The organism is Blautia schinkii (genome assembly GCF_013304825.1).
GTDB classification, from domain to species: Bacteria; Bacillota; Clostridia; order Lachnospirales; family Lachnospiraceae; genus Blautia_A; species Blautia_A schinkii_B.
The window spans coordinates 115,344-156,664 of sequence record NZ_JAAWUO010000006.1 but is presented as its reverse complement, the minus strand read 5'-3'; the positions used below and the strand labels follow the sequence as shown (position 1 = coordinate 156,664).

Below are 41,321 nucleotides of genomic sequence, written 5' to 3'. Positions count from 1 at the left end.
TAAGATTCCCTCTCTGTCCCATCTCTGAAGCGTTTTTACAGAAACACCTAATAATTCAGCAAAATCTTTTGGTTTATAATTTGTGATATTTGATGTGTTCATAATATACCTCCATAAGTATATTTAAACACATTTAATATCTTTTTACAATATATTTAGTTGCTTATATCATCCTCCTTTTATCCGATTTATAACGTTCCAGGTAATTATTGATCTCTCAGAACACTCTGTTTCTATAGCAATTCCAGGAATTATTGCCTTGCGTTTTATTGTACCTCGTTCAACTTCCACGTGTCAATACTTTATCTTGTTAAAGTGCATGAGGGTCTTTTTTCCTTACCAACCACACAGACAACGTACTGCCCGCCAGTGCCACCAGGAATCCGGCAAGAACATCCGTAGGATAATGAACCCCCAGATACAGCCTGGAAAAAGCCACAAGTGCAGCCAGGATCACTGCCGGAACACCGTATTTCTTCGGAAACATCCGCGCTATCACCAACGCAACTGCAAAAGATGCTGTCGTATGTCCTGACGGGAAAGAAAAATCTGTCGGTTTTGCGATCAGCGGAGTCAGAGCATCGATCACTGCAAAAGGCCTTGCTCTTGCTACCAGATTCTTAAGAAGTACATTGGTGACAAGAGCTCCAAATATAATTGATAAAGATGCTGCGCATCCCACTTTTCTGGTCTTCGAACTCACCAGAAGGATCACTGCACACAGGATCCAGAACCAGCCTCCGTTTCCCAGAAATGTGATCATTTTCATAACCGGTGTAAGAATATCTGACCGAAGATATTGCTGGATCAGAAGCAGAATCTCTCCGTCCAGATTTTGTATTGAATGTAAAATACTCATATATACCTTGCTGTTAAACCAGCATTCACCTCTTCCTCTCTTTATTTTCCTGCAGACAATACAGATGATTCCTTTTTATTCCTGTTGTTATCTGTGTCTGCCTGCCCCAAATATTTGTCTTACGCAAAACGCCCCTGCACTGCCAAAAATACCACAGTACAGAGACGTTTTCCTTCCCGTTGCTTAAAAACTTTCTATAATAAATTTTCCTTTTTCTGATACGATTCCTGTTCTTTACGCTCCGCGTTCTGCCTCCCGCTCTTTGTAGTGATGAGCCTCTTCAAGCATCATATCCTTCACCTTCATCAGTCGAATCTGCGTACTTCTCTCATTTTCATCCAGCTTCATGGTGATGTATTTGATGTTTGCCTGAGCTTCCGGTATAATTACGTGCTCCAGAGCATTTACACGTCGTCTGGTCTTCTCGATCTCGGAAGCCATCAGCTGGCAGGCTTTTTCCACTTCTGCCAGACGAAGCATGTCAGGAAGTATATCCTCCAGGGATTTCACCGCTCCGTCCAGATCACTGGAGGTAAAAGCAAAACCATAGGAATAGATATCGTTAGCATCCGGTGTTCTTGTTTTATATTCAAAAACAGGAATATCCACACTCATGACATTCTTTTTTCCGGTTTCCAGATAAACTTCCTGCTTGGGAGCCATCAGTGCCGTATTCAGAGTTTCCTCCGACATTCCGGCTTTTGCAATAACAAAATTGGTATTGGCACTTCGGATACCAGCCTCTACCTTCTGACGCAACTCCATGTTCTCGCGTACCAGGTCCAGAAACTGTCTCATCAGCTCATCTCGCTTATCCTTCAGAAGCTTGTGTCCGCGCACTGCAGTCACCAGCTTTTTTTTCTGCTTCGTAAGCTCCATACGGGTAGGATTCACCTGTGTTGATGCCACAAATCATTCCCCCTTTATACTTTTCCGTAATACTGGTCAAGGAATTTGTCATCGATACGTTTCAGCTCGCTTCTCGGAAGAATGGAAAGCAGCTTCCAGCCAATCGCCAGTGTCTCCTCAATATCACGGTTTGCCTGATAGCCCTGGGAAACATATTCCTTTTCAAAAGCATCTGCAAATTTTGCATAAATAAGATCAATATCAGAGAGAGCAGCCTCGCCAAGAATGGTCATCAGCTCTTTGGCCTCTTTACCACGGGCATATGCAGCAAACAGCTGGTTCATGGTGTTGGCATGATCCGCTCTTGTTTTGCCTTCACCGATACCTTTATCCTTCAGTCGTGACAGAGACGGAAGAACATCAATCGGCGGTGTGATTCCTTTGCGGTAAAGCTCACGGCTCAGGATGATCTGTCCCTCTGTGATGTAGCCGGTAAGGTCAGGAATCGGATGAGTCTTGTCATCCTCAGGCATGGTCAGGATCGGAACCATGGTGATACTTCCTGCTTTTCCCTTCTGACGGCCTGCGCGCTCATAAAGAGAAGCAAGGTCCGTGTACATATATCCGGGATAACCACGACGTCCAGGAACCTCTTTACGCGCTGCGGAAACCTCACGGAGAGCATCCGCATAGTTTGTAATATCTGTAAGGATTACCAGTACGTGCATGTCTTTTTCGAAGGCAAGATACTCTGCTGCTGTCAGTGCCATTCGCGGAGTAGCGATACGCTCAACAGCCGGGTCATTTGCCAGGTTTACAAAAAGAACAGTACGGTCTATCGCTCCGGTTTCCTTAAAGCTCTCTACAAAGAAGTTTGACTCCTCGAAAGTAATACCCATGGCAGCAAATACAACCGCAAACTGCTCATCTTTTCCACGAACCTTCGCCTGTCTTGCGATCTGTGCTGCAAGCTGTGCATGAGGAAGACCGGATGCTGAGAAGATCGGCAGCTTCTGTCCACGAACCAGTGTATTCAGTCCGTCGATCGCAGATACACCGGTCTGGATAAACTCCTCCGGATAACTTCTGGCTGCAGGGTTCATCGGAAGTCCGTTGATATCTCTTCTCTCTTCCGGAAGGATCTCAGGGCCATCATCGATCGGTCGGCCCAGACCGTCAAAAACACGGCCCAGCATGTCGCCGGATACGCCAAGCTCCATGCTTCGTCCCAGAAAACGTACCTTACTGTTGGAAAGGTTGATACCTGTGGAACTCTCAAACAGCTGCACCAGTGCATTGCTTCCGTCGATCTCCAGAACACGGCATCTTCTCGTTTCGCCATCGGCAAGCTCAATCTCACCAAGCTCGTCAAATGCCACGTCTTCAACGCCACGTACCAGCATCAAAGGGCCGGCAACTTCCTGTATGGTTCTATATTCTTTTGGCATTTTACAGGCCCTCCTTTCTCAGAAGTTCTGCAATCTCTCCTGCAAGCTGACGTGTTACTTTTTCATATTCTGCTGCCAGCTCATCCTCTTTCGTATATTTGTAACGGCCGATCTGCTCACGAACCGGCAGTTTTACGATGTCGTTGATATCAGCTCCCTGCTTCAGCGCATCCACGCCAGCATCATAAAACGCAAGTACCAGACGCATCATATTGTGCTGTTTTTCCAGAGATGTATAGGTATCGATCTCATGGAAAGAGTTCTGGTGAAGGAAATCCTCACGGATAGAACGGGCTGCCTCCATTTTCAGGCGGTCACCAGGTGAAAGTGCGTCCATACCTACCATCTTTACGATTTCCTCAAGTTCTGCTTCTTCCTGAAGAAGAGTCATCATTTTCTGACGAAGCTTCATCCAGTCCGATGCCACATTCTCATCAAACCAGCCGCCTACGCTATCCAGATACAGAGAATAGCTGGTCAGCCAGTTAATAGCCGGGAAATGACGTTTGTATGCAAGATTCGCATCCAGTCCCCAGAATACCTTTACGATTCGAAGGGTTGCCTGGGAAACAGGCTCGGAAATATCACCACCAGGAGGTGATACAGCACCGATGGCTGTCAGCGCACCCTCTCTTCCGTCCTTTCCGCTGCAGATCACATGGCCTGCACGCTCGTAGAACTGTGCAAGACGGGAGCCAAGATATGCCGGATAACCCTCCTCACCCGGCATCTCCTCCAGTCGTCCGGACATCTCACGGAGAGCCTCGGCCCATCTGGATGTGGAATCTGCCATCAGAGCTACGGAATAACCCATATCACGGAAATACTCTGCAATGGTGATACCTGTATAAATAGAAGCCTCACGTGCCGCAACCGGCATGTCTGAGGTGTTGGCGATCAGAACAGTACGCTCCATCAGAGACTGTCCTGTTTTCGGGTCCTTCAGCTCCGGAAACTCGTTCAGAACATCTGTCATCTCGTTTCCACGCTCACCGCAGCCGATATAAACCACAATATCTGCCTCAGCCCATTTTGCAAGCTGATGCTGGATAACTGTTTTACCGCTTCCAAAAGGTCCCGGAACTGCTGCAACGCCGCCTTTTGCGATTGGAAACATGGTATCAATAACACGCTGTCCTGTTACCAGAGGTTTTGCAGGCGGAAGTTTTTTCTTATATGGGCGGCCACGTCGTACAGGCCAGTGCTGCATCAGTGTCAGCTCCTTGTCCCCATTTGCAGTTGAAAGAACCGCAATCGTCTCATCCACTGTGAATTCGCCGGATTTAATTTCTTTCAAAGTTCCCTTCATATTCGGAGGAACCATGATCTTCTGTGTAACAACAATGGTTTCCTGAACAGTTCCGAGAACATCGCCGCCTTCCAGCTCATCTCCAACTTTCGCTGTCGGAACAAAGTTCCATTTTTTGTCTCGTTTCAGTGCAGGTACCTCAACACCACGTTTCAGATTGTTGCTGCCTGCTACTTTCATGATATCGTCCAGCGGACGCTGGATTCCATCGTAAATACTTGTAATAAGGCCAGGTCCCAGCTCTACAGAAAGCGGAACTTCCATTGACTCTACCGGTTCTCCCGGACGAAGTCCTGAAGTCTCCTCATATACCTGTATGGAAGCCTCATCTTCGTGCATCTCAATGATCTCACCGATCAGACGCTGATCGCTTACACGGACCACGTCGTACATATTCGCATCTCGCATACCCTTGGCAATTACCAGCGGGCCTGCTACTTTTTTAATGGTTCCTCTGCTCATCTGAACCAATCACCTGCTTTCTTGTCACTCATTACTGAAAAGAATATCAGAACCAACTGCTGTCTCCACAGATTTCTTCACATTTTCGATACCGGCACCTGTATTCCCGGAAATTCCCGGAATCTGGATAATTGCCGGAATCAGTGTCTCACTGTATCTGCTGATCTCTGCGGAAAGCTGTTCCGCCAACTGTTCCGTAATATAAATAACTGCATATTCATCAGCTGCCAGACGGTTAAGCTTCTCCCGTCCCTCCTGGGGATCCTCCACCGGAAAAGTATCAAGGCCAAGAGCTGCAAACCCGTAAATGCTGTTATAATCACCTAAAACTGCGATCTTATACATACATCTCCCTTGCCCTTTCCCGGATAAACTCTTCCGGAAGGCCGCTGCGCTTTCCGGTAAGAATGATCCGCACCGTCTTGATCTCATTTTCTCTGGCAAGTACATAAGCTACCAGCGGTCCCAGTGAAAATGAATTGTACAGCTGTGGACGGATCGTTTCCATGATCTGGTTGTCGCACCATCTCTCAAAAGCTGATGCCGACTCTGCCAGTGCCTGTGCCCCGTCCACATATTTCGTTTCTGCCAGATAACTCATGATCTGATCCATTCCGCTTACTGCTGCATGGATCAGCCTCTCCTTATCCAGCGTGTCACATTCTGCCATGGCTTTCTTCATAAAATCCGAACTTTTTCCTGTTTTGCAGGCACGTACTGCGATCCGGATATCTGCTACTGCTACCGTGGATTCCGCATACTGCCGGACGATCTCCTCTTTTGACCGTTCCCCGGCTTTTTTTATGGCATCCAGTGCTGCCCTGTCAACAATAATATCCGCAAGCTGACCGTCTCTTGTATACAGAAAAGTCTCATACGCTTCTCTGGCTGTTTCCCTCATATATTCCGGAAAACGGTCATATTCCTTATCTTTCAGGAACTTTACCATATCTTCCCCGTCAACAGCGCAATCACTGAAAAAAATATTCGGTACTGCACCAGCCAGAATACTGGCTTTCACTGCAGCCTTCAGGTTATGGAAAAGATCCTGATAGGAAAGAACGGAAAATACAGATCTGTCCGCTACCAGAGAATCCATGATCTCCCATATCTTCTCCCTTTCCCTGGAAAGGATCGCATCTGCTCCTGCCGCAGGATCACCATTTCCCCAGCCTTTCTCAGTGAGAAGCTGCAGGCACTGCTGTTCATCCTGACATGCCAGAAGCTGCTCGATCGCTGCCTGATTCAAAAGTCCGGTCTCCAGAACACGTATCCGCGCCACCGCATAGGCATAATCTTCACCAAACATATTTCACGCCCTCCTTCTTGCGATGGTGTTTTACGCAAACAAAATCTTTCTTACCTGATCCAGAAGTTCATCCCGTTTCTCAGCAAATACAGCATCAATTGAACAATTCTCCTCAATACCGCCGTATACCAAGATGAAACCTCCATCTATATTTCTGGCTTCACCGGAAAACTCCAGCGCGCCGCCCTTTTTCTCAGCCATGCTCCTGATCTCCTCACGGAAATCTGCCGGCATCCGTTCCAGATCCTTCCGGGAAAAACAGATCTCCCCATCTTTAGGAAGAAGATATTTCCCAGCCATATTTTTAAGGATCTCAAAATATTTCTCTTCATCCAGATTCTTCACACGTTCACAGGCATCTGCGATCACGCTTCCGATCAGTTCCTGCCTGGCAGCAAGAACTGCGGTACGTCTCTTCATATCTGCCGCAGAAGCTGTACGCTCGTCATAACTTTTTACCTTTGCCCTGGACTGTTCCTCCCGCTGCTGCCGGATCTCATCTGCTTTCTTTCCGGCTTCATCCAGGATCTCCGCGGCTTTTTTCTCCGCATCACTGATCGTAACAGCTGCAGAAGCATCGGCCTCTTCAAGAATCTGGCTCACCATCTTCTCTAATCCTGTCATGCTCTGCCCCTCCTGATAAATCAAACCTGAATTCCGCTGACTGCAAGAATGGAGATCAGAAGAGCCAGAATCGCATATGTCTCAACCATTGCCGGGAAAAGCATCGCTTTACCGAACTGCTCAGGCTTCTTGGCAACGATACCGATGGAAGCTACAGAGGTCTTACCCTGATGGATCGCAGAAAGAAGACCTGCGATGGCGATTGGAAGACAAGCCACAAAGATCATAAGACCGGTTTCCAGGGAAATATCAGCAACACCGCCGCCCAGGATACCAACCTTGGAAAGTGCAAGGAATGCAACCAGAAGTCCGTAAATACCCTGCGTACCGGGAAGAAGCTGCAGAAGAAGAACTTTTGCGAATTTATCCGGATCTTCTGTTACAACACCAGCAGCTGCACGGCCGGCTGTACCAACACCGATAGCAGAACCTATACCTGCAAGAGCCACGGAAATTGCTGCTCCCAATAATGCCCAAACGATACCACTCATAATATTAGTCCTCCTTAATATCTACATATTTTGTATTTTCGCGGAATGGGTGGAACTCTTTTCCCCCGCCCTCAAAGAATTTGCCGAAAAATTCCACGTACTGTAATCGGCAGGTGTGCACATACGCACCCAGAAGATTGATCAGAAGATTAAATATATGACCAATCACAAATACAAGAATAAATACGATCCATCCCAAAATACTGTCTCCCAGCATACTTCCCATCTGGTTCATAACCGATGCGATAACACCGGTGGCAAGTCCCAGAGCCAGAAGTCTGGAATAGGAAAGGATATCACTTACCCAGCCTGTAATGTTATAAAGATCGTAGGCTCCAAGAGCCAGTCTCAGAAACGGATTCTTCTTATCTCTTCCTGACATGAAAAGGATTCCAACAGCACCGATGATCGCCATCCATTTACCGATCTGTACCACTGCTGCCGGAAGATTCAGATCCATCTGTGAGATAGAACGGAACATGCTGCTCGGAATAAAAATCAGGATCAGTCCCATAAGAAGCATGAACCAGAGCACTATATCACAGAAAAAGTCGAGATATTTTTTATCACGGATCAGCATATAACCCTTCAGCCCCATTCCAAGGAACATATGGATCAGTCCAAAAAGCATGGAGAACACCAGAAGTCTCATCGGCTCATTCAGCGGTGCAAACCATACCGGCTTCACTGTGACCGGTTTATGCAGATATACTTTTGAAAATACATCTATGAAATCTCCGAAATATCCGCCAAACATCACGCCCCAGAACAAAGTGGACAATCCACAGTACATGAAAAGCCTGATAGATTTCTGCATTCCGCTCTCCATTCTGGGGAACTTCAGAAGCACTCCCAGACATACTGCAAAAACAATAAGTCCATACGCTGCATCTGATAACATCAGTCCGAAGAGGAATACATAACATGCTGTCATGATCGTTGACGGATCGATCTCTCCTTTGCCGGGAAGACCGAAAGCTGCCAGAACTCCTTCTCCTGCTGCTCCGAATTTACCATTCTTAAGAACAACCGGAACACCCTCTCCATCAGCATCTTCTGCTTCAAAAACAATATCGTATTTCTCCGTAAGCCGTTTCTCTATTGACGGAACCTGTTTCTTCGGAATATATCCGGTCACAAAAAAAGTGCTCGCTGACTGGCGGAGCTGGCCCAATACTTCGTACTTCTGTGCACGGATCCGAAAATAATCCGAAACAAGCTGAAGGTTATTCTTATGAGTATGAAGGCTGCGGATCTTCTCCTGTATCCTGCCTGTTTCTTTATGGATACGTTCCACTTCATCCTTCAGGTTCTGAAGTTCCTGTGCAGGTACTTCGGAAACCAGCTGTGCAGGTCTTGCAAATCCCTGCATACGAAGAGCCTCTTCCATCTGCTGTGCCTGAGACTTAAGACATACAACAGCCAGACAAAGCTTTCCGGCATCTGACGAAATCTCCTGAATATCAAAAGCTTCCAGATCAGGTGCATCTGCTGCAAGCCGGGTATATACCTGGTCACGTGTCACATTCCCGTCGATACTTCCAATCAGTACTGCTGTCAACTCTGTTCCGGAAAAATTCATTGGAATATCCAGAGCGATCCAGGGTGCCAGCGCAGCTTCCTGCTGCTCGATCTTAATAACAGCTGCACTGTTCTCTGTAAGACGCTTCCTGTATTCCAGGATCTCCCTGGCTGCCTTCAGTATTTCTTCCTGATTCTCAATGACTTCCTGCTCCTGCTTCCTCCCGACCAGAGGCTTGCCGGCCAGTGAAGCCAGCATAGATTCCTTCTCCTGTGAAAATTCATCCAGAATCATAATTGCCTGGTCACATAGGGATGCATTCTTTTCGAAAAGCAGCCTGGCATTCATGGTATCCATGGTCTCAAGATCGGGATCCAGCTCTGCCGCATCGATCTCCAGAACTCCAAGCGACTGCAATTCTTCCAATATGGCCTTACGGTTCTTCTTCATTGCGCAGATACTGATTCGCTGCATCTGCAATACTGCCATTTTCGCATTCCCCCTCTCAGAACAAACTGTCCATTACTGCCTGGATCGCCTGCTCACGCTTCGACTCCGCTTTCTTTTTCAAAGCTGCAAGTTCCTCCTTTACCTGTTCATCGACAGTGTTCTCTGTACTGTGTGCACGCTCCTCAGCAGCTTTCATATCAGATGCCGCTTGTCCGGCAGCGGTTGTCTCCGCCTTTCTGATAATCTCCTCCGCCTCTTTCTCAGCCTCGCTGACGATACTCTGTGCACGAACGGATGCATCTTTTATTTTCTGCTGTGCTTTAGCCTCCGCTTCTTTCACTGCCTTGATCGTTTCCTGGATCATCTGATCACCGCCTCTCTGCATATCCAAATTGTACCATAATTGTATCTGTAAAACAATATTTTTATGCAATTGTTATATTTATAATTTATTTTCCGTTAAAATATCGTCGATTTTGTTATATTTTTGCCGTTTTGCAGAGACTTTTTGTTTATTTATTCTGTTCGTGTTTTTTATTTTTATACATAAAAAAAGAATCATCTTCCAGATAAAAACCTCTTCTGCGTCTTTATCTGACAGATGACTCTTTTATGTAGCTGTTCCGGTTATCTTTTAATTATAGATATAATTTGCGTAATCTTCGCTTTCAATATTCTCTGCATCGATCCACGCCGGGTCAAGCAGAACTTTTTTCTCAATTTTTACTTCTTTCTTAGGTGCTGTTGCCTGGATCGCAGCCCACATGGTCTGATATCCCATTGCATAAGGATTCTGTGAAAGAATGCCAAGTTCGTCTCCGCTCTTAACCGCTTCCTGCTGCTTGCTGGTTGCATCTACGCCAACCATGGCAACCTTATTATCACCTGTATCTTTATTCACAGACAGGAACATCTCCGATACATCGGCATTGGTGCAGAAAACACCATCCAGTGCCGGGTATTTATCAAGAACTTCCTGCATGGCTGCTTTCATATCATCAACCTGATCGGAATAAATTGTCTCAACAACCTTGATATCTGTGTAGTTCGCAATGTTATCCAGAAAGCCCTGTACACGTTCCTGGGAGCTCTGAGTCTTCTCCTGTGCTGCAAAAACAGCTACATTTCCCATTTTTCCAATGGCACTTCCCAATTTATACGCTGCATATTTACCGATCTGCACATTATCTGTTCCGCGAAAAGCCTTCACCAGCTTCGTATCGCTGACATTGGAATCAAAAGCGATCACCGGGATTCCGTTCTCCCTAGCAGCCTCAAGCTGTGCCTGGCAGGATTCCATATCCCCGGCAGAAAGGCATACAACGGACGGATTCTCCGCAATAACTGCATCAAGTGTATTGATCTGGCTCTCTACGTCCTCTTCATTGTCCGGCCCTTCAAAGGTCATTGTGATCTGGTCATCTTTCTTAAAACCATAAGCTGCGTTCACATCCTTGACAGCAGCCTGCATTCCTTCTTTTACTTTATCCCAGAATTCACCCTTCGTACTCTTACTCACAACTGCGATCCTCGCTCCTGCCTCAATCGACAGGCTGTCATCGATCTCAGGAATCGCCGGATTCTTCTCTTCTTCCATCTCCTGTGCTTCAGGAGTCTCCTGGACATCTGCAACAAGCGGTGCAACTAGCTTCTCTACTTCTTCCTTCTGACATCCTGTCAGCAGAGTCGCCGCAGCCAACAAGGCCACTGACATTACTGCAACTCTTTTCATTGTAATCTCCTCTTCCTCGCTGGTTACTGTTCTTCATGGCCTCTCTTATCCGTCCACAGTAACGTATACTTTACAAAAATCTTACATTTGGTTACTCGCTTTTTACATTATACACTTTTTCGTATTTCCGTCCAGAGTTTTTACAGTTTTTTCACAAAATCCAGAAATGCACTGCCCTGAGGCTCTGTTTCGAACTTCATCTGCTTCCCTGTTTTCGGATGCTTAAACTCAAGGCCGCAGGAGCATAATCCCAGGGATACACCTCTCTCCCCTGACGGATTGTACTTTCGGTCACCAAGAAGCGGCATTCCTGCATGTGAAAGCTGCACACGGATCTGATGATGGCGGCCTGTTTCCAGTTTGATCTTAAGAAGTGTACGGATCTTTCCATTGATTTCCTTCTGATCCAGTACTTTATAATGAAGGATTGCTTTCTTCGCCCCCGGTGTATTGGCAGGTACTGTCTGTGATATATTGGCCCTTCCGTTCTTTTTCAGATAATCAGTAAGTGTACCCTCTGATTTCTCCGGCTTCCCTTCTGTTACTGCCAGATAATACTTCCCTGCGCCCCCGGCCATGATCTGCTTGCTTAGATTTCCCGCCGCACCGGATGTTTTCGCAAAAACAAGAACCCCTTCTACCGGCTGGTCGAGGCGATGGATCACCGCCAGATACGGCATTTTTCCGGGATTCTTCTGTGCAAGATAATTCTTCAAAGCACTTTCCATATCCATGGTTCCTATCCCCGCTGCCTGTACCGGCATTCCCGATGGTTTTCTGCAGACAAGAATATCTCTGTCTTCATACAAAATATTTTTTTCGATTTGATTATTATACATTTACAGCTTACTTCCTTTCTCACAGAAGTATAACTGATGATAATTTTAATGGCAACCGGTAAATATATTTTGTGAATGCACAACGAGACGGTCATCACTTTTTTTTACTTTAACAGTTTCAAAAAATGATGACCGTCTCAACACTCTTCGTTATTCAATTTTTCTTCCTCTTCATTCTTTCGAATCGAGTTTTCTGGTTATATTTCTTATTTAATAATCGAAATCTATGATTTTATATACCTGATAAAATAATTCCGATTCTCTGTATTAAGTTTTTATAATTTTTTCTTTTTCTATTCCTTCGTATTATTTATTTCCTGCTCATAAACGATCAATATATAAATTATATCTGTTCGATTATTTAGAAAGTTTTATAGATTTGGAAATCAATTAATCCGAGGTTCGATTTCCTTTTTGTTTTTTTGAAGAATTGCGGTGGTTACACTTTTTTCTGTTTCCTAAATAATTCTGAACTTAACTTCTTAAATTCAAAACCATTTGTCATCTCTGTACCTTATGATCTGCTGATTCAAATCGACCTGTTGGGATTTTCTCCTCTGCAGTTCTGATAAAGTATCCTGAGAAAAAAGTTCCTTCCCGATTACTTCTATTATAATATCCTATCAGATATTCTTCTGATGCAAAGCTTCAAACCATATCCTGATGTTGCTGATATGCTTTTCAAAGTATCGTTCTCATCTTCACTTCTGTTTCTGGAATCTCTTCTTTCCAACAAACCAGTGAGTTGAGGGTTTTACTCTTTCGGGAAATATTTCTTTACATATTTCCTGAAATCTTTGTATCAGGTGTGTGACAGTTGTTCAATATGAGTTACCGATTCTATAATACCTGAAATACTGAATTCCTTATGTTTCTGATTTCTCTCATTTTAACTGATGTTAAAATATAAGTAAGATTTAAGAGGTTCTTATTTATATCTTATGAGAGAAATTGATGTATTTCTTAAGGGATATCATTATGTGATATGTATCAGGTCTTTCTTGCAGGAAATCCGGTTCCTGTCACTCTCATATTGATGAAGTTGTTTATTATGTTCCCACTGGAATCACCTTTTCCTTTCTTATCTTCATCCTTTCATGTGCATCTATGCTATGAATTGAATGAATTTCTTATTTTTTTGATTTTGTTTTATCTCTTGTTCTTTTTGATGGTCTTATAATAACACTGTTGTGTTGTTTTGTCAATACATTTTTGCATTTTTATATTAATATTTTTGTTTATTATTTGTTTTATGTTTTTATATTTTATTATTTGTTTGTATTTTTGATTATTTTCTGTTAATTTATTTGTTTTATCCGTTAAGATGATAGCTTCACAGAGGATATCCTATACGTCAACTGAATTCAGCCTGTTCTTTTCGCCAAAAAATCCCCGACCGGAAGATTTTGTCTGATTGACCTTTCTTCTGACCGGGGATTTGAGTATAGATGTCTGAAAAAGCTGAAACTCCGTTTCTGTTAGTTACCTTTTGAGTCAAAGTCTCTTGTGGAAATAATGCCGTTATAAAACTTCGCATTTGTGTAGATCAGATAATCTGACACATCTTCTACAAGTGCTGTTCCAGCTTTATTTGCAAGGTGCGCTTTAGTATATAGAATGAAGGTTGTAAATTTCAACTATTTTGCACATTGATTTTTTCAACTTTCCGGACAAAAAATAAAACCTGCCTGGGAATCATCTTTTCAGATAAAACCCGGCAGGCTGCTTCTGTTAAATATGTTTTTCTGCTTTTTATATCCATTTGTCACTGTTCAATGGCCTGCGTTTCGGTGCCCCTCCCGCCGATTTTTATTCTTCTTATCGTCTTTTCCAACGTCTTCATATCAACCGGCTTTGAAATATGGGCATTCATACCGGCTGCCAGAGAATGCTGAATGTCCTCAGAAAATGCATTGGCGGTCATAGCAATGATCGGAATCGTCTTTGCCAATTCATGAGTACTCCTGCGGATTGCTCTCGTTGCATCATAGCCATTCATAACAGGCATCTGCACATCCATCAGGATCATGTCATAATCCCCTGGGGCAGACTGCTCAAATGCCTCCAGAACTCTTTCACCATTTTCACAGATGATACACTCTGCGCCCTCAATCTTTAACAGTTCCATTAGGATTTCTGCATTTAGCTCATTATCCTCTGCACACAGGAACCTCATTCCTTTCAGGGTATTACTATCCGGTTCATCTATTTCTTCCTGTGCTGTCAAAACAACCTTTCTGTCCTCTGCAATTCTCAGATCTATGAGAACCTCAAAACAGCTTCCCTGTCCCAGTTCACTCTCCACATCAATGGTGCCTCCCATTGCTTCAACCAGATTTTTGGTAATAGCCATTCCAAGACCGGTTCCCTGTATCTTATTAGTCACAGAACTTTCAGCCCGGGTAAAAGCATCAAAGATCGTCTCTTTGAAATCTGCCGACATTCCTATTCCATTATCGCTGACTAAGAAACGGTACTTTGCGTAGACAGATGACTTTGTCTCACATTCTTCTACCAGAAACTGAATTTTTCCACCTTTCTGCGTGTATTTCACTGCATTAGAAACCAAGTTGCTGAAAATCTGCATTAAATGAACCTTGTCACCATTCACCCACTCGTGCCGGATGTTTTCTTTTATGATCGTAAGAGTCTGGTTTTTTTCGTCTATCTGTGAATGGAATATGGTATTGAGTTCTGTAATAAAATCCAAGATGGAAAAATCGATATACTTAAAAACTGTTTTTCCTGCCTCAATTTTGCTCATATCCAGAACATCATTGATGATTCCTAACAGATGCTGTGATGAAATGTCTATTTTATCTGCATACTCTATTACTTTCGCTTTATTGCCTGCATCATGTCTGATCAATGACGTCATACCGATAATTGCATTCATTGGTGTACGAATATCATGTGACATATTGGACAGGAAATCTGTTTTCGCCTTATTTGCATTTTCAGCTGTCTGCAAGGCTTCCGTTGCAATGTCCTTTGCCTTTTTCAGTTTTTTATTGGCGACTTGCATTTCCCTCAATGCCTGTATCTGAATCTCATTATTTCTTTTTTCATATTCAGCTTTTTGATCAGCAAGACGGCGTCTGGAAATACTGTAGAATAATCCGGCAAAAAGCAAAAGTATAAAACCTGCCATGAGTAATGTTGTAAATCCTATTGTTTTCTGATAATCTTTCAGTACATTATCTACAACACTCTTTTCTACAATACAGATCAGCATGGTGTTATTATTTTCTATCGGACAGTATCCCAGATAGTAAGGTTTGTCACTTCCCAGAAGTTCTACCCCCTGTTCTCTGCCATCCAGCTTTTTTTGAAGAGAATCAGCCTCTTCCTCAGCGATAGCCTGATCTCCTTTTAAATGCTTTAACAAAAAATAGTTTCTAAAAAATTTATCTTCTTTCTGATTTGTATAAGTAATATTTCCGTCGTTATCCAGCATAAACAGATACGCATTCCCGTTATAGCTTTTCACACTTAACATAGAATCTAATTTTGAATGATCATACAAGGTTCCAATTGCCGTATAAGTTTCCCCATTAATCGTATATTCCTGACATGGAATTGCAACCAGATAACCATCTTTTTTCTTCTGGTTGTAATCAAGAGAAACCAATTTTCCAATATTATATCCGTTCCTCAAATCCAACAAAAGTTTACTTGGCATGTCAACCCGAAGTTTTGTTCCATCAGTGGTTATTGCCTTTCCATTTTCCTGGAGAAATATAAGTGTACTTTCAGATTCTTTCTGCCATGCCTCAAAGAACTTCTTGTTTCTATCCAGTTCAATAGATCTCACTTCCTCTTGAATAAGAGAATCCTCAAGCAAATGCAGCTGGCTGTAGTATCCATTCACCTGCAGATCATAGGTCTGCTGTATCTGTTCAACAACAGCTCCCATACTGCTTTTCCCGTTTTCCGCGATATAGCTGTTCATCCTGTTCAAAAGGAGCTTTACAAAAATTAAGCTTAAAAGTATAAGAATTAAAAAAAACAATGGTACTATGATCTTTTTTCTTTTTGTTATCGCTTGTTCTTTTCCCACTTTTATTTTTCAACCTCTATATAATCTTCCGGTGCTGACGGTTGCTGTCCGTTTGCCATTGCTGCAGTCCATGCACTTGATAATGTTGTGTCCTTAAGCTGCCTGATCTCACATTCCAGATTTATTTTTTTCAAAACAGACATTGTGGTGTCTGTAAGAAGAATAGAGTACTCCTTGTCTTTGTCTGTTTTTTTCTTATTTACTTCTATGTCCTGTAATGAGAATCCGTTTTCCTCCTGACTGACGATTATTTTCATACCGGATGCAATTGGTAATTCATATTTATTGGTTACATGAAATTTCTCATCAGAATCAGCAAGATATTTCTCCGCAAGTTCATAAACCTCTTTGCCATTGATTTTTGCCAGATATAATGGTGTATCTGAACTCTTTGCTGTCATCAAAGCAACCCGGCTGCCGGTGCACTCCCCTTTGTAAATGGAAGAAGTAAAATAATAATATGGTACCAAAGCCAGCTGAGCATCATTTTCTTCTCTGATCGTAGTTAAAATAGAAGATGCCGCATCACGACCGTTTTTATCATTTAGTGAAATAGAATATTCATTTTCAAAATTTACTGTGTTTTTTTCTTTTGAATCCTTACTGTTCATTGTGCTGCGAAAAGCATCATACGCCTGTGTTTCATCCATTTCCCCTGACAATAATCCGTGAACAGCCTTAAGGCTGGCATCAAATGATTTTTGAGCAGAATATCGGATATAAACAGAATTATTATTAATTTCATCTTCAAGGCCAGGTACATCTTCCATCATGTTTGGAACATCTACATTTAATGAAATTACACCCTTTCCTTCTGCAATCAGCGTTTGTCCTTCTTTTGAAATCATACGATCCAGGACATCGAATGCCAGGTCCAGTTTTTCCTGATCTTTTTCCAGGTCTTTGTTGAATGCAATATTCAGAGAAGGGGTCATATTTATAAAAGATTCATCCGAAATCTGTGAAAAAAACGGTATACGGGTTAATTCTGCACCCATCTGTTCCTGATATTCCTGCATAAGTGCCGGATAACCATGAAACATTGCTGCTTTTCCCTCAAGGAACATCTGCGCTGCAGTATTAATATCGACGCTGATATCATCACTTGTAAAATGTGAGTCCTTCAAAAATGTATTGGTTTCTGAAAAAATACGTTTCCATAACGCATCATCAAACGCAATATCCCCTGATGCACTTTCAGCTGAGCTTCTCCATTCGATTCCATCCAGACTCATGAATTCACCGATTGCACCTGCCTGAATCACCTCATGAGCAGACCAGTCTTCTGCAAGATCCAGGGAATACGGTTTTATACCATTATCATAAAATTGCTGGCATGCCTGTGCATATTCCTTATAATTTTCCGGTATCTTGATCCCGAGCTGCTCAAACAATGTCTTGTTGGCAATGATCGTCTGCGGCATACCGCAGATAGGAAGCCACTGAATCTCATCTTTTGAGTTTTTATAATATTGCAATGCATAAGAGTAATATCTGGAAACCACATCATAAGAAGCAAAATCCATAAGATACGGCTCCAGATCCTGTGCATCTGTTCCTGAGAATCGACGTACAGTTATGATATCCGGCAGTTCACCATGTTCTTCAAAATAGCTGTATAAATCGGTATCATTGTTGCCGGTAATAAACTCAATATCCTGATCCGGAAACTGCTCATAGATATAGGGTACAATATTTTTCATTAAACGATTTTCCCACAGATACACAGTAAGGTGATCATCATTTTCAGATACTGCTTTTTCAGATTGTCCACAGCCAGACAAAACAGTAGTTGCTACAAGCACCCCTGACAATAAAGCTATCAGATAATGTTTTGCCTTTTTCATACTCGTATTTTCCTCATTCTTTCCTGCTAAAATCATTAATTCAATAATCGGGAATCAATTACAGCCAGCTTTCCAGGACATCATTCAGCTTATTCATATCCAGCGGTTTTGCGATATGTCCATTCATGCCTGTGTTTTTTGCCAGCTGTACATCTTCTGCAAAAGCATTGGCAGTCATGGCAACGATCGGCAGTTTTCCCTGTTCACCCGGAAGGCTCCTGATCGCTGCGGTTGCCTCATAACCATTCATGACAGGCATTTGGATATCCATAAAAACAAGATCATACAAGCCTTTCGGAGAAACTTCCACTTTTTCAACTGCAGCTTTTCCATTTTCTGCTGTTTCCACTTCTGCCCCTGTCATCTGTAAAATTTCAACAGCAATTTCTCTGTTTAACTCATTATCATCAACCACCAGAATTCTTTTTCCTGTATAATCTGCTTCTGACAGCTTCTGCAGATAATTTCTTGCTGCTTTTTCTTTTCTGTCCGAAGTAAACTGCCGCAATGTTGCCGTCAGCCTGGAACGGAACAGCGGTTTTGCAATAAAAGCATCTACACCTGCAGCCTTTGCTTCTTCTTCAATCTCGCTGAATTCATAAGATGTCAGTACAATGATGGTAATCTCTTTACCTATACGCTTCCGGATCTGTCTGGCAGTTTCTATTCCATCCATATCCGGCATCTTCCAGTCCAGAATAACAGCAAAATAATCGCACTTCAACTCGTGGTGTGCATAACAACGCTCAACGGCTTCTCTGCCGGAGAGAACCCATTCACCTGTAATACCGATTTCTTTCAGTGTGGCAACTGTACTTTCACAGCATGTCTTATCATCATCCACAACCAGAACAGGAAGATTCATCAGATTTTTGTCCTGTGCTTTTTCTTTTTCCTGAAGCTCCAGGTAAATCGTTACCGTAATTCTGGTTCCCTTATGTAAGGTGCTCTCCACTTTAATATTACCATTCATCAGATTAACAATATTTCTGCTGATCGCCATTCCCAGACCAGTTCCCTGAACTCTGGTTGTCCGGTGATCATCTGCGCGACTGAAAGGATCAAACATGATTTTCTGGAATTCCGGTGACATACCGATTCCATTATCCTCAATCGTAAATTCATAGCATCCAAGCTCTGAAAATCCATTTGGCTTTTCCTCTATGGAAAAAATAATATTCCCACCATCCGGTGTATACTTGATCGCATTACTCATCAGATTCACAAACACCTGCTGAATCCTCAGACTGTCACCGCAGACATCCTCATGTTCAATGTGATTAATATGTATATCAAAATTATGTTTATGTTCATCAAGCACCGGTTTCGTAAGCGTAATAAGATTATCCACCAGTTCTGACAGATTGAAATCTTCCTGTGCCAGCGTCATTTTTCCGCTTTCGATACGTGCCATATCCAGCACTTCATTGATCAGCCCCAGCAGATGGCGGCTTGATTCTGTAATCTTGCTGAGACATTCAATAACTCTGTCCTGACTCTCAATATTTGCTCCTGCGATCGCTGTCAGACCGACAATAGCGTTCATCGGTGTCCTGATATCATGGGACATATTGGAAAGGAATTCTGTTTTCGCACGATTAGCATTTTCTGCAGAACAGTAAGCCTCTTTCAGTGCCTGACGGGATTCAATCTCTGCTTTTTTCTCCTGTGTCACATCCATGGATGCCAGCAATACTTTTACCAGTTTTCCATCCTCCCATTCCAGGGGTATGTAAGAAGCGATCTTATAAGTCTTTTCATCCTGGCTGCAATACTCAAACTTATAAATATCATTTTCACTTTTCAGTTTTTTCCGAATATTATCCGGGGCTATCAGGATATCTATAGCTTCCAATGGTTCCAGTGTCTTATATTTTTCAAGAACCTGCATCTGAAAATCATGATAAAATCCCAGAGGTTTATATATCATCTGTCCATTCAGATTGTAGAATTCATATCTGTCATTTTCCAGATCACAGACAACAAAACGGTCAACCAGACGCACAATACTCTGGATCAGCTGCTCCATGGAAGCATTATCCGCTGCCATCTGCAGATGCCGTGCACTCTCCACCTTTGTCTCTGTGATATCCCGCAGAAAGATCATGGCATATTCTGAATCCTCTATCTCGCCGCGTATGATCACATTACGGACCCATCGTTCTTCTCCATTCAGAGTGATACGGCACTCCAAAGCCAATTCGGTTTCCAGACCCTTCAGCCTTTCTGCAATATAACCACGGTCGTAAAAAGAGGATACCGCCTTCTTATCTTTCTCCACAACATAGGAATCCACAAAATGCCGGATCAATTCATCCCATGTATGACTCTGTTCAAAGACTGTCATCAGGGATGTTTCAACCTTAAAGGTATCAAAAGTATTCGCTTCCAGATTCACATAATACTCGCACAGATCTGCTTTCGTAAAAGCTCGGTGGAAAGCAGCAGATTTTTGTGCCTGCATGATTTCTTTTTTCTCCCCATCAATGTTAATAAAAATCCCGGCAATCCTGCTGGCAGAACCATCCAGACGGCGTATTACTTCTGCCGATGCCCGAAACCACTGGTATTGATTATCCTTCATTCTCATACGATACTCTACCTGGTATTTTATCTGGTTCGTCTTATCCTTAATTGCCGCCTGAAGCTGCACCATTACTCTTTCTTTATCCTGTGGATGCAGAAGATCTGACCAGGATTCCAGTTTATTCGGAATGTCCAGAGTGTCATGATAGCCAAGCATTTTTCGGAATTCATGACTCCAGTTTGCATTCACAATCTCACTGTTTTCGTCACAGTCAAAATACCAGAAGCCGGAACAGATAGCCTCATTGAGCAGTGCCAGATTTACATGATCCCAGTTGACCTGTACGGACATAACCCAGATCTGTCTGCCCGCCTCATCTGTCGCATCTTCTTTATAAAGCCGTACATTATTCACTGTACCGTCTGCTGTAAGGATCTGTGATTCCCCTGCTCCGTGAAGCTGCAAAAAACGATCTCGATCCAGTATATCTTCCTCGCCATAAAAGAAATTTTTCAATGAGCCGTTTGTCTGCTTCATAAAAGAGTCGAATGTATATCCTGTACTATGTAACAGCAGATTGCTCACAGATAAAACAGACAGGTTTTGGTCATAATATCCTGTCATTATGCCTACCCCGCCATTATTTTCCAGTGTTTTCTGTACTGCCTGTGACATGGCCTGTGTCTGTCCCGGTACAGTCTCACTTAAAAAATATATTTTGTCTTCATAATTTCCCATTTTATAAAAATCCTCACTCTGTTTCATGCTTCGTTATCCTGCTTTTATCTATATACAGAGAACCTATCCCTGCCAGTTTTCTTATCCATTTTTGCATACAAAAAAGGACACCTTCCAAAACCTGCCAGCGTCCCTACTATATTTCTTTAACATCACACTGATTTTAGCCCCTTCTGGCTTTGCGGCCCTGCCTTTCAGCAGGTTTGCCTTGAAATAATTTCCATTTTTATCAAAAATAAAATACCATGAAGTTTTTCATACGTCAATAATGTTGGATAGAAAATCCGTGTATTTTGCGTATGCCAGGTTGCATTGTCAGGGATTAGGATGAATTTTGGCTATTTTGCACATTGATATTATTATCTGTTATACATATAGTAATATTAACAGGACTCCCCGCACCTCTCAACGATGTGCCCCAGGGGAGATATTTTTTTATATGAAGATATTATTGAAGAAATAATATAAAGTGGAGTTCTGGTTTAGGGAATTCCATTTTTATTGCTTGTATTTGCTTTGTTATTAGCGTACTTTGCTCCCATATGATATCCTGTTTTTTTCGCATATTTAGGATAAAAGAAAAGCCATGGCTCTGCCATGACCTTTCAATTTATATTTGCTGTCTTATTCAGCAGAAATACCTGCCAGTTTTACATTTACGTTATAAGTTGCCGGGTCTTCTGCTGCTGCATTATTGACACAATCAGCATCGGTACCTTCCATCCAGATATAAACACGCATTTTTACGCCATCATACCCTACGGAAGAAGCAATTTTTTGTGTGCCAGATGAAACTTCATAGTTCTTTCCAACCTTCGTGGCTATCCAGTTTTGACTATTCTGATCGGTATAAGTAGTAGCATAAATATATGGATAAGTCACTGCTACTGGTTTTAATTTTCCGTCTGTCTTCGTGCAATCCAGCACATCACCTTCTTTTCCTTTAGCTGTATTGTATTCTGCCTGCGGGTTTTTCTTATCACTTATGGCAAAAATGTATTCACCCTGTGATGGCTGTTTTTTTCCAACTTTATGTACTACAAAACCGACCCGGATCGCAGATGAGATTGGATTCTTCGGATCGCTGTCCTCAAAGCCGATGTCTGCTATGTAAATATCTGTAGGATCGCCGTTTGTTTTCAGAAAAAGGCTGGTATTGTAATAATCACTGTAATCTCCCTTTCCAAAGAGACTTGCTACCAGATTGGACTGATTCTCGGTTCCATTGGTAAATCCCAGAACTTTCTGGAAGCCGCCGCTGATCCGGTTGGTGGATACAGGATTCAGTCTTCCGGAAAAACTGTCCAGAACTGCTGCCGAACCATATGTTCCGCTGTAGGAATTGCTGATCTGCAGATTGACGCCTGCTCCTGCTGCCATACGGACTTTTGTTGTATGTCGGCTTGTGTTGTATATATACCATGCGTATGTTGCTGAAGCCACTGCGATCAGTGCAATAAGCAACGCAAAAACACCTGTGGTAAGTCTGTTTCTTAGTTTTTTTCTGCTGGAAATATCTGATTTATTTATCTCATCAGAAATAATTGGCACCTCCATTTTCTGTTTATCGTCAGAGTGTACTCTTATTATACACTTTTGTACAACATCATACCATATTCCATTATTTTCATCAATTCATCATTGATGCTGTTTTTTTAAGTTTCTATTACAGTTTCCGTCAGTTTTTCACCTTCGGCTGACCGTTAAGACGGTATTTTCAGTGTTCAGAAAAGACCGGCGATTTTCACCTCGCCGGTCTTTTGCTTTTGGAATTTATTTTGTATTTTATTTACGGTTGTAGTTGATCAGGCAGCCTTTGAGGATGATTTCTCTCTCATCGTCTGTCAGCTCACCAAGTGTAACGTCGAACTCTTTCAGGGAGTCACCGTCTACTGTGTAGCCTTTGATCACGTCTGCCTTCTCCTCAACTGCCTTACGGATTCCAGGGAAGAACAGGTAATCACCGTTCCTGAACGGAAGGTCTCCAGCCGGGATCAGGAATGGAAGCATACCCCAGTTGATCAGGTTGGAACGATATCTCTTGGTTGCGTACTCATTGGCAACGTTTGCCCAGCCGCCAAGTACCTTCTGGCAGGATGCAGCCTGCTCTCTTGCGGAACCATCGCCAGGTTTCACTGCAAAGATGGTGCTTCCTACGCCAAGGTTTGTCTTATCAACATCCGGATAGGATTTATGGATGGTTTCCATAACCGGTTTCAGTTCCGGAACTGCCTCAGCCGGGCACTGACCTGCCTGAATTGCCTTCTGTGCTGCCTGGATCTCTTTTGCACGGCCTACGTAAGCCGGGTCTTTTCTGGAGAGTGTGAACTCTGCAAGTCCAAGCGGATTGGAACGGTAGGAGGATGTCTCACCGGATGGGATCAGCTCGTCAGTTGTGGTAACCGGATCATGGATCTCGGAAACAACTTTCAGGATCAGGTTGTCTGCAAGTGCAGCCATCTCCGGCCAGTCCTTGATGTTCGGGCCAAACTGGATCTCAACGCTTGGATCTGCTACGCCCTTGCTGTCAAATACACGGTTCTTGTAGATGGATTTATCAAAGTAATATTTATGCTCGGAATAGCTTCCCTCAAACTCCTCTGCTGATGTAAGGAATCCCTTGTTGGCAGCTGTTGCAGCAATGGAACGTGCATCCATAAGTGCAACAGAAGAGATCTGACCGTTCTGGATCTTGGAGCCTTCACGGTTCGGGAAGTTTCTGGTTGTGTGTCGGATACTGAACGCATTGTTGGCTGGTGTATCTCCGGCACCAAAGCACGGTCCGCAGAATGCAGTTTTCACAACAGCACCTGTTCCGATCAGCTCTGCAAGAACGCCGTTCTTAGCCAGCTCCATGTAGATCGGAGTACTTGCCGGGTAAACGCTTAATGTGAAAGCATCGTGGCCGATGTTTTTGCCCTTGAGGATGTCTGCTGCTGCACAGATATTCTCGAATCCGCCGCCTGCACATCCGGCAATGATTCCCTGCTCAACATAAAGCTGTCCGTCAACTACCTTATCTCTTAATGTGAAAGGAATTTTTCCATCAAGGCTTACCTGTGCTCTTTTCTCAACATCTGCAAGGATGTCGTCCAGGTTTGCTTTCAGCTCATCGATGGTGTAAGTATTGCTTGGATGGAACGGCATTGCGATCATTGGCTTGATCTCACCAAGGTCGATTTCAACGCAGCCGTCATAGTATGCAACACTGCCTGGTTTCAGCTCTTTGTAATCTTCCGGTCTTCCGTGGATCGCGTAGAACTCCTCGATCTTCTCATCTGTCTGCCAGATGGAGGAAAGGCATGTGGTCTCTGTTGTCATAACATCGATTCCGATACGGAAGTCTGCGCTTAAGCTGGCAACACCTGGTCCAACGAACTCCATAACTTTATTCTTCACATAGCCGTTGGCAAAAACTTCTCCGATGATAGCCAGTGCAACGTCCTGCGGTCCTACGCCCGGGCGCGGAGTGCCTTTCAGATAGATGGCAACTACTCCTGGCATGTTGATGTCGTATGTCTGACAGAGAAGCTGTTTTACAAGCTCCGGTCCGCCCTCGCCCATAGCCATGGTTCCAAGAGCACCGTATCTTGTATGACTGTCAGAACCGAGGATCATTTTTCCGCCGCCTGCAAGCATTTCTCTTGCGAACTGATGGATAACTGCCTGATGAGGCGGTACGTAAACACCACCATATTTCTTTGCACAGGTGAGACCAAACATGTGGTCATCTTCGTTGATGGTTCCGCCTACTGCACAGAGAGAGTTATGACAGTTGGTCAGTACATATGGTACCGGGAATTTCTCAAGTCCTGAAGCTCTTGCTGTCTGGATGATTCCTACAAATGTGATATCATGGGAAGTCAGTTTATCGAATTTGATCTGAAGCTTCTCCATGTTGTCAGATTTATTGTGAGCCTTGAGAATTGAATATGCGATGGTATTCTTTGCAGCCTCTTCCTTCGCTACTGGCAGGTTCGCCTGGTTCTCAGGAATGATATCCTGTCCGTTCTGAAGATAAACACCGGTATCGTAAAGTTTCATTTCGGTTCCTCCAATCTGTAATGATTCTTTTTTTCATAATTTCGTTTATTATAGAGGATTTTTACACATTAGTCAATAAAAGTGAGGTGGGCTGATGCACTGTTTCCTGTACAAAATGGCTGATATTCTTATAAAGTCCGGATCTTTACAACTTTACTTTCCCTGTCTCTGACGGTATACTATAGCCATTCGATAATTTTTACGGCAATACAGAAAGGAAATTTTATATGTTTCGTTTATGGGGAAAAATATGGAAGGATAATCATATGCTTCAAGATACAGTAGTCTGTGATGACAGTGACGATACAAGAACACATAAGATCTTTCATGGGCTTGAGGAGATCTGTTATGAGATGGATCTTGGAAATCCGATCTGGCTGGATTCTACTGTAAAGGATTTTAAGAAGCATGATAAAGCACGTTTTTATCAGGATAATTTTATTGAGCAGATCGACTTTGATTACCTGGAGATCCAGGTGATCGAGGAAGATTAGAATATCAGAATACCGGAAATTGACAAGGAGAGCTGATACATTTATACAGTATCAGCTCTCCCTGTTTTTATACTCAGAAATTCCCGATCTGGGAAGTATATTCATCGATACGTTCCAGCAGCTCCTGGTTGGAATAATTCGTTTCCCTGCATGTATATGCGCAGAGCATCTCTGCTGCGAACATTCCTGCTACATAGGAATTATAGAATTCACTGCTGTCGCCTCTGGCAGTCAGCACTACGTCAGCAAACTTGGCAGCTTCGCAGGTAGGCTTATCTGTCAGAAGGATAATGGAAGCTCCCTGTTTATGTACCATCTCCGCAGTGAGATACATCAGTCTTGAATATCTGGAATAGGTAATAAAAACTGCTGCGTCTCCTTTTTTCAGGTCGCTTGCGAAATCGAACATGTTCTGCCCGTGGCTTCCGTAATTATACACATGGGGAAGAGTCTGTCTGAGGATCGTATTCAGAAATTCTCCCACACAGGTAGATCCCCTTGAGGAAAAAATATATTTCACATCACTGTTAATAAGAATACTGCTCGCCTTGCGGTACTGTTCTTCTGTGTTGCTTGCAATGGTACTCTGAATATTACTCAGAGTATATGCGCATACCGTATCCTGTACAGTCGCCTTATGCTCTTTTTTCTTAATTGCCTCAATTCGCTCTGCCGGAATGAGGATTCCTGTGTCCACGTCTCTGGACTGCTCTGCATAGGTTTCCCGCAGAAAGCTCTGAAAATCCGGATATCCGGTAAAACCAAGAGTCTTGGTAAGCCGGATCACAGAGGAATAACTCACATTCAGCGCCCCTGCCAGCTCTGTTGATGTCATAAAACAGCATTTCTGCAGATTCTCAAGAACATAGTCTGCAACTTCTTTTTCCTTTGGTGTCAGCTGCGCTGAAATGATCAGCTTCTGTAACTGATTCTCCATGAAATACCCTCCTGGTCTTCCTGATTTTATATCTGGCATTCTTATACACTGTTTTTATTTTAACATACGCTTATGTAAAAACGCCTAAAAAGATATAAATATTTTTGTATATGTTTTTATGAATAAAATTATTTACTATTCATATATGCTGTGCTATACTCAGTTCATCAGATGAATAATATTATTCTTAATCATTTAAGAAAAAATATTTGTTTTCAAAGGAGTGGTAACAATGGCAGAAAAAAAGTATAATCCATATGACAATATGCTCTCTGTCCTGAAACAGTCTGCAGAGGCACTGGGTCTCAGTTATGAAGATTACGCAACACTTTGCTACCCGGAACGTGAGCTTAAGGTTTCTATCCCGATCCGTATGGACGATGGCTCCATCAAGGTATTTGAAGGATATCGTGTTCAGCATTCCAGTGCACGTGGACCGTGCAAGGGTGGTATCCGTTTCCATCAGAATTCCGACATGGACGAGGTTAAGGCTCTTGCTGCATGGATGTCCTTTAAATGTGCAGTTGTAAATATTCCTTACGGCGGTGCCAAAGGAGGCATCAAGGTCGATCCTTCCAAGCTTTCCAGAGCTGAGCTGATCCGTCTGACCCGTCGTTATACAACCCGTATCCTTCCTATCATCGGCCCGGATAAAGATATCCCTGCTCCGGATGTTAATACAAACGGTGAGGTTATGGCATGGATCATGGATACTTACAGTATGTTCACAGGCCATACGGTTCCAGGTGTTGTTACCGGTAAACCGATCGAGATCGGCGGTTCTGTCGGCCGTGTAGAGGCTACCGGACGCGGAGTTACCATCATTGCTTATCAGTGCATGGAAAAGAATAATATCGATCCTGCCAACGCAGCTATCGCTGTTCAGGGTATGGGAAATGTCGGCGGAACTGCTGCTGAGATTTTTTATAAGAATGGTCAGAAGGTCGTTGCTGTCAGTGATTACACAGGCGGACTTTACTGCGAGGACGGACTTGATATTCCGGCTATCCGCAAGTTTATTTCTGAAGGAAATACTCTCGATAAATATGAGCAGGATGGCGTTCAGCACGTTACAAATGACGGTCTTATCACCTGCAAATGTGATGTCCTGATCCCGGCTGCCCTTGAGAATCAGATCACAGAGGATAACGCCGGACGCATCCAGGCGAAACTGATCATCGAGGCTGCCAACGGACCAACTTCTGTTGAAGCTGACGAGATTCTGAATTCCAGAGGAATCATCGTATGCCCGGATATCCTTTCCAACGCAGGTGGTGTTGTTGTTTCTTATTTTGAGTGGGTTCAGAACATCCAGAATCTTACCTGGGATCTTGATGAAGTAAACAAAATGCTTCAGAAGATCATGCTTACTGCATTTAATGAAGTTTACGCATTAAGTCAGGAGAAAAATGTTACTCTTCGTATGGCAGCTTACATGGTTGCGATCAAGAGGATCACCACAGCCGGTAAACTTCGTGGCGGCCCGATCTCCATGGGTTGATGCTGTATAACTGATAAATTCCTTATCTTACACAATTATATACAGTCAATCGGATATTCGCAATCCGCTTTCGCTACTTGCTCATAACCGAATAACTGCTCCGCAGTTTATCAGGAGGGGCTTGTACCCCTCCTGATACAAGTAAGTCCCACCCACTGCTTATTGCTCCTCGCAATTGAAACAGGGGACTTACTTGATTCGGTTAAAAACTCTCCGGTTGATTCCAAAGAATCGTATCTGCCGGAGAGTTTTTATAAGTATATATTTATTAATCTATAGCATTTCTTCAAATCGCTGCAGTGAATTTATTTATCCGGAACCTGAATTGCTGCCGCAGATATTTGTACGTATATCTGTGTTTTTTCAGATATTCTGAAATCTATGCTCACTCCGCATTCATAAACTCTCTTATGATCTCCTTCATGATCTCTTCCTCCTCAGGTGAAAGCATCTTGCTGAAGTGGCTTCCTGTTGCCGCTGTCTGACGGATGCTTCTGGTGATCTTATCTACGATCTCCTCCTGCAAAACAGGATCGTTTTTCTGCGGAACAGGGACTTCTTCCACCCAGGTGCGGACCTGCTCCACATAGTCAGCCAGTGATGTCATCACCAGCTCTTCTTTATAAGAAAAATCCAGTGCCTGTCTCAAAAGCAGGAGAACTGCTGGCACAGCTGCCCCTATATAAAGATACAGCATGGGCAGTCCTTCTGCATGTCCGAGTCTGTTGTTCAGAAAAACAGACAGAACCAGAAAGAAGGTGCTGAGCAGGGACGGATACCATACGAAACGGTTCATTCTGTGAAGAAGCCTGTCTCTTGATTTCCACATGTTCAGCCATTTTTCTTTCAGGTTCTGTAATCTCTGTGTATTTCGGATCATTCTTCTGTAGGTAAGGTTCGTTGCCAGCATCCCAAGTCCGCCGATGCATCCCAAAGATGTCATAACGTAAAGTGGGATATCCAACCGCATGATCGTTTCCAGCATAATACCCTCCCGTTTCCACACACTGCTCCACAGTGCCTGAGTGTCATTCCGTTTATTCTATGCCGTTTCAGGCATCCACTCCATGACTGCTCATTCACATTGCTCATTGTTTAGGAATATTATACTTCTATATCGCTTATCTGGAAACAATTTTCGTTCGTCAAATCCTCGCCCTGTTCCCGGTCTTTTTACATTTCCTGCAGTGCTTTGACTACATTTTCAAATTTCATGAAATGAGATGCTTTTACAAGGATGGTGTCTCCCTGTTTTACATAAGTGTTTAAGTTAGAAAGAAGGCTTTCCAGATCTTTCTCCCGGATCACGGTTAAGTCCGGATTGGTCTTAATAGCTTTTTCCGCGATGTGGGCTGCGAGCGGGCCTACACAGATGCAGACATCAATCTTACAGTGGCCGGCATGAACGCCTACACCTTCATGAAGTGCTACTTCATCTGCTCCAAGCTCTCCCATGTCTCCCAGGATAGCTACTCTTCTGCCAAGTCCGTCCTGAAGAACATCAAGAGATGCTTTCATGGACATCGGGTTTGCATTGTAGCAGTCATCTACGATCATAAATTTCTCTGTCTCGATCATGTTGAAACGGCCGCTTACAGGCTCCAGGCTTTCGATTCCCTGTTTGATCTCCTTGGCTGTAAGGCCATAAAGCCTGCCAATGGCTGCTGCTGCCAGTGCATTGGATACCATATGACGGCCAGGCATTGGAATGTTTACGTGGAAACACTCTTCTCCGCCTTCTGCCAGCTCACCTTTGATACAGATATCACAGCTCATCCCTTTCAGGCCACGGCTTTCTACGTTTTCGCAGGTAACAGCACAGTTGTCTCCTGTTCCGAAAAATACCGGTCTGATTCCGTTGTATTCTTTTACAGTGGAGAGCTTATCGTCATCACCGTTAAGTACGATATTCTTTTTCACATACCGGAAAATCTCTGTCTTGGCCTTGAGAACACCGTCTCTGTCTCCCAGATTCTCCAGATGACAGGTTCCGATGTTTGTGATCACGCAGGTATCCGGCTTTGCGATTTTTGCAAGGCGGGTCATCTCACCGAAATCACTGATTCCCATTTCCAGGACTGCGATCTCATCCTCATCGCGAAGACGGAACACAGTCAGCGGAAGCCCAAGCTCATTGTTAAAATTACCCTGGGTTTTGAGAGTGCGGTATTTCTCTTTCAGTACAGAAGCGATCACTTCTTTTGTGCTGGTTTTTCCAACGCTTCCTGTGATTCCCACTACCGGGATGTTCAGCTGCTCCAGATAAAATTCTGCAATGTCTTTTACTGCCTGAAGGGAAGATTCCACCTGAATATACGGATGATCCGCTCCCTCAAGGACACGCTCGGATAACGTTGCAAGTGCACCTGCTTCCATTACCTGCGGAATAAAACGGTGAGCATCCACACGCTCTCCAACAACCGGCACAAAAAGACCGCCTTTTTCCACCTTGCGGCTGTCTGTTGTGATCGCTGTTACTTCTTCCTGAAGCTTCTCCTGTGGTCCGTGGTAAGTACCGCCGCAGACTTTGGTGATATTCTCTAATGTAAGATTTTTCATAGATAAAAGCCTTTCTTTTTTCTGAAATGATATAAGTCTGTGGAAGGAGTCTGTCATTCCTTATTTATTATATTTCTTAAGTGAAATGCGGATCAGTTCTTCGCAGAGATCCGGATAGTCGATTCCCAGGACTTTTGCTTCCTGTGGGATCAGGCTGGTTGGTGTCATTCCCGGAAGTGTGTTAGCCTCTAGGCAGTACATGTCGCCGTTCTCCTTCATCATGAAGTCAAAACGTGCGTAGCCTTCAATGCAGAGAGCTTTTGCGCCAGCTTCTGCATAGTGCTGCATCTTCTCGGTAAGTTCCGGTGATATCTCAGCAGGACAGGTCTCTACTGTGGAGCCTGCCTGATATTTATTTTTGTAGTCATAAAAGCCCTGCTTCGGTGCGATCTCGATGATCGGATAAGCCTTGCCATCTACAACTGCAACAGAAAACTCACGGCCCTTGATATATTCCTCAACAACCACTTCATCCTCATAGGAATATGCACCGTCAATGGCATCCTCATATTCTTTCTGGTCGTTTACGATATAAACGCCTACGCTGGAACCACCGCAGCATGTTTTTACAACAACAGGAAATTCCATTCCGAGATCGTGGATATCTCTTGTACAGTTCTCTTTCAGCATGGAAACACCCTTCGGTGTAGGTACCTCATCCATAAGGAAAATCTTCTTGGTGAGGCCTTTATCCATTGCAAGGGCACTGCTTAAATAGCCGGTTCCTGTGTAGCGGATTCCAAGAAGGTCGAAAGTTGCCTGAACTTTTCCGTCTTCTCCGTTGGAACCGTGAAGTCCCATAAATACAATGTCAGCAGCCTGGCAGAGCTCCAGTACATTCGGCCCGAAAAAGCTTCTTCTTGTACGTTTGATGTTCTCGATATCATCGTCAAAGCTTCTCATATATTCTGCTGCAGAATCTACTTCATAATCTTTATCTCCGAACGGCTCATCCCAGTCTACAGGCTCCAGTCCGCAGAAAATATCTACCAGGATCGCATTGTGGCCCTTCTGGCGAAGTGCTTTGCAGACACCAGTTCCTGTTACGATGGAGATTTCTCTCTCTGTACTGGTTCCGCCTGCCAATACAACGATATTCATACTTTCATCTCCCTTGATAATTTTGTGTTTTCTTGTTTCGTATTCTTTTAATATTTCTTTTAATCTCTTATTCATATACTACTATCGGTACTCCTACGCTAATATTATTGTAAATGATTGCTGCCTGGTCCTTCGGTGTGTTTACACAGCCATGTGAACCGTTTGTGATGTAGATCTGGCCTCCGAACTGGGATCTCCATGTTGCATCGTGGATTCCGACACCTCCGGAGAAAGGCATCCAGTATGTGACAGGTGCTGCATATCCCGTTCCTTTCAGAACAGCCGGGGAACGCATGGCATCCAAGGCAAAACAGCCCAACGGTGTTCCATGTCCTTTATTAATACATCCGGTTACTACAGGTGTATCTACCAGAAGCTGTCCATCTTTATAAAATACCATTCTCTGGTTGGTCAGGTCAATCTCTACATATGTATTTCCTATATCATTGGTGTCACGGCAAAGTCCGCTGTAAGCATAGGCGGGCTGTCTTACTTCCGTGGTTCCTGCAAGGATCGCATTGTAAAGCCAGTCTGTCTCTGTTGTCTGGTCGATAGCCCAGCCGTAATCACCGCCTTTGATGGTCTTCTGACGGCCATCATATGTGGTAAAGGTTCTTGTACATCCAAAAGTATCATATTTATATCCAAGATTATTTACATAGGCTGCTACCTGGTTCTTATCAATTGTATAATTGCCTTTTTCGTCTTTTGTAAGCCAGTCTTTGATGGTATTGCGGTCCAGCTGCTCGGAGCGGTCGGAAAAATCATAGGTGATCACACAGCTGGTAAGCTTGTTCAGCTGGTCGCAGTCTTTCTTGAGGGTTTTATCATCTTTGTATACAGAAGGCTTCTTGTAGCAGTCTTTCTTTTCAAGATTGACTGTGGTATCTCCTGCGGAAACTGCCGCGCGGATCACTTTCTGTACTTTCTTTGTATCAAGTGTTGTTCCTTCTTTTTCCGGCTGGATCTCATAAGTCTCACCGTTGTCTTTGATGCAGGCATCTATTGGTTTCTCCATGTTATCCTTCTGCATACATTTCAGACTTTTTACTGTTTTGGTGAGTTTCTTGTCATCATCGTATTCCGTATCTGTATTCAGCTTGTATTTTTTCTGCTGATTGAAAGCCAGGAACCATTTATAGCGATCCTGTTTCCGGATCAGTTTAGCTGCGCCGTTATCCGGCTTGTATACAAGACCTGCTTCTTTTGCAGTGATGCTTTCTTTACCATTGTTTCTTGTTTCTACTGTAAGAACATAAGCCTGAACTTCTTTTGCAAGGAGTTCTTCTGTCTCATCTGCTGTTTTGTAAGAGCAGTTAAAACCGTTCACCTGTGATCCCGGCAGAAAATGGTCTGTAAAATAGTGCACACCGTATCCGTAAGCTGCTGCCGTAAGTATCAGCAGGATAATGATCAGTGCAATGACCACTTTTTTCCAGGTTTTCATTTTTTCTTTTTCCTCACCCATAAGATTGATTCTCTCCGATAGTTTATGACTGCCCGGTATTACATATACAGAAATACCGGGCAGTCTGATGTTATCTTTTTCTTGGTTACTGATTATTTCTCCAGAAGTTTTTCCACGCTCACAAGCTTCACGCAGAGAACGAATACCTCTGCAGCTTTTCCAAGTTCCTCAATGCTTGGGTAGCTTGGTGCGATACGGATGTTGCTGTCTTTCGGATCATTTCCATATGGATAGGTTGCGCCGGCACCTGTCATAACAACACCTGCCTCTTTTGCTTTGGCAACGATTGCTTTTGCGCAGCCTTCCATTGCATCAAAGGAAATGAAATATCCGCCGTGTGGTTTGGTCCACTCGCCGATTCCAAGTCCGTTAAGCTCTTTGTCCAGTGTAGCAAGAACCATCTCAAACTTCGGACGAAGGATGTCTGCATGTTTTCTCATGTGTTCATGAAGTCCGTTGATGTCCTTGAAGAAACGAACGTGACGAAGCTGGTTCAGCTTGTCATGTCCGATGGTCTGTACTGTCATGTATTTGCGGAAATCATCCAGGTTAGCCTTGGATGCTGCAACTGCCGCAATACCGGAACCCGGGAAGCTTACCTTTGAGGTAGAAGTAAATTTGTAAACAATGTCCGGATTTCCTGCTTTCGCACACTCATCAAGGATCTCAAGAAGGAAGTCCTGGTTGTCATCATAAAGATGATGGATGCTGTAAGCGTTATCCCAGTAGATTCGGAAATCCGGTGCTGCCGGTTTCAGATGTGCGAAACGCTTAACTGTCTCTTCGGAATATGTGTAGCCCTGCGGATTGGAGTATTTCGGAACACACCAGATTCCTTTTACTGCCGGGTCTTCATTTACATATTTCTCAACCATGTCCATGTCCGGGCCTTCCGGAGACATTGGGATATTGATCATCTCAATTCCGAAAAATTCTGTGATTCTGAAATGACGGTCATATCCTGGTACCGGACAGAGAAATTTCACCTTGTCAAGCTTGCACCACGGTGTATTTCCCATAACTCCGTGGGAATAGGAACGTGCGATGGTGTCAAACATTACGTTCAGGCTGGAGTTACCATAGATAATGATGTTCTCAGGCTCAACTTCGGACATCTCTCCAAGAAGTCTCTTAGCTTCCGGAATACCGTCAATCACACCATAGTTTCGGCAGTCTACTCCTGTCTCACATTTCAGATCTGCATCGCCCGCAAGTACTTCCATCATTTTCATGGAAAGGTCAAGCTGATCTGGTGCCGGTTTACCACGGGACATATCCAGTGCCAGACCCTGCGCTTTGATCTCATCAAACTCACGGTCGAGTTCTTTCTTTAAATCGAGCAACTCTTCCCTGCTCATCTCACAATATTTTTTCATATGTTTGCTTCTCCTCTTTTTGCGCACAGTTTAATCTGCGGTTGCTGTGTTCACGCCTTCTGTTTTTCCTCAAGAAATGTCTGCAAAAATCCGTTACTGTTCACTCCACGCTTCGCGGAATATCTCCTGCTGAACATTAACAAAAATCCTTCTGCAAAATGTAGCCACAGTTTCACAGAAGCAGGCTTTATCTTCCCTGGCAGAAAATCTCTGCGTACATTTTAGTATGGAAAAGCGCTGTTGTCAAATCTTTCGTGGAAAATCCTGCACTTCTCTTGCACGAGGGGTGTTTTTCCTCTATACTGGTAAAAATGAGATCATAAAACTAACCGTAATGATACTCAGCAGCTGTAAAGATACTATAACCGGTACTTTATGGAAATATCACAGGAAGATGCTGAAATCTGATATAAATATGAAAGAAACGAGGTATTAAACATCATGTGGATTGCAGATGGTTGGAAAGATTACGAGGTTATTGATACATCTAAAGGAGAGAAGCTGGAACGCTGGGGGGATTATCTCCTTGTTCGTCCTGACCCACAGGTTATCTGGGATACTCCGCGTAAGAACCGTGGCTGGAAGCATATGAACGGCCATTATCACAGAAGCAGCCGTGGCGGCGGTGAGTGGGAGTTCTTTGATCTGCCTCATCAGTGGGATATTCATTACAAGGAGCTTACCTTTAATCTGAAGCCTTTCAGCTTCAAGCATACAGGACTTTTTCCGGAGCAGGCTGTGAACTGGGACTGGTTTGGTGAGAAGATCAGAAATGCCGGTCGCCCGATCAAGGTCTTAAATCTTTTTGCCTATACCGGCGGTGCTACTCTGGCTGCAGCTGCTGCCGGTGCTTCTGTTACTCATGTGGATGCTTCCAAGGGTATGGTGAACTGGGCAAAAGAGAATGCTGCTGCTTCCGGACTTTCCGGTGCACCGATCCGCTGGCTTGTGGATGACTGCGTGAAGTTCGTAGAGCGTGAGATCCGCAGAGGTAATCATTATGATGCGATCATTATGGACCCGCCTTCTTATGGCCGCGGACCGAAAGGCGAGATCTGGAAGATCGAGGATGCGATCCATCCGCTGATCAAGCTTTGTACGAAGATCTTAAGTGATGATCCGTTATTTTTCCTTGTAAATTCTTATACTACGGGTCTTGCTCCGGCTGTGCTGACTTATATGCTGGCTACTGAACTGAAGCCCTGGAAGGGTAATGTGGAGTCACAGGAGATCGGACTTCCTGTTACAGAGAGTGGTCTGGTGCTGCCTTGCGGAGCATCCGGACGGTGGAGTTCCTCCCGGTAGAACCGGGAAGTTGGATTCTACTGTATTGGATGTGAAGCGTTGTGCCGATTTTTATCAGGTATTTCTTTGTATTTTCTGATTATTTGTATTGAAACGCTTTTTTGATAGGTCTATAATATAGAAAAAAGGAGCGTGATCTTTATGAGTACGGAAACTACGAAGGATACTCTTCCTTTTACCTGCACGCCGGCTTATAACCGGGATGCCTGTAAGGGGTGTGTCTGTTCCACCTGCTATGAACAGGAATTTTGTGACCGGTGCAGCTCCTGTGTGGAGCAGGGACATCGGAAGGAACGATGCAATGCTTATGAGGGAGCCTACAATTACTAACAAAAAAAGGATCTGAAAAAGGCAGAACTATTTGTAAAATCTCGCCTTTTACAGATCCTTTTTATTAGTTTCTTTATCTGTCAGATAGAATCCCTGTCCAAAATCCTTGTATGATCTGCACATTGCCAGATTTATATTATCAATCACTATATTGCTCCCATAATATAATCTTATAATGTACCCCCGTTATTTTTGCACAGAATTCCCAGATCCTCTAATATTGTTTCAAAATCCAGTGTATGCTCAACATCATAATTTTCTTAATCCAATAATTTTCCTGCCTCATAAGAACATCTAATATAGTCTGGATTACTGTAATATACATTGGAATTATAATCAGATATCTCATCGCTGATAAAAGAACTGTAAACCATTTTTATCGCTTCAACAATGTCCTGATATAAAAAAGCTACTTCTGATATCAATGTCTGATATACACGTCCTATTGCTGTTACAGTCGGTACTTCATATCTGCATTTTGAAATATTATCATAATTCCCATTCGGTATCCCATAATCTTCAATCCATTCATCAGCTACCTGCTCGAAGGAAAGACAATGATTAATGCCTGCAGCTTTCAGCTGATGTGCCAGAGCTTTATCAGACATTCGAACTACAACATCTTTACTTTTATTATGCGTTTTTCTGGAAACATACTCAATCATTGTGCACACATAAAATAAATCATCTTTATTCCATTGTATCGTCATTGACAGATTCACTCCTTTCATATTCCAGACATTCCAAAGCACGAATACTATGAAAGCTTATCTGATGCGTAGGATGTTTGAACTTTGCATACTCCCAGAACACACTTCGACTGATATTATGATTCAAGAAATCATTTACAAAATTCCAGATTGTATCATCTGCCATTGGACCTTCTACAATATCAAATTCATGCACTTTTCCAATCCGGCATTCCGCTATAAAATCCAGCCATTCATCGCACATATTTTCAAATTTTTTTATGTTAAGTTTTTCATTTTCCACATAAGAGTATACATTAACAATTCCCTGACCATGTTTACGCCCTGCCCAGCGATAGGCCTGTTCATAACTTTTCGTGCAATAAAATCCCCATGAAAAATCTTTTGTATACTTGGTTTTTCTGATTTCCGGAAATTCAACAATCTGACCACTCCCATGATATAGTTCTACCTTACCATGCTCCATTTTGCACCCTCCATACTTTGCAGTTCATACATTATTATCCATCATTTGCTTTCATCTTAAGCCATATTTTTTTATTTCATTAAGCATTTTCAATAGTATTTTTTTCACCTTTTAAAATCATATCCTATAACACAGTATACCATAACCAGATAAACTACGTCACATATTTTTAACCGATCCAATTCCCAGTGAACAGACCCACAAGCGGGCCGCCTTCCCGTCCACCACCCAACAGATCGGCACAACGCTTCACATCCAACACAGTAGAATCCATCATCCCGCCAATACATAATCACATTCCACAACGCAGAACAGCGGCGTGGCCAGGAGGGGAAGAGCGCGAGAAGGGGAGACGGCCTTCGCAACTCCGAGTGCTTCCCCTTCTCGCAAATTACCGCCTTCCAAAAGGCTGAACCTTTATCCCCAAAATAAAAAATTATAAAAAAAGAGACCGTCAGACCAATAAAGTCCAACAGTCTCAAAAAAAGAAAAAAACTCTTTTTATTCTTACACTTTCTTATTTATTCTTAACTTTCTCCAGCATCTCCTCAGCTCTCTCAATCTCACTCTTCTCATCCTTCGGAAGAACAATATTAAGAATAATAGCAAATACCGCCGCCGGAACAATACCGGAGCCACCGAAGATCAGGCTGATCGCCTGTGGCAGATGCACCAGGATCGCTGTATTGGAGCCAAGTCCATAGCCAAGACCAAGTGCTACGGAAACGATCGTAACATTTCTCGGTCCGATCGGCCACTTGGTAATTAACTGGATACCGCTGACAACAATAGATGAGAACATCATAACAGCAGCACCGCCCAGAACACTCTGTGGCATGATGGAGATCAGTGCAGCAAGCTTCGGGAACAGTCCGCATGCGATTAGGAAGATTCCTCCTGTAGCGATACAGAAACGGTTCACGACCTTATTCATTGCAACCAGACCAACATTCTGGCTGAAGGATGTATTCGGAAGCACACCGAACAGTGCAGCGAAGGAAGATCCAAGTCCGTCACACATAACACCACCGGAAAGCTCTTTATCTGTAGCCTCTCTTCCAAGACCACCCTCTGTGATTCCGGAGATATCACCAACTGTTTCAACTGCAGTTACAATAAACATGATCAGGATCGGCACGATCGCACGTGCGTCAAATACCCATTTTACAGGCATCAGTGCCGGTACCGCGAACCATTTTGCCTGAGCAACCTTGTCCCAGTTGAGAACCCAGGCCTTTGTAGCCTCCACAGTAGCACCTGTGTCATCTACATATGTAAATGTTGTTGGAAGTACCATAGCCATGATACTTACCAGAATGTATCCCACGATAATACCGATGAGGATTGAAGAAAAGCTTGTGAAGCCTTTTGTTCCGTGTTTCAGTACAATGATCACGATCAGAACTACAAAACCTACGAAAAGGTTTTCAAGAGAACCGTAATCCTTTGCGGAGCTTCCGCCACCAAAAGAGCTGATTCCCACACCGATCAGTGAAAGACCGATAGAAAGTACAACCGTACCTGTTACAACAGATGGGAAAAATTTTCTTAGGGGCTTCAGAAAGCTTCCCAGAACAGTCTCAAAAAGACCGCCGATAAAGCAGGCTGCCATGATCGAACCATAGGCAACGATACCATTTCCCATGACTCCGGCAACACTCTGACATACGCCGATGAAGCCTGAACTTGTTCCCATAACGATAGGAAGCTTGCCACCGACCGGTCCAATCGTAAAGACCTGTACAAGTGTAACAATTCCTGCGATCAGCATTGCATTCTGTAGTAATGCAACCTGAAGATCCCCTCCTGCTTCGATTCCGCAGGCTGCCGTGATGATAAGAAGCGGGGTAAGGTTACCCACAAACATAGCAAGCACGTGCTGCAGTCCAAGGGGAATTGCCACCTTAAGAGGCGGGCGTCCGTCCAGCTCATAAGGGCTGGCTGTGTTTTTCTCCTGTTTTTCCATAATGAATCCATCCTTTCTTTCCCTATGTCCTGACGATAACATAAAAAAGAAGGCAGTTATACCCCACTGCTGAATATAACCGCCCTGTTATCTGTCAGTACACGTATCGTGTCTCTTCTGTTTCGACACTCTTATCTGAACTGTTATTTCAGACTCCTGAAAAACGGGTTCATTATACAGTATCCCAACATCTATATCAAGTGTTAATTAACAAGTTGTTGATTTTTTTGCAGCTTTTTTTGCCTGGCTCTCACGCCAGAGCTCATCTGCCTGTTTCTTCCATACCTCGGCATAGTGATCACACTTTGCGCAGAGATGCTCAGCTGTTTCCGGAGACTGAAGATCTGTAGATTTCGCTCCTGCACGCTCAACCATCTTGCGGAGAAGCTCCGGATTCTCAAGCATCGGACAAGGACGAAGCATGTTCTTGTTGAACGGCTGTCCCTTGTGATACTCCATAAAGATCGGACTCTTCAGTGCATCAAGGAGTGTACATTCTTTAATGTTCGCATTGGAAAAATGAATGAATACACAAGGATCCACGTCTCCGTTTGCATTGATATGGAGGTAACGACGGCCACCTGCGATACATCCGCCTACATACTCTGCATCGTTCTGGAAGTCCATAGTGAAGAGAGATTTTGTGGCACGGAATTTTCGGACGCTGTCATACATTTTGATCCTCTGCTCCGGTGTGGGAAGAAGATCTGCTGCTGCATCATTTCCAACCGGCATATAGTGGAAGAACCATGCAAAATAAGCTCCGCACTCGATCAGATGATCGAAATACTCCTCACTGCTTACTGCATCTACGTTTGCGGATGTGTAGCATGTTGAAACGCCAAACGGAAGTCCGTGACTCTTCAGAAGCTCCATGGCGTGCATAACCTTCTGATATACACCATCTCCACGACGTCCGTCTGTAGTTGCCTCTGTTCCCTCAAGGCTGATAGCCGGAACAAAGTTTTTCACGCGGAGCATTTCCTGACAGAATTCTTCGTCAATAAGAGTTCCGTTTGTGAAGGAAAGGAACTCGCAGTCAGGGTTCATCTCGCAGATCCTGATCAGGTCTTTTTTGCGGACCAGTGGCTCACCGCCTGTGTAGATGTACATATAGGTTCCCAGTTCTTTACCCTGTTTAACTATGGAATCAATCGTCTCAAGATCCAGGTTCAGCTTGTGGCCATACTCAGCTGCCCAGCATCCTGTGCAGTGAAGGTTACATGCGCTGGTAGGGTCAAGAAGAATTGCCCACGGTACATTGCAGTCATTCTCTTCTGATACCTTTTCCTGTGTTGCGCTTCCCTTAAGACTGGCATTTACAATAAAGTTACGGAAAAATGTCTGACGTACACCTGCATCCAGCTGATACATACGAAGGATCAGCTGATACCAGTTATCCTTTGCCTCGATGGAATGACGGATAGCATTTCTCTGTCCTGCATACCAGCCATCTGGTGTTACTTTATCAACCATTTCCATGATCTTCGGTATGTTTGTCTCCGGATTCTTCTCAAGATAATCCAGTGCTTTTGTTACGGTAGCTGCGATCGCTGCCTGTTTTGCTTTGTCTACGATTCCCATACTCTATTTCCTCCTATGTTATTATCTAAAGTGATTGGTTATTTTTATGTTTATGTTTAAAGCCGACTCTTGATGATCTTGATCGTCAGAATTCCGACCCATAGATTGAGGATCCCTTCCAGTAAAATGGAAAAGCCTACCAGTGCCATCATCGTGGCTGCTGCTTCAAATGGTCTGATAAAAACCAGAAATCCTATCACTCCGGTAACCAGTGCGATCAGCAGGATCTGCCACCACAGTACCAGACCGAATCTCTTCGCATCTACAGACATCTGGATCTTAAACAGGGCATCTGCCAGGATTAGGATTCCAAACACTGAAAAAATAAGATCCACTGCGAATTTTTTTCTGGCTATCATGATCACTCCCACTGCCATCAGCAGGATCCCGAAAGCCAGATCAAACTGAAATGCC

34 protein-coding genes, 1 pseudogene and 1 riboswitch (1 of these 36 only partly in view) are annotated in these 41,321 nt (G+C 43.6%); of the genes and pseudogenes, 4 read left to right on the top strand and 31 right to left on the bottom strand.

Going from position 1 to position 41,321, the window contains the following annotated elements:
• The 18 genes from HFM85_RS06690 to HFM85_RS06605 all read right to left on the bottom strand — a co-directional run.
• The coding region (locus tag HFM85_RS06690) for a MerR family DNA-binding transcriptional regulator (protein WP_118568420.1) at positions 1 to 87 on the bottom strand (87 nt) is incomplete at its 3' end.
• 223 nt (positions 88 to 310) lie between these two features.
• Positions 311 to 859: a phosphatase PAP2 family protein gene (locus HFM85_RS06685; RefSeq protein ID WP_173738388.1), complete on the bottom strand. Its 549-nt coding sequence runs from the start codon at positions 857 to 859 to the stop codon at positions 311 to 313.
• A gap of 234 nt (positions 860 to 1,093) precedes the next feature.
• Positions 1,094 to 1,768 carry a V-type ATP synthase subunit D gene (locus HFM85_RS06680; RefSeq protein ID WP_119240458.1) on the bottom strand — a complete coding sequence of 225 codons (675 nt, stop codon included), beginning with the start codon at positions 1,766 to 1,768 and terminating at the stop codon, positions 1,094 to 1,096.
• 14 nt (positions 1,769 to 1,782) lie between these two features.
• Complete coding sequence (locus tag HFM85_RS06675; protein ID WP_118061791.1) at positions 1,783 to 3,156, bottom strand: V-type ATP synthase subunit B; 1,374 nt, start codon at positions 3,154 to 3,156, stop codon at positions 1,783 to 1,785.
• A gap of 1 nt (position 3,157) precedes the next feature.
• Complete coding sequence (locus tag HFM85_RS06670) at positions 3,158 to 4,927, bottom strand: V-type ATP synthase subunit A (protein WP_173738387.1); 1,770 nt, start codon at positions 4,925 to 4,927, stop codon at positions 3,158 to 3,160.
• 24 nt (positions 4,928 to 4,951) lie between these two features.
• On the bottom strand, positions 4,952 to 5,272 hold the full coding sequence (locus tag HFM85_RS06665) for a V-type ATP synthase subunit F (protein ID WP_119240455.1): 321 nt from the start codon (positions 5,270 to 5,272) through the stop codon (positions 4,952 to 4,954).
• On the bottom strand, positions 5,265 to 6,236 hold the full coding sequence (locus tag HFM85_RS06660) for a V0D/AC39 family V-type ATPase subunit (RefSeq protein ID WP_173738386.1): 972 nt from the start codon (positions 6,234 to 6,236) through the stop codon (positions 5,265 to 5,267). The genes HFM85_RS06665 and HFM85_RS06660 overlap by 8 nt, the downstream gene beginning before the upstream one ends.
• A 30-nt stretch (positions 6,237 to 6,266) precedes the next feature.
• Entirely contained in the window at positions 6,267 to 6,860 is a 594-nt protein-coding gene (locus HFM85_RS06655) for a V-type ATP synthase subunit E (protein ID WP_173738385.1), read from the bottom strand.
• Between the two features lie 20 nt (positions 6,861 to 6,880).
• The gene (locus HFM85_RS06650; RefSeq protein WP_015526259.1) at positions 6,881 to 7,351 is read right to left on the bottom strand and encodes a V-type ATP synthase subunit K; all 471 of its coding nucleotides are present in this window, start codon (positions 7,349 to 7,351) and stop codon (positions 6,881 to 6,883) included.
• A 4-nt stretch (positions 7,352 to 7,355) separates the two neighbouring features.
• On the bottom strand, positions 7,356 to 9,362 hold the full coding sequence (locus HFM85_RS06645) for a V-type ATP synthase subunit I (protein ID WP_173738384.1): 2,007 nt from the start codon (positions 9,360 to 9,362) through the stop codon (positions 7,356 to 7,358).
• A 16-nt stretch (positions 9,363 to 9,378) separates the two neighbouring features.
• The gene (locus HFM85_RS06640) at positions 9,379 to 9,687 is read right to left on the bottom strand and encodes a hypothetical protein (protein ID WP_173738383.1); all 309 of its coding nucleotides are present in this window, start codon (positions 9,685 to 9,687) and stop codon (positions 9,379 to 9,381) included.
• A 270-nt stretch (positions 9,688 to 9,957) separates the two neighbouring features.
• Positions 9,958 to 11,055, bottom strand: coding sequence for a substrate-binding domain-containing protein (locus tag HFM85_RS06635; protein ID WP_173738382.1), 1,098 nt, complete (start codon positions 11,053 to 11,055; stop codon positions 9,958 to 9,960).
• Between the two features lie 140 nt (positions 11,056 to 11,195).
• Positions 11,196 to 11,894, bottom strand: a complete 699-nt coding sequence (locus tag HFM85_RS06630) for an RluA family pseudouridine synthase (protein WP_119240450.1) — start codon at positions 11,892 to 11,894, stop codon at positions 11,196 to 11,198.
• Positions 11,895 to 13,659: 1,765 nt separating this feature from the next.
• On the bottom strand, positions 13,660 to 15,810 hold the full coding sequence (locus tag HFM85_RS06625) for an ATP-binding protein (RefSeq protein ID WP_173738381.1): 2,151 nt from the start codon (positions 15,808 to 15,810) through the stop codon (positions 13,660 to 13,662).
• Positions 15,811 to 15,956: 146 nt separating this feature from the next.
• The gene (locus tag HFM85_RS06620; protein ID WP_173738380.1) at positions 15,957 to 17,801 is read right to left on the bottom strand and encodes an ABC transporter substrate-binding protein; all 1,845 of its coding nucleotides are present in this window, start codon (positions 17,799 to 17,801) and stop codon (positions 15,957 to 15,959) included.
• A 58-nt stretch (positions 17,802 to 17,859) separates the two neighbouring features.
• On the bottom strand, positions 17,860 to 21,066 hold the full coding sequence (locus HFM85_RS06615; protein ID WP_173738394.1) for a response regulator: 3,207 nt from the start codon (positions 21,064 to 21,066) through the stop codon (positions 17,860 to 17,862).
• 112 nt (positions 21,067 to 21,178) lie between these two features.
• A riboswitch (cyclic di-GMP riboswitch) is annotated at positions 21,179 to 21,284 on the bottom strand.
• A 406-nt stretch (positions 21,285 to 21,690) separates the two neighbouring features.
• Positions 21,691 to 22,623 (bottom strand): hypothetical protein, encoded by a 933-nt coding sequence (locus HFM85_RS06610; protein WP_173738379.1) that lies wholly within the window; start codon positions 22,621 to 22,623, stop codon positions 21,691 to 21,693.
• A gap of 228 nt (positions 22,624 to 22,851) precedes the next feature.
• Positions 22,852 to 25,110, bottom strand: a complete 2,259-nt coding sequence (locus tag HFM85_RS06605) for a hydratase (RefSeq protein WP_173738378.1) — start codon at positions 25,108 to 25,110, stop codon at positions 22,852 to 22,854.
• A 227-nt stretch (positions 25,111 to 25,337) separates the two neighbouring features.
• Here HFM85_RS06605 and HFM85_RS06600 point away from each other — a divergent pair, with 227 nt between their 5' ends.
• Entirely contained in the window at positions 25,338 to 25,604 is a 267-nt protein-coding gene (locus HFM85_RS06600; protein WP_173738377.1) for a hypothetical protein, read from the top strand.
• A 73-nt stretch (positions 25,605 to 25,677) separates the two neighbouring features.
• Here the strand turns inward: HFM85_RS06600 and HFM85_RS06595 are convergent, their stop codons facing one another.
• Positions 25,678 to 26,541 (bottom strand): MurR/RpiR family transcriptional regulator, encoded by an 864-nt coding sequence (locus HFM85_RS06595; protein ID WP_173738376.1) that lies wholly within the window; start codon positions 26,539 to 26,541, stop codon positions 25,678 to 25,680.
• Between the two features lie 232 nt (positions 26,542 to 26,773).
• On the opposite strand from HFM85_RS06595, the gene HFM85_RS06590 reads away from it, so the two are divergent.
• The gene (locus HFM85_RS06590) at positions 26,774 to 28,042 is read left to right on the top strand and encodes a Glu/Leu/Phe/Val family dehydrogenase (RefSeq protein WP_173738375.1); all 1,269 of its coding nucleotides are present in this window, start codon (positions 26,774 to 26,776) and stop codon (positions 28,040 to 28,042) included.
• Positions 28,043 to 28,427: 385 nt separating this feature from the next.
• Here HFM85_RS06590 and HFM85_RS06585 read toward each other — a convergent pair whose 3' ends face one another.
• The 5 genes from HFM85_RS06585 to HFM85_RS06565 all read right to left on the bottom strand — a co-directional run bounded on the left by HFM85_RS06585 (position 28,428) and on the right by HFM85_RS06565 (position 34,546).
• Positions 28,428 to 29,027 carry a hypothetical protein gene (locus tag HFM85_RS06585; RefSeq protein ID WP_173738374.1) on the bottom strand — a complete coding sequence of 200 codons (600 nt, stop codon included), beginning with the start codon at positions 29,025 to 29,027 and terminating at the stop codon, positions 28,428 to 28,430.
• A 188-nt stretch (positions 29,028 to 29,215) separates the two neighbouring features.
• Positions 29,216 to 30,601 (bottom strand): UDP-N-acetylmuramoyl-tripeptide--D-alanyl-D-alanine ligase, encoded by a 1,386-nt coding sequence (locus HFM85_RS06580; protein ID WP_173738373.1) that lies wholly within the window; start codon positions 30,599 to 30,601, stop codon positions 29,216 to 29,218.
• Between the two features lie 60 nt (positions 30,602 to 30,661).
• Entirely contained in the window at positions 30,662 to 31,702 is a 1,041-nt protein-coding gene (locus HFM85_RS06575) for a D-alanine--D-alanine ligase family protein (RefSeq protein WP_119239516.1), read from the bottom strand.
• Positions 31,703 to 31,769: 67 nt separating this feature from the next.
• A complete protein-coding gene (locus HFM85_RS06570; RefSeq protein WP_173738372.1) occupies positions 31,770 to 33,170 on the bottom strand; it encodes a L,D-transpeptidase family protein in 1,401 nt (466 codons plus the stop codon).
• A gap of 92 nt (positions 33,171 to 33,262) precedes the next feature.
• On the bottom strand, positions 33,263 to 34,546 hold the full coding sequence (locus HFM85_RS06565) for a PLP-dependent aminotransferase family protein (RefSeq protein ID WP_173738371.1): 1,284 nt from the start codon (positions 34,544 to 34,546) through the stop codon (positions 33,263 to 33,265).
• A gap of 441 nt (positions 34,547 to 34,987) precedes the next feature.
• Between HFM85_RS06565 and HFM85_RS06560 the strand changes: the two genes are divergently transcribed.
• Both HFM85_RS06560 and HFM85_RS06555 read left to right on the top strand, forming a co-directional pair.
• A complete protein-coding gene (locus tag HFM85_RS06560) occupies positions 34,988 to 35,851 on the top strand; it encodes a class I SAM-dependent methyltransferase (protein WP_173738370.1) in 864 nt (287 codons plus the stop codon).
• Positions 35,852 to 35,992: 141 nt separating this feature from the next.
• A complete protein-coding gene (locus HFM85_RS06555) occupies positions 35,993 to 36,181 on the top strand; it encodes a hypothetical protein (RefSeq protein WP_110103587.1) in 189 nt (62 codons plus the stop codon).
• 48 nt (positions 36,182 to 36,229) lie between these two features.
• Here the strand turns inward: HFM85_RS06555 and HFM85_RS16775 are convergent, their stop codons facing one another.
• The 7 genes and pseudogenes from HFM85_RS16775 to HFM85_RS06520 all read right to left on the bottom strand — a co-directional run.
• Positions 36,230 to 36,355: a DUF3990 domain-containing protein gene (locus HFM85_RS16775; RefSeq protein ID WP_173738393.1), complete on the bottom strand. Its 126-nt coding sequence runs from the start codon at positions 36,353 to 36,355 to the stop codon at positions 36,230 to 36,232.
• A pseudogene (locus HFM85_RS16655) lies at positions 36,352 to 36,432 on the bottom strand (DUF3791 domain-containing protein); the annotation flags it as partial. The pseudogene HFM85_RS16655 and the gene HFM85_RS16775, both read right to left, overlap by 4 nt.
• A 9-nt stretch (positions 36,433 to 36,441) precedes the next feature.
• Positions 36,442 to 36,891 carry a hypothetical protein gene (locus tag HFM85_RS06540; RefSeq protein ID WP_173738369.1) on the bottom strand — a complete coding sequence of 150 codons (450 nt, stop codon included), beginning with the start codon at positions 36,889 to 36,891 and terminating at the stop codon, positions 36,442 to 36,444.
• Positions 36,872 to 37,357 carry a DUF3990 domain-containing protein gene (locus tag HFM85_RS06535; RefSeq protein ID WP_173738368.1) on the bottom strand — a complete coding sequence of 162 codons (486 nt, stop codon included), beginning with the start codon at positions 37,355 to 37,357 and terminating at the stop codon, positions 36,872 to 36,874. Before HFM85_RS06535 ends, HFM85_RS06540 begins: the two co-directional genes overlap by 20 nt.
• A 517-nt stretch (positions 37,358 to 37,874) precedes the next feature.
• Positions 37,875 to 39,323, bottom strand: coding sequence for a uracil-xanthine permease family protein (locus HFM85_RS06530; RefSeq protein ID WP_118752848.1), 1,449 nt, complete (start codon positions 39,321 to 39,323; stop codon positions 37,875 to 37,877).
• A 207-nt stretch (positions 39,324 to 39,530) separates the two neighbouring features.
• Entirely contained in the window at positions 39,531 to 40,907 is a 1,377-nt protein-coding gene (locus HFM85_RS06525; RefSeq protein WP_173738367.1) for a radical SAM protein, read from the bottom strand.
• 56 nt (positions 40,908 to 40,963) lie between these two features.
• Positions 40,964 to 41,321, bottom strand: partial view of an HdeD family acid-resistance protein gene (locus HFM85_RS06520; RefSeq protein ID WP_173738366.1) — the 3' portion only. Its footprint extends 197 nt past the window's final position; only the last 358 of its 555 coding nucleotides appear in the window; its start codon lies off the right edge, out of view; its stop codon occupies positions 40,964 to 40,966.

Bases quoted from the DNA above. Each gene is read 5' to 3' on its own strand.
- HFM85_RS06660 (WP_173738386.1), bottom strand. From the start codon at position 6,236: ATGTTTGGTGAAGATTATGCCTATGCGGTGGCGCGGATACGTGTTCTG.
- HFM85_RS06590 (WP_173738375.1), top strand. From the start codon at position 26,774: ATGGCAGAAAAAAAGTATAATCCATATGACAATATGCTCTCTGTCCTG.
- HFM85_RS06530 (WP_118752848.1), bottom strand. From the start codon at position 39,323: ATGGAAAAACAGGAGAAAAACACAGCCAGCCCTTATGAGCTGGACGGA.
- HFM85_RS06585 (WP_173738374.1), bottom strand. From the start codon at position 29,027: ATGCTGGAAACGATCATGCGGTTGGATATCCCACTTTACGTTATGACA.
- HFM85_RS06620 (WP_173738380.1), bottom strand. From the start codon at position 17,801: ATGAAAAAGGCAAAACATTATCTGATAGCTTTATTGTCAGGGGTGCTT.
- HFM85_RS06560 (WP_173738370.1), top strand. From the start codon at position 34,988: ATGTGGATTGCAGATGGTTGGAAAGATTACGAGGTTATTGATACATCT.
- HFM85_RS06575 (WP_119239516.1), bottom strand. From the start codon at position 31,702: ATGAATATCGTTGTATTGGCAGGCGGAACCAGTACAGAGAGAGAAATC.
- HFM85_RS06640 (WP_173738383.1), bottom strand. From the start codon at position 9,687: ATGATCCAGGAAACGATCAAGGCAGTGAAAGAAGCGGAGGCTAAAGCA.
- HFM85_RS06630 (WP_119240450.1), bottom strand. From the start codon at position 11,894: ATGTATAATAATCAAATCGAAAAAAATATTTTGTATGAAGACAGAGAT.
- HFM85_RS06595 (WP_173738376.1), bottom strand. From the start codon at position 26,541: ATGGAGAATCAGTTACAGAAGCTGATCATTTCAGCGCAGCTGACACCA.
- HFM85_RS06535 (WP_173738368.1), bottom strand. From the start codon at position 37,357: ATGGAGCATGGTAAGGTAGAACTATATCATGGGAGTGGTCAGATTGTT.
- HFM85_RS06625 (WP_173738381.1), bottom strand. From the start codon at position 15,810: ATGGGAGCTGTTGTTGAACAGATACAGCAGACCTATGATCTGCAGGTG.
- HFM85_RS06540 (WP_173738369.1), bottom strand. From the start codon at position 36,891: ATGACGATACAATGGAATAAAGATGATTTATTTTATGTGTGCACAATG.
- HFM85_RS06635 (WP_173738382.1), bottom strand. From the start codon at position 11,055: ATGAAAAGAGTTGCAGTAATGTCAGTGGCCTTGTTGGCTGCGGCGACT.
- HFM85_RS06580 (WP_173738373.1), bottom strand. From the start codon at position 30,601: ATGAAAAATCTTACATTAGAGAATATCACCAAAGTCTGCGGCGGTACT.
- HFM85_RS06650 (WP_015526259.1), bottom strand. From the start codon at position 7,351: ATGAGTGGTATCGTTTGGGCATTATTGGGAGCAGCAATTTCCGTGGCT.
- HFM85_RS06665 (WP_119240455.1), bottom strand. From the start codon at position 5,272: ATGTATAAGATCGCAGTTTTAGGTGATTATAACAGCATTTACGGGTTT.
- HFM85_RS06600 (WP_173738377.1), top strand. From the start codon at position 25,338: ATGTTTCGTTTATGGGGAAAAATATGGAAGGATAATCATATGCTTCAA.
- HFM85_RS06655 (WP_173738385.1), bottom strand. From the start codon at position 6,860: ATGACAGGATTAGAGAAGATGGTGAGCCAGATTCTTGAAGAGGCCGAT.
- HFM85_RS06525 (WP_173738367.1), bottom strand. From the start codon at position 40,907: ATGGGAATCGTAGACAAAGCAAAACAGGCAGCGATCGCAGCTACCGTA.
- HFM85_RS06645 (WP_173738384.1), bottom strand. From the start codon at position 9,362: ATGGCAGTATTGCAGATGCAGCGAATCAGTATCTGCGCAATGAAGAAG.
- HFM85_RS06675 (WP_118061791.1), bottom strand. From the start codon at position 3,156: ATGCCAAAAGAATATAGAACCATACAGGAAGTTGCCGGCCCTTTGATG.
- HFM85_RS06565 (WP_173738371.1), bottom strand. From the start codon at position 34,546: ATGAAAAAATATTGTGAGATGAGCAGGGAAGAGTTGCTCGATTTAAAG.
- HFM85_RS06670 (WP_173738387.1), bottom strand. From the start codon at position 4,927: ATGAGCAGAGGAACCATTAAAAAAGTAGCAGGCCCGCTGGTAATTGCC.
- HFM85_RS06605 (WP_173738378.1), bottom strand. From the start codon at position 25,110: ATGAAACTTTACGATACCGGTGTTTATCTTCAGAACGGACAGGATATC.
- HFM85_RS06615 (WP_173738394.1), bottom strand. From the start codon at position 21,066: ATGGGAAATTATGAAGACAAAATATATTTTTTAAGTGAGACTGTACCG.
- HFM85_RS06570 (WP_173738372.1), bottom strand. From the start codon at position 33,170: ATGGGTGAGGAAAAAGAAAAAATGAAAACCTGGAAAAAAGTGGTCATT.
- HFM85_RS06610 (WP_173738379.1), bottom strand. From the start codon at position 22,623: ATGGAGGTGCCAATTATTTCTGATGAGATAAATAAATCAGATATTTCC.
- HFM85_RS06555 (WP_110103587.1), top strand. From the start codon at position 35,993: ATGAGTACGGAAACTACGAAGGATACTCTTCCTTTTACCTGCACGCCG.
- HFM85_RS06685 (WP_173738388.1), bottom strand. From the start codon at position 859: ATGAGTATTTTACATTCAATACAAAATCTGGACGGAGAGATTCTGCTT.